Annotated in this window: 52 protein-coding genes (1 of these 52 running past the window's edge); 23 read left to right on the top strand and 29 right to left on the bottom strand. The window is 44.3% G+C overall.

Annotated features, from left to right (window positions below; all coding sequences use genetic code 11):
- Positions 1-100: 100 nt before the first annotated feature.
- Entirely contained in the window at positions 101-3,463 is a 3,363-nt protein-coding gene (locus AB4263_RS06700; RefSeq protein ID WP_372097981.1) for a helix-turn-helix domain-containing protein, read from the bottom strand.
- A 269-nt stretch (positions 3,464-3,732) separates the two neighbouring features.
- The gene (znuA, locus tag AB4263_RS06705) at positions 3,733-4,623 is read right to left on the bottom strand and encodes a zinc ABC transporter substrate-binding protein ZnuA (protein WP_372097944.1); all 891 of its coding nucleotides are present in this window, start codon (positions 4,621-4,623) and stop codon (positions 3,733-3,735) included.
- Positions 4,624-4,706: 83 nt separating this feature from the next.
- Here znuA and znuC point away from each other — a divergent pair, with 83 nt between their 5' ends.
- Together znuC and znuB are read left to right on the top strand one after the other, a co-directional pair.
- On the top strand, positions 4,707-5,486 hold the full coding sequence (gene znuC, locus AB4263_RS06710; RefSeq protein ID WP_017061943.1) for a zinc ABC transporter ATP-binding protein ZnuC: 780 nt from the start codon (positions 4,707-4,709) through the stop codon (positions 5,484-5,486).
- Complete coding sequence (gene znuB, locus AB4263_RS06715; RefSeq protein ID WP_017061944.1) at positions 5,486-6,271, top strand: zinc ABC transporter permease subunit ZnuB; 786 nt, start codon at positions 5,486-5,488, stop codon at positions 6,269-6,271. Before znuC ends, znuB begins: the two co-directional genes overlap by 1 nt.
- A gap of 114 nt (positions 6,272-6,385) precedes the next feature.
- Here the strand turns inward: znuB and sucD are convergent, their stop codons facing one another.
- The 8 genes from sucD to sdhC all read right to left on the bottom strand — a co-directional run bounded on the left by sucD (position 6,386) and on the right by sdhC (position 16,001).
- The gene (gene sucD / locus AB4263_RS06720; protein WP_017061945.1) at positions 6,386-7,258 is read right to left on the bottom strand and encodes a succinate--CoA ligase subunit alpha; all 873 of its coding nucleotides are present in this window, start codon (positions 7,256-7,258) and stop codon (positions 6,386-6,388) included.
- Positions 7,258-8,424 (bottom strand): ADP-forming succinate--CoA ligase subunit beta, encoded by a 1,167-nt coding sequence (gene sucC / locus AB4263_RS06725; RefSeq protein ID WP_010436793.1) that lies wholly within the window; start codon positions 8,422-8,424, stop codon positions 7,258-7,260. The genes sucD and sucC overlap by 1 nt, the downstream gene beginning before the upstream one ends.
- 206 nt (positions 8,425-8,630) lie before the next feature.
- Entirely contained in the window at positions 8,631-9,839 is a 1,209-nt protein-coding gene (gene odhB, locus AB4263_RS06730; RefSeq protein WP_017056410.1) for a 2-oxoglutarate dehydrogenase complex dihydrolipoyllysine-residue succinyltransferase, read from the bottom strand.
- 21 nt (positions 9,840-9,860) lie between these two features.
- Positions 9,861-12,677, bottom strand: coding sequence for a 2-oxoglutarate dehydrogenase E1 component (gene sucA / locus AB4263_RS06735; RefSeq protein WP_017061946.1), 2,817 nt, complete (start codon positions 12,675-12,677; stop codon positions 9,861-9,863).
- Positions 12,678-12,774: 97 nt separating this feature from the next.
- Positions 12,775-13,488: a succinate dehydrogenase iron-sulfur subunit gene (locus AB4263_RS06740; RefSeq protein ID WP_010436773.1), complete on the bottom strand. Its 714-nt coding sequence runs from the start codon at positions 13,486-13,488 to the stop codon at positions 12,775-12,777.
- A 12-nt stretch (positions 13,489-13,500) separates the two neighbouring features.
- Positions 13,501-15,267 carry a succinate dehydrogenase flavoprotein subunit gene (gene sdhA / locus AB4263_RS06745; protein WP_048606450.1) on the bottom strand — a complete coding sequence of 589 codons (1,767 nt, stop codon included), beginning with the start codon at positions 15,265-15,267 and terminating at the stop codon, positions 13,501-13,503.
- The gene (gene sdhD / locus AB4263_RS06750; protein ID WP_010436768.1) at positions 15,268-15,615 is read right to left on the bottom strand and encodes a succinate dehydrogenase, hydrophobic membrane anchor protein; all 348 of its coding nucleotides are present in this window, start codon (positions 15,613-15,615) and stop codon (positions 15,268-15,270) included. It lies immediately after the preceding gene.
- Positions 15,609-16,001: a succinate dehydrogenase cytochrome b556 subunit gene (sdhC, locus tag AB4263_RS06755; protein WP_017061948.1), complete on the bottom strand. Its 393-nt coding sequence runs from the start codon at positions 15,999-16,001 to the stop codon at positions 15,609-15,611. Before sdhC ends, sdhD begins: the two co-directional genes overlap by 7 nt.
- A gap of 417 nt (positions 16,002-16,418) precedes the next feature.
- On the opposite strand from sdhC, the gene AB4263_RS06760 reads away from it, so the two are divergent.
- Entirely contained in the window at positions 16,419-17,708 is a 1,290-nt protein-coding gene (locus AB4263_RS06760) for a citrate synthase (protein ID WP_017061949.1), read from the top strand.
- A 248-nt stretch (positions 17,709-17,956) separates the two neighbouring features.
- On the opposite strand, the gene AB4263_RS06765 is transcribed toward AB4263_RS06760, so the two are convergent.
- A complete protein-coding gene (locus AB4263_RS06765) occupies positions 17,957-18,715 on the bottom strand; it encodes a Nif3-like dinuclear metal center hexameric protein (protein WP_372097946.1) in 759 nt (252 codons plus the stop codon).
- 90 nt (positions 18,716-18,805) lie between these two features.
- Between AB4263_RS06765 and AB4263_RS06770 the strand changes: the two genes are divergently transcribed.
- Positions 18,806-19,564, top strand: coding sequence for a DUF1853 family protein (locus tag AB4263_RS06770; RefSeq protein WP_372097948.1), 759 nt, complete (start codon positions 18,806-18,808; stop codon positions 19,562-19,564).
- A 122-nt stretch (positions 19,565-19,686) separates the two neighbouring features.
- Here the strand turns inward: AB4263_RS06770 and pgm are convergent, their stop codons facing one another.
- Together pgm and seqA are read right to left on the bottom strand one after the other, a co-directional pair.
- Positions 19,687-21,333 (bottom strand): phosphoglucomutase (alpha-D-glucose-1,6-bisphosphate-dependent), encoded by a 1,647-nt coding sequence (gene pgm, locus AB4263_RS06775; protein WP_371724298.1) that lies wholly within the window; start codon positions 21,331-21,333, stop codon positions 19,687-19,689.
- 92 nt (positions 21,334-21,425) lie between these two features.
- Entirely contained in the window at positions 21,426-21,965 is a 540-nt protein-coding gene (gene seqA / locus AB4263_RS06780; RefSeq protein WP_017061953.1) for a replication initiation negative regulator SeqA, read from the bottom strand.
- A 93-nt stretch (positions 21,966-22,058) separates the two neighbouring features.
- Between seqA and AB4263_RS06785 the strand changes: the two genes are divergently transcribed.
- The 3 genes from AB4263_RS06785 (at position 22,059) to fldA (ending at position 23,739) form a co-directional block, all read left to right on the top strand.
- Entirely contained in the window at positions 22,059-22,820 is a 762-nt protein-coding gene (locus AB4263_RS06785; RefSeq protein WP_017061954.1) for an alpha/beta fold hydrolase, read from the top strand.
- Between the two features lie 108 nt (positions 22,821-22,928).
- Positions 22,929-23,147 carry a DUF2788 domain-containing protein gene (locus AB4263_RS06790; protein ID WP_004737900.1) on the top strand — a complete coding sequence of 73 codons (219 nt, stop codon included), beginning with the start codon at positions 22,929-22,931 and terminating at the stop codon, positions 23,145-23,147.
- 58 nt (positions 23,148-23,205) lie between these two features.
- Entirely contained in the window at positions 23,206-23,739 is a 534-nt protein-coding gene (gene fldA / locus AB4263_RS06795) for a flavodoxin FldA (RefSeq protein WP_010436745.1), read from the top strand.
- 96 nt (positions 23,740-23,835) lie between these two features.
- Here the strand turns inward: fldA and AB4263_RS06800 are convergent, their stop codons facing one another.
- A complete protein-coding gene (locus tag AB4263_RS06800; protein WP_017061955.1) occupies positions 23,836-24,342 on the bottom strand; it encodes a DUF4442 domain-containing protein in 507 nt (168 codons plus the stop codon).
- A gap of 207 nt (positions 24,343-24,549) precedes the next feature.
- Here AB4263_RS06800 and fcrX point away from each other — a divergent pair, with 207 nt between their 5' ends.
- Complete coding sequence (fcrX, locus tag AB4263_RS06805; protein WP_017061956.1) at positions 24,550-24,996, top strand: ferric iron uptake transcriptional regulator FcrX; 447 nt, start codon at positions 24,550-24,552, stop codon at positions 24,994-24,996.
- Between the two features lie 57 nt (positions 24,997-25,053).
- A complete protein-coding gene (locus tag AB4263_RS06810) occupies positions 25,054-25,671 on the top strand; it encodes a prepilin-type N-terminal cleavage/methylation domain-containing protein (RefSeq protein ID WP_032547229.1) in 618 nt (205 codons plus the stop codon).
- 132 nt (positions 25,672-25,803) lie between these two features.
- On the opposite strand, the gene glnS is transcribed toward AB4263_RS06810, so the two are convergent.
- A complete protein-coding gene (gene glnS, locus AB4263_RS06815; RefSeq protein WP_372097950.1) occupies positions 25,804-27,471 on the bottom strand; it encodes a glutamine--tRNA ligase in 1,668 nt (555 codons plus the stop codon).
- 299 nt (positions 27,472-27,770) lie between these two features.
- The gene (nagE, locus tag AB4263_RS06820) at positions 27,771-29,321 is read right to left on the bottom strand and encodes an N-acetylglucosamine-specific PTS transporter subunit IIBC (protein WP_032545860.1); all 1,551 of its coding nucleotides are present in this window, start codon (positions 29,319-29,321) and stop codon (positions 27,771-27,773) included.
- A gap of 475 nt (positions 29,322-29,796) precedes the next feature.
- Here nagE and nagA point away from each other — a divergent pair, with 475 nt between their 5' ends.
- From nagA to asnB, 4 genes are all read left to right on the top strand, one after another.
- Positions 29,797-30,933, top strand: a complete 1,137-nt coding sequence (nagA, locus tag AB4263_RS06825; RefSeq protein ID WP_017062193.1) for an N-acetylglucosamine-6-phosphate deacetylase — start codon at positions 29,797-29,799, stop codon at positions 30,931-30,933.
- A 2-nt stretch (positions 30,934-30,935) separates the two neighbouring features.
- The gene (locus AB4263_RS06830) at positions 30,936-32,150 is read left to right on the top strand and encodes an ROK family protein (RefSeq protein WP_372097952.1); all 1,215 of its coding nucleotides are present in this window, start codon (positions 30,936-30,938) and stop codon (positions 32,148-32,150) included.
- A gap of 83 nt (positions 32,151-32,233) precedes the next feature.
- Complete coding sequence (locus AB4263_RS06835; protein ID WP_372097954.1) at positions 32,234-33,820, top strand: cation:proton antiporter; 1,587 nt, start codon at positions 32,234-32,236, stop codon at positions 33,818-33,820.
- Positions 33,821-34,055: 235 nt separating this feature from the next.
- Complete coding sequence (asnB, locus tag AB4263_RS06840) at positions 34,056-35,726, top strand: asparagine synthase B (protein ID WP_102320162.1); 1,671 nt, start codon at positions 34,056-34,058, stop codon at positions 35,724-35,726.
- Positions 35,727-35,804: 78 nt separating this feature from the next.
- Here asnB and rfaH read toward each other — a convergent pair whose 3' ends face one another.
- The gene (gene rfaH, locus AB4263_RS06845) at positions 35,805-36,311 is read right to left on the bottom strand and encodes a transcription/translation regulatory transformer protein RfaH (RefSeq protein ID WP_017062197.1); all 507 of its coding nucleotides are present in this window, start codon (positions 36,309-36,311) and stop codon (positions 35,805-35,807) included.
- Positions 36,312-36,812: 501 nt separating this feature from the next.
- On the opposite strand from rfaH, the gene AB4263_RS06850 reads away from it, so the two are divergent.
- Positions 36,813-38,210, top strand: coding sequence for a peptide MFS transporter (locus AB4263_RS06850; RefSeq protein ID WP_372097956.1), 1,398 nt, complete (start codon positions 36,813-36,815; stop codon positions 38,208-38,210).
- A gap of 89 nt (positions 38,211-38,299) precedes the next feature.
- Here AB4263_RS06850 and hemH read toward each other — a convergent pair whose 3' ends face one another.
- The 3 genes from hemH to htpG form a co-directional block, all read right to left on the bottom strand.
- On the bottom strand, positions 38,300-39,262 hold the full coding sequence (gene hemH, locus AB4263_RS06855; protein WP_171733378.1) for a ferrochelatase: 963 nt from the start codon (positions 39,260-39,262) through the stop codon (positions 38,300-38,302).
- A gap of 277 nt (positions 39,263-39,539) precedes the next feature.
- Positions 39,540-40,184 carry an adenylate kinase gene (adk, locus tag AB4263_RS06860; protein ID WP_048612175.1) on the bottom strand — a complete coding sequence of 215 codons (645 nt, stop codon included), beginning with the start codon at positions 40,182-40,184 and terminating at the stop codon, positions 39,540-39,542.
- Positions 40,185-40,572: 388 nt separating this feature from the next.
- A complete protein-coding gene (gene htpG, locus AB4263_RS06865; RefSeq protein WP_017062201.1) occupies positions 40,573-42,477 on the bottom strand; it encodes a molecular chaperone HtpG in 1,905 nt (634 codons plus the stop codon).
- Between the two features lie 271 nt (positions 42,478-42,748).
- Between htpG and AB4263_RS06870 the strand changes: the two genes are divergently transcribed.
- The 3 genes from AB4263_RS06870 to AB4263_RS06880 all read left to right on the top strand — a co-directional run bounded on the left by AB4263_RS06870 (position 42,749) and on the right by AB4263_RS06880 (position 44,633).
- Positions 42,749-43,660, top strand: coding sequence for a transcriptional regulator (locus AB4263_RS06870; protein WP_136978865.1), 912 nt, complete (start codon positions 42,749-42,751; stop codon positions 43,658-43,660).
- A gap of 1 nt (position 43,661) precedes the next feature.
- The gene (locus AB4263_RS06875; RefSeq protein ID WP_017063402.1) at positions 43,662-44,177 is read left to right on the top strand and encodes a regulatory protein ToxS; all 516 of its coding nucleotides are present in this window, start codon (positions 43,662-43,664) and stop codon (positions 44,175-44,177) included.
- A 135-nt stretch (positions 44,178-44,312) separates the two neighbouring features.
- Entirely contained in the window at positions 44,313-44,633 is a 321-nt protein-coding gene (locus tag AB4263_RS06880; RefSeq protein WP_017062204.1) for a SelT/SelW/SelH family protein, read from the top strand.
- A gap of 24 nt (positions 44,634-44,657) precedes the next feature.
- Here the strand turns inward: AB4263_RS06880 and yfcE are convergent, their stop codons facing one another.
- Genes yfcE through AB4263_RS06905 form a run of 5 tightly spaced genes read right to left on the bottom strand, consistent with a single transcriptional unit; the run spans position 44,658 to position 47,520 of the window.
- On the bottom strand, positions 44,658-45,203 hold the full coding sequence (gene yfcE / locus AB4263_RS06885; RefSeq protein WP_017068995.1) for a phosphodiesterase: 546 nt from the start codon (positions 45,201-45,203) through the stop codon (positions 44,658-44,660).
- A gap of 47 nt (positions 45,204-45,250) precedes the next feature.
- The gene (locus AB4263_RS06890) at positions 45,251-45,658 is read right to left on the bottom strand and encodes a CBS domain-containing protein (RefSeq protein ID WP_372097958.1); all 408 of its coding nucleotides are present in this window, start codon (positions 45,656-45,658) and stop codon (positions 45,251-45,253) included.
- Positions 45,655-46,005, bottom strand: a complete 351-nt coding sequence (locus tag AB4263_RS06895; RefSeq protein ID WP_017062207.1) for a P-II family nitrogen regulator — start codon at positions 46,003-46,005, stop codon at positions 45,655-45,657. The genes AB4263_RS06890 and AB4263_RS06895 overlap by 4 nt, the downstream gene beginning before the upstream one ends.
- The gene (locus tag AB4263_RS06900; RefSeq protein WP_017066002.1) at positions 45,995-46,789 is read right to left on the bottom strand and encodes a DUF1538 domain-containing protein; all 795 of its coding nucleotides are present in this window, start codon (positions 46,787-46,789) and stop codon (positions 45,995-45,997) included. Before AB4263_RS06900 ends, AB4263_RS06895 begins: the two co-directional genes overlap by 11 nt.
- Positions 46,786-47,520: a DUF1538 domain-containing protein gene (locus AB4263_RS06905; RefSeq protein WP_017072437.1), complete on the bottom strand. Its 735-nt coding sequence runs from the start codon at positions 47,518-47,520 to the stop codon at positions 46,786-46,788. Before AB4263_RS06905 ends, AB4263_RS06900 begins: the two co-directional genes overlap by 4 nt.
- Before the next feature lie 289 nt (positions 47,521-47,809).
- On the opposite strand from AB4263_RS06905, the gene AB4263_RS06910 reads away from it, so the two are divergent.
- The 6 genes from AB4263_RS06910 (at position 47,810) to AB4263_RS06935 (ending at position 52,924) form a co-directional block, all read left to right on the top strand.
- Positions 47,810-48,724, top strand: a complete 915-nt coding sequence (locus AB4263_RS06910; RefSeq protein ID WP_372097960.1) for a TIGR01777 family oxidoreductase — start codon at positions 47,810-47,812, stop codon at positions 48,722-48,724.
- 43 nt (positions 48,725-48,767) lie between these two features.
- Positions 48,768-49,595: an SDR family oxidoreductase gene (locus AB4263_RS06915; RefSeq protein ID WP_017061923.1), complete on the top strand. Its 828-nt coding sequence runs from the start codon at positions 48,768-48,770 to the stop codon at positions 49,593-49,595.
- A gap of 396 nt (positions 49,596-49,991) precedes the next feature.
- Positions 49,992-50,846, top strand: coding sequence for a co-chaperone YbbN (locus tag AB4263_RS06920; RefSeq protein WP_017061924.1), 855 nt, complete (start codon positions 49,992-49,994; stop codon positions 50,844-50,846).
- 197 nt (positions 50,847-51,043) lie between these two features.
- Complete coding sequence (locus AB4263_RS06925) at positions 51,044-51,973, top strand: SPFH domain-containing protein (protein ID WP_017063395.1); 930 nt, start codon at positions 51,044-51,046, stop codon at positions 51,971-51,973.
- 3 nt (positions 51,974-51,976) lie between these two features.
- Positions 51,977-52,426: an NfeD family protein gene (locus tag AB4263_RS06930; protein ID WP_017061926.1), complete on the top strand. Its 450-nt coding sequence runs from the start codon at positions 51,977-51,979 to the stop codon at positions 52,424-52,426.
- Between the two features lie 318 nt (positions 52,427-52,744).
- Complete coding sequence (locus AB4263_RS06935; protein WP_017061927.1) at positions 52,745-52,924, top strand: hypothetical protein; 180 nt, start codon at positions 52,745-52,747, stop codon at positions 52,922-52,924.
- A gap of 76 nt (positions 52,925-53,000) precedes the next feature.
- Here the strand turns inward: AB4263_RS06935 and cueR are convergent, their stop codons facing one another.
- The 4 genes from cueR to ligA form a co-directional block, all read right to left on the bottom strand.
- Positions 53,001-53,393: a Cu(I)-responsive transcriptional regulator gene (gene cueR, locus AB4263_RS06940; RefSeq protein WP_017061928.1), complete on the bottom strand. Its 393-nt coding sequence runs from the start codon at positions 53,391-53,393 to the stop codon at positions 53,001-53,003.
- A 93-nt stretch (positions 53,394-53,486) separates the two neighbouring features.
- Positions 53,487-54,290 (bottom strand): DUF2057 family protein, encoded by an 804-nt coding sequence (locus AB4263_RS06945; protein ID WP_017072440.1) that lies wholly within the window; start codon positions 54,288-54,290, stop codon positions 53,487-53,489.
- Positions 54,291-54,388: 98 nt separating this feature from the next.
- Positions 54,389-55,534, bottom strand: coding sequence for a porin (locus AB4263_RS06950; RefSeq protein ID WP_372097962.1), 1,146 nt, complete (start codon positions 55,532-55,534; stop codon positions 54,389-54,391).
- A gap of 525 nt (positions 55,535-56,059) precedes the next feature.
- A protein-coding gene (gene ligA / locus AB4263_RS06955; protein ID WP_372097964.1) for an NAD-dependent DNA ligase LigA crosses the window boundary here: on the bottom strand, positions 56,060-57,671 show its 3' portion. 401 nt of this gene lie beyond the right edge of the window; the window shows 1,612 of its 2,013 coding nt (coding positions 402-2,013); the start codon falls outside the window, past its right edge — the gene reads right to left on this strand; the stop codon is at positions 56,060-56,062.

The following is a 57,671-nucleotide window of genomic DNA, read 5'->3' on the forward strand; positions in this document are numbered from 1 at the left end:
ATCTCGCATCTCGCATCTCGTAGAAGCATAAGAAAGCCCCAACACGAATGTCGAGGCTAAAGTATCTTTATTTATGTTCTAGCTGAGTATCCGCTGCGTGCTACTCTTCGTTGTTTTCAGCAAACTTAGATGGTGACATGCCAAAGTGGTGCTTAAACCTTTGACTGAAATAGGAAGGGTCATTGAACCCCGAATCAAACGCCACATCAGAGATCTTCTCTCCAGCGAGTAAGCGCTCACACGCATGCTCTAGACGTACTTCATTCAAGTGCTCTTTGAAGGTCTTGTTGTAAGCCGATTTAAAGCGTCTCTGTAAGCTTCTCTCAGACATAAACAAATACTGAGCGGCAGTTGCAGTACTGAACTCGGCATCAGCGTAGTTTTCACTCACAAGCTGCGACACTCTGTTCTTCCACTCTTGTTCCGCTGTCAGTTTTTGTTGCTCTGGTGTTGAGGCGGCAAGCTTAATGGTTTCAATCTGTTCAATTGTGCTGGCTTCGAGATTGTCGAGTACTTGATACTCAATTGGCCACGAAAGCTGAACCTTATTTTGAGACTCCGAAACAAAGGCATTAAGCTCGCCACCGCTCTGATTCATCAATAGCGGCAGCTTTTCGATGTTAAGGTCGGTCGACTTTCCGGTATTGTCACCCATGCTTGATGCCAGCTTAGGGAAAGGCATGCCATGATCTCGAATGGTTACAACAAGATGCTCCTTAACCTCTTCAACCAGAACCACCATACTCTGCGACTTAAAGTTTCTCTTGATGATGCTCCCGACCAAGCTATTGAAGATAATATCGAGATTAAAATACAGCAACGAGACATATCGTTGTTTTGTTTCGACTTTAATATCCAGTTCAATACCGGCTTTGGTTAAGTCATCCTGCCAAGCTTTGAGTACCACCTCTAAGATTAAAATTATATCGTAACAAACTTGCCCTTCTCCTTGAGGCGTATTACTCAATTGAGCTAAGCCATTTTTCAAGGTTAGAATCGGCGACTTCCCGAGCTCGTCATTCCAATTCGGGAGCATCGCAGCAATATGATTCACTTCAGAAGAGAGTTCATTGGCAGTGTGAGACACAAGCGCATTCTTCACGGATAGCTGCTTTTTAAGCTGTTGATTAGTGGCGAGTAATATCCGGCTTTGGTGCCTCAATTGGTCTGTCTTCAGTGCAACTTGCGCTTTTAAGTGCCGGTTGGCAAAAGTGACATAACGCGAACGCCAAAAGACTAAGATAGTCACAACGCCAATCAGTAATATCAGAGAGCTTGCTGCAGCCCAATTGGTCAGATACCAAGGCTCCGCAATCGAGAAGCTTTGATTGGTTGACACAAAGCGATAATGGGAGCCTTTAACCGGCTTCACTTCAAGTGTGTAATCCCCTGGAAGAAGATGATCGAGCGTTAACAAGCCCCCTTCAAACTCACTCCAAGGTTCATCGTCGCTCAGTCGGTATTCCATCGCAGGTGCGAACGTTGCTGGTAAGATACCTAGCTTAAACCCCATCGATGAACCATAAGGAATCTCATCCAGCTCTGCCGTTTTCCCGCCAAGTGATACCGTTTGTTGGTCGACACTTATCTTACTCAACAAGGCACGGCTATGAGGTGTAGTTGATACCAGTAACTCGTTAGATAACGCGCTGACTACACCATACTTTGAGCCGAAAACAAGCCTCGAAGGTTGGCTATCTTGACTGTAAAAAAGAGCACACGCTCCTGCCGCCAGTTCATTGGTGATCAAACCAAATGGCGAACCTATGTGTTTATGCAGTTGCCCATCCAATCCGTAATAACTGATGCCTTTCGAAGAGCCTAACCAAACACCATTGTCATCGCTTATCAGGCAGTTGGGGCTAATATTGTCTTCAACAAGAGTGATTTCTTGAATAATAGAGCTGTCATCCGGGATTCGATACACGCCATAACTGCTCGCAAACCACTGCGCTCCATCCTTCGCTTTTTCAATATCGACGACTTTGCCAAACCGTTCGCTGGAACGACTAAAGCTAATTCGTTTATCAATGAACGAGTAGAAGCCATGATCCGTTCCTATATAGATGCGACCTAGCAAGCCTACATTGAGAGCGGTGATCTTCGCAGGCAAGAACTTGTCGACTAACCAGTCAGTGCCATAACTCGTCAGTTTCATGGTTTCGATAGATAACGAATAGAGGTTTTGCCCAGAGGTCATCCAAAGAACGTTATCGGCTTGAAGCGCAAGGTTTTCAACACGCACTCCCTCAATTGGCCTTGGTAAATCAAGGGCTTCGGGTTGTAGTGTTTCCGTATTTAGACTGATGATACCTTGTTCGGTCGCCAACCAAATGGAAGAGCCAAAGATCTCAAAATCATTAACAGGGTTAGAGTAAACACGAATTGGGTTCTCTTCACTTTCAGAATCAACCAAGTAGAGCCCCATTGAAGACGCGACCCAAGATAACTGGTCACTGACAGGCAGTACTTTATTGATCACCACACTACTCGAATGCATGCCCATTCCAGTTAGGGGTGTTCTCGAGAAGGTTTTGCTGAACAGTGAGAAGTATCGGATACCGTTGTTTGTCGCAACCCACATACCACCAGCATGATCGTTTATCAACGAATATATTTTCTCACCCGGTAACGAGAAGTCTTGACTAGCGGCTTGTTCGAATCGAGTAATTTGTCCCGTAATAAAGTTGTAGCTAATAAGGCCGTGCTCTGTACCAATCCAATACTGGTCCGAAGTTTCGGCCAACGAGAGAACATGCGACCCTTTAACGATGGTCTCTTTGTCTGGGTTCGCGAGATCAACAATCACAGCACCATTTAAAGTACCGATCACTAACTCACGTCGAGCATTCGAAAAATAAACCGTCTCAATATGGTTTTTGTCTGATGCGGTGACATGGGTAAACTCTTGATTCTCTGAAAGGTAAACGCCAGAACTGGTCGCTAGCACCCACTTTGATAGTACCCACTCAGCGTCGTTAATCGCAATGTCACTGCTGTTATTGTATCGGTACAGTTTAAGTAGAGAGTAGGTGTTGAATTCTAAAGATTGAGTGTTGTAGGTATAGAAATTACTGCCGTCAGTAACCCAAATATAATCGCCTGATGCACCGATATTCGCTATTTCAGCGCCGGGACTTAGGCTAAACGCCAATTCGTTGCCAATTCCAGGGTTATGTCGATAGACCTCATTGTCGAAAAATGTCCAAAACTCATCGTTCAGAAAGGCGACTCTTTCCGAAGAAAATTGCAGTAAGCTTCCCTTGCGAGGGAATAGAGTTCGACCATCGTAAAAGAGTACTTTTCCATGCACATCATAAACCCAGAGCCCACCTCCGGCACCTAAATACAAGTTTTTAGCCGCAAGGAAATTCCCTTGCGCTTGAGCGGGCAAAGGATAGAAAACGGAGGGCGAGGTATTTACCGCTAGAACGCTAAATGAAATGCTCATTAACATGAACATTTTGAAGATAATTCGATACAACTCTTAATCCTGAACAGCAACAACACATGAAATTTTGGGTACCACAACGTCTTATCGTTGCTAAACCAAAAACTGAGTTTTTTTGTGCTTATTATTATCTTTCCATTTTAGCGGAAATTAGAAAAGGAGAAAGGAGGTTTGTTATTTGTTAGGAGGTTTTATCTTAGCGGTCACGAAAATGCCGCAAAAAGCGGCATGATTCATAAATTAACGAGAGCAAAGTAGAGTAAAGAATACTCGTTTATGACTTACTTCTCGTCTAAGCAACTTGTATAGCTATCTGTAAGTTGCTGAAGAAAATCGAAATAGCTTCCACTCTTCACTTCAACTGTTGAACCGATAGGGTCAAGCTGACCTTGTTTTGCGTTACTTCCGCGCGTCACTGATTCAATCACAGCAGGAGTGAATTGAGGCTCAGAAAACACACATTGAACGTTTTCACGTACTATCGTTTTCTTAATAGCGATCAGGCTTTTTGCACCCGGCTTACGCTCTGGGCTCACCGTAAAGTGACCTAAGTTATTTAGCTCAAACTCTTGCTCAAAGTAACCATACGCGTCATGAAAAACGTAGTAACCTTTGTCTTTCACGGGTGCAAGTTGCTCTCGAATAGACTGTTGCTTCTCTTTCAATGCAATCAGGAATGAATCGAGATTCTCTTGGTACGCCATTGCGTTGTCTGGATCAGATTCAATCAACTTAGCTGAGATGTATTTTGCAGCTACTTCAACTTGCTCGATACCTAACCAAAAATGCGGGTCATGGCTACCGTGGTGGTGCCCTTCATGTGCATCGTGGTCATGCTCTTCGTGTCCGAACTCTCGCAAGTTGATTCCGGGAATATCACTGATCTTGATAACATTTTCTTTTGAACCAATCACCTTAGTCAGAAAGGCTTCTAGGTCAGGGCCGAACCAGATGACCATATCGGCACTATGAACTTTTTTGACATCCGATGGCTTAAGCGCATAATCATGCGGCGAAGCATTGCTGTTCATCAACACATCCGGCTCACTAACGCCTTGCGTTAATTCTGTCACAATAATTTGAATTGGTTTAAAGCTTGTTAGAATAGTATTGGCACTTGCGACACTTGGCGCTAAAAGCAAAGTAGCAAGTATAAAAGATGAACGTGACATAATCCCTCGATAATAGAAAAGTAGCTTAGGCTTGAGGTAAATGTTACATTATAACATTAGCGAATTGCAAATGAGTTCTATTCATGGATAACTTAATCCAACTAGATTCTGTGAGCGTCGAATTTGACGGTCGAAAAGTTCTAGACAACATCTCTCTAAATTTAGAGCGCGGCAGAATCACCACCCTGATTGGGCCAAACGGTGCAGGAAAGTCGACATTAGTAAAAGTGGTACTGGGTTTACAGACCAAATTTTCAGGCACAATAACAAAAGCTAAAAAACTGAAAATTGGCTATGTACCACAAAAATTAAAGCTCAATGATTCCCTACCGCTCAACGTAGAGCGTTTTCTAAAACTCACTGGCAATTTCAGTCAGCAAGAGATCCTTGAAGCATTGAAGCTTGTTGGTGCTGAACATCTGCAGAAGAGTAACATGCACCAGCTATCTGGCGGAGAAAACCAACGTGTGCTCATTGCTCGTTCATTGCTAAGAAGACCAGATCTACTGGTTCTCGATGAACCGGCTCAAGGCGTCGACGTTCAAGGGCAAATAGACCTGTATGACTTGATTGACACCATTCGCCACCGCTTTGGTTGTGCCGTATTTATGGTTTCACACGATCTGCATTTAGTGATGGCAAAAACAGACGATGTTATCTGTTTACACCACCACATCTGTTGCTCAGGCGCACCTGCAGACATCAAACACCATCCTTCGTATATTGCGCTCTTTGGCACCGCGACCCAAGAGACGCTAGCGTTTTATCATCACCAACACGAACATCACCATCATGATCTCGCAGGCCAGCCTGTCGAAGGCGACGTGCATGAATGTTCAAACCATAAACACGGACACCACTAATGCTTGAGTTTCTTCTTCCCTCTATTTTGGCGGGTTTGGGTATTGCACTAATTGCAGGCCCACTAGGTTCATTCGTGGTGTGGCGTAAGATGGCTTACTTTGGTGACACGCTTGCTCACGCTTCTTTGATGGGCTTAGCACTTGGCTTTCTGTTCAACATTAACTTGTATTTCGCGCTGCTGATTTGTTGTTTGATGCTGGCCGTGTTGCTAGTGACTTTACAAAAACAAAAGCTGGTCGCGACCGATACCCTACTCGGTATTTTGGCGCACAGTGCGCTATCACTTGGTTTGGTTGCTGTCAGTTTCTTAGATAACGTTCGTGTTGACCTAATGAGCTACCTATTTGGTGACTTGCTGGCAGTATCTCCAACGGATTTAGTGTTCATCTATGCGGGTGCTGCTGTGATTGGATTAGTACTTGCTATCTTTTGGCGACCACTACTATCAACGACGGTTAACGAAGATCTCGCGGCGGTTGATGGCATCAACATTGATTTAATGCGTCTGATTCTGATGCTATTGGTCGGTATCGTGATTGCTGTCGGTATGAAGTTTGTTGGTGCGTTAATCATGACATCGCTACTGATTATTCCTGCAGCAACGGCAAGGAAGTTCTCGAGCACACCTGAGCAGATGGCCTTCCTTGCATCAATTATTGGCTCTATCGCTGTATTCGGTGGATTAAGCTTGTCTTGGTTCTATGATACGCCTGCTGGCCCGTCTGTGGTTATCAGTGCGGCAGCAATGTTTATGCTATCTCAAATGGTTAGAAGTCGAGCTTAGCACTTAGCAGTACGATCTCGTATCTCGAAAACATAAAAAAAGGCTTGGTCAGTGACCAAGCCTTTTTAATATCGTTTCAATTAACTTCTATCTCAATCGATAAAAGCCAGCTGATTACCAACCCGTGATTTCACGTAGGCCTTTACCGATGTCAGCAAGAGACTTAACAGTCTTAACGCCTGCTGCTTCTAGTGCTGCGAATTTATCTTCAGCAGTACCTTTACCGCCAGAGATGATTGCGCCTGCGTGGCCCATACGTTTGCCCGGAGGAGCAGTAACACCAGCGATGTAAGATACAACTGGCTTAGTTACGTTTGCTTTGATGAAATCAGCCGCTTCTTCTTCCGCAGTACCACCGATTTCACCAATCATTACGATTGCTTCAGTTTCTGGGTCTTCTTGGAAAAGTTTCAAGATATCAATGAAGTTTGAACCTGGGATAGGGTCACCACCGATACCAACACATGTAGACTGACCAAAGCCTTCATCTGTTGTTTGCTTAACTGCTTCGTATGTCAGAGTACCTGAACGAGATACGATACCTACTTTACCCTTCTTGTGGATGTGACCAGGCATGATACCAATCTTACACTCGTCTGGAGTGATAAGACCTGGACAGTTAGGACCGATCATGCGAACGCCAGTTTCTTCTAGCTTCACTTTAACGTCGATCATATCTGTTGTAGGGATACCTTCAGTGATCGTTACGATCAGTTCGATACCTGCATCAATCGCTTCTAGGATTGCATCTTTACAGAAAGGAGCTGGTACGTAGATAACTGTTGCTGTTGCGCCAGTTACTTCTACCGCTTCACGTACTGTGTTGAATACTGGAAGGCCTAGGTGAGTTTGACCACCTTTACCAGGTGAAACACCACCAACCATTTGCGTACCGTATGCGATAGCTTGGTCTGAGTGGAATGTACCTTGACCGCCAGTGAAACCCTGACAGATTACTTTAGTGTCTTTGTTAATTAATACAGACATTATTTAGCCTCCGCAGCAGCAACAACTTTCTGAGCAGCATCTGTTAGAGATTCAGCTGCAATGATATCAACATCAGAATTAGCAAGTACTTCGCGACCTAGGTCTGCGTTTGTACCTTCTAGACGAACAACTACAGGAACTGTTACGCCGACTTCTTTAACTGCACCGATAATACCTTCAGCGATCATGTCACAACGAACGATGCCACCGAAAATGTTTACGAGTACTGCTTTAACATTATCATCAGAAAGGATGATCTTGAATGCTTCAGCTACACGTTCTTTTGTCGCGCCGCCGCCTACATCAAGGAAGTTTGCTGGCTTGCCGCCGTGTAGGTTTACGATATCCATCGTACCCATCGCAAGGCCTGCACCGTTAACCATACAGCCAACGTTACCATCTAGTGCTACGTAGTTCAGTTCCCACTGTGCTGCGTGTGCTTCGCGCTCATCTTCTTGAGATGGATCGTGCATTTCACGTAGTTTAGGCTGACGGTACATCGCGTTTGAGTCGATGTTGATCTTGCCGTCTAGACAAAGCAGGTTGCCTTCGCCAGTAATTACAAGCGGGTTGATTTCTAGTAGAGCTAGGTCGTACTGAGAGAACATTTGGCCAAGACCCATGAAGATCTTAACGAACTGTTTGATTTGATCGCCAACTAGACCAAGTTTGAACGCCAGTTCACGGCCTTGGTAAGCTTGAGGGCCTACTAGAGGATCGATCGCTGATTGGTGAATCAACTCTGGAGTTTCTTCAGCGATTTTCTCAATGTCCACACCGCCTTCAGTTGACGCCATGAATACAATTTTACGCGTTGCGCGGTCAACAACAGCACCTAGGTAAAGTTCGTTAGCAATGTTTGATGCTTCTTCAACTAGGATCTTAGTTACAGGCTGACCATTAGCGTCTGTTTGGTAAGTCACTAGGTTTTTACCTAGCCACTTTTGTGCAAACTCTTTAACGCCTTCTTTGGTGTCATGTAGCTCTACGCCGCCCGCTTTACCGCGGCCACCAGCGTGTACTTGACACTTAACGACTTTCTTGGCTGTACTGATACGACCTGCAGCTTCGAAAGCTTCTTGTGCAGTATCACATGCGAAACCTTCTGGTACAGGCAAACCGAATTCTGCAAACAGCTGTTTGGCTTGGTATTCATGCAAATTCATTTTGATATTCCGTTTATTTTCCCTTAAGGGATTATTATTTCCATAACGACACAGTTTCCTGTGTTACGTCTGTAGGGTCTTCTCAAAACAACTGCTGTCCATTTTCTAATGGCTTTACAGTTCAATTGAAGGCCAGACGTTGAGCAGCCTAGCCTTTGAAACTTTTTACGTCTAGCTAACGGGGTTAACTAGACGTTTTAGCGATACTAAACGTCTAATAGCAGACGTGCAGGATCTTCTAGAAGCTCTTTGATGGTCACTAGGAAGCCAACTGATTCACGGCCATCGATTAGACGGTGGTCGTAAGAAAGCGCTAGGTACATCATTGGTAGAATCTCTACCTTGCCATCAACAGCCATTGGACGGTCTTGGATTTTGTGCATACCCAAAATTGCCGCTTGAGGCGGGTTGATGATTGGCGTAGACATTAGAGAACCAAATACACCACCGTTTGTGATAGTGAAGTTGCCGCCCATCAGTTCATCAACCGTTAGCTTGCCGTCACGACCTTTGATTGCTAGCTCTTTGATGCCTTTTTCGATATCAGCGAAACCTAGTGTGTCACAGTCTTTGAGTACTGGAGTCACTAGACCACGTGGCGTAGATACCGCCATGCTGATGTCGAAGTAGTTGTGGTAAACGATATCTGTACCATCAATAGAAGCGTTCACTTCTGGGAAACGCTTCAGTGCTTCTGTTACTGCTTTCACGTAGAAAGACATGAAGCCAAGACGCGTATCGTGACGTTTCTCGAATTGGTCTTTGTACTGCTTACGAAGGTCCATGATTGGCTTCATGTTCACTTCGTTGAAAGTAGTCAGCATTGCTGTGCTGTTTTTCGCTTCTAGAAGACGGTTTGCAACTGTCTTACGCAGGCGAGTCATAGGCACGCGTTTTTGGCTGCGAGCCGCTGCTGGCGCTTCAACTGCTGGTGCAGATGCTGCTGCCGGAGCCGCTTTCGCTGCTGCTAGGTGTGCGTCGATGTCTTCACGAGTAATACGACCACCAACACCAGTGCCTTTAACGTCAGCTGGTTGTAGGTTGTGCTCAGCAAGCAGGCGACGAACAGCTGGGCTTAGTGCGTCGTTGTTCTCTTCTGTTAGCGCAGCTTTATGGCGCTTATCAGGAGATGCTTCTGTATCTTCAGTGGTGTCTTTCGTTGGTTCACCAGCGACAGCACCCGGCTTGATTTTAGCCAAAAGCTGCTTAGAAAGTACCGTAGCACCCTCTTCTTCGATGATAGCTTCCAGAACACCCGCTTCAGGAGCCGGTACTTCTAGAACTACTTTATCTGTTTCGATATCTACAATGACTTCATCACGTGCAACCGCTTCGCCCGGTTTTTTGTGCCAAGTAGCAACTGTTGCATCAGCCACAGATTCAGGTAAATCTGGAACCAGAATTTCAATTGTCATGTGCGTATTTTCCTTTTACTTCTAGTTCTTAAGTAGGGTCAAAGCGTCGTCAACTAACGCTTTTTGTTGTTTCAAGTGTACTGACATATAGCCAACAGCTGGTGATGCTGATGCAGGACGACCTGCGTATTGAATATCAGCACCTACTGGGATAGCAGCTCGGAAATTATGTTGGCTACTGTACCAAGCACCTTGGTTTTGTGGCTCTTCTTGACACCAAACGTAATCGACTACATTTGTGTATTGTGCGATGGCAGCTCTCACGTCCTCATAAGGGAACGGGTAAAGTTGCTCAATACGTACAATAGCGACATCGTCTTGCTCGTTCTTACGTCTTTGGTCAAGCAGGTCAAAGTAAACCTTACCTGAACAGAACACGACGCGTTTTACGTTCTCAGGAGCCAGATCATCAATTTCTGCGATAGCTGGTTGGAACGTGCCTTCTGCCAAATCTTCAAGAGAAGAAGTACACAGAGGGTGACGAAGCAATGACTTAGGTGACATTACAATCAGTGGACGACGCATTGGTCGAACAACCTGACGGCGAATCATGTGGTAAACCTGTGCCGGTGTTGAAGGAACAACAACCTGCATGTTTTGTTCAGCACATAACTGAAGGTAACGCTCAAGACGTGCAGAAGAGTGCTCTGGGCCTTGGCCTTCATAACCGTGAGGAAGCAGCATAGTTAGACCACATAGACGTGCCCACTTTTGCTCACCTGATGAAATGAATTGGTCGATAACAACTTGTGCACCGTTTGCGAAGTCACCAAATTGAGCTTCCCAAAGGGTTAGACCGCTTGGCTCTGCTGTCGCGTAACCATACTCAAATGCGAGTACCGCTTCTTCAGATAACACAGAGTCAAACACTTGGAATGGCCCTTGTTTATCATGAATGTTCGCAAGAGGAACATACGTGCTTGCATCTGATTGATTGTGCAGTACTGAATGACGGTGGAAGAACGTACCACGACCTGAATCTTGGCCTGAGATACGAATACGCTTACCGTCGTCAACAAGTGTTGCGTATGCCAGAGTTTCAGCCATACCCCAATCGACTTGTTTCTCACCATTCACCATGGCAGTACGATCGTTGTACAGTTTATTTACTCGGCTTTGCAGCTTGTGGCTGTCCGGGTATTGACAAAGTTTGGTACCAAGCTCTTTCAGGCGCTCGATATCAATCTTGTTATCCCACTCGATGTTCCAGTCGTGACCTAGGTAAGGAGACCAGTCTACTGAGTGAAGTGCCATTGGACGCCACTCTTTAACCACAACTTCACCGTGATCAAGTGCATCACGATATTCGTTAACTAGCTGAGTTGCTGTATCAATACCAAACTCACCGCGCTCCATTAGCACGTCAGCGTAAAGCTTACGTGGTGTTGGGTGCTTCTTGATTTTTTGGTACATCAAAGGCTGTGTTGCATTCGGCTCATCGGCTTCATTGTGACCGTGGCGACGGTAACAAACCAAATCAATAACAACATCACGCTTAAACGTATTACGGTAATCCAATGCAAGACGCGCAACAAACGCAACCGCTTCTGGATCATCAGAGTTAACGTGGAAAATCGGAGCCTGAACCATCTTCGCGATATCGGTACAGTACATCGTAGAGCGTGTATCGCGAGGGTTAGACGTTGTAAAACCAACTTGGTTGTTTACAACGATACGAACTGTACCACCTACACAGAAACCACGAGCTTGAGACATGTTAAACGTCTCTTGTACTACACCCTGACCAGCGATAGCTGAGTCACCGTGGATAGTAATTGGAAGTACACGGCTACCATCATTATCACCAAGGCGATCTTGACGTGCACGTACTGAACCGATAACTACCGGGTTTACGATTTCTAAGTGAGATGGGTTAAATGCTAGTGCTAAGTGAACGTTGCCGCCTGGCGTTGCGAAGTCCGCAGAGAAGCCTTGGTGGTATTTCACATCACCAGTACCCCACGTGTCATCGTGCTTGCCCGCAAACTCGTCAAACAGGTCTTGTGGCTTTTTACCAAGCACGTTGACCAACATGTTTAGACGACCACGGTGAGCCATACCAACAACAACTTCACGCATGCCTTGTCCGCCAGCATGACGAATAATTTCTTTCGTCATTGGGATAAGAGCATCACCACCTTCCAACGAGAAGCGTTTTGCGCCTGGGAATTTCGCACCAAGATAGCGCTCAAGACCTTCAGCAGCAGTTAGCTCTTCTAGGAAAGCTTGCTTTTCTTCTTTGTTGAAAGAGGGTTGACCAGATACAGACTCTAAACGTTGTTGGATCCAACGCTTTTGCTCTGTATTTGTCATGTGCATGTATTCAGCACCAATAGAGCCACAATACGTTTGCTTTAGAGATTTGTAGAGATCTTTAAGCACCATCGTCTCTTGGCCAATGGCGTAAGAGCCGACGTTGAACGTCTCATTGAGGTCATCTTCGGTAAGAGTGTGGAAAGAAGGGTCCAGTTCATCAACTGTCGCTCTTTTCCATAAACCTAGGGGGTCTAGATTTGCTGCTTGATGCCCTCGGAATCGATAGGCATTAATAAGTTGCAGAACCTTTACTTGTTTCGCATCGACATCTGGATCACTAACTTGGACACTGTAATGCTTTGTTTCTTGAGCGAGTCGACGGAAGTATTCACGAACACGAGAGTGTGGTTGTTCCACTGTCTCTGAAGCTTGCACAGGCAGTTCTTCAAAAACACTTCTCCATTCGTCACTTACCGAATCTGGGTCACTTAGATACAGTTCATAGAGTTCTTCTACGTACGTTGCATTGGCGCCAGCCAAGTGTGAAGACTCGAGCCATGCCTTCATCACGCCGTTGTGCATATTTTCCCTTAACCAGTAGTTTTCACGTTTGCTGCGGTCTATGCCGAGCTATTAAAAGGCCGCCCCAAAACTTCTAGGGCGGCAATTTTTATATAACTTAAACCGAACGATTCACTAGCATGGTCTTGATGTGACCAATAGCTTTCGTCGGATTTAATCCCTTAGGACAAACACTTACACAATTCATGATGCCATGGCAACGAAAAACGCTAAATGCATCATCAAGATCGGACAAACGTTCGTCTGTCGCTGTATCTCGGCTATCAATTAGCCAACGGTACGCTGCAAGCAGGCCTGCTGGTCCGATGAATTTGTCAGGGTTCCACCAGAATGATGGGCATGACGTTGTACAACATGCACACATGATACATTCGTACAATCCATCTAAATGAGCACGCTCATCAGGGCTTTGTAAGTTTTCACGAGCCGGTGGCACATTGCCATCAGACACTAAGAATGGCTTCACTTTTTCGTAGTTATCGTAGAACTGAGTCATGTCTACAATCAGGTCACGAACAACGGGTAAGCCAGGCAGTGGGCGAATCACAATCTTGTCTTGGCCCGAAAGCGCAGACAATGGCGTGATACACGCTAGGCCATTTTTACCGTTCATGTTCAAACCATCCGAGCCACATACACCTTCACGGCATGAGCGACGGAATGAGATTGTTGGATCTTGCTCTTTCAACAGAATAAGCGCATCCAAAAGCATCATGTCTGAACCTTCATCCACTTCTAGAGTGTATTCCTTCATATAAGGTTTCTGGTCGACATCTGGATTGTAACGATATAAAGAGAAATTCAGTTTCATGGTCATATCTCCTTAGTACGTACGTGCTTTTGGTGGGAACGCTTCACGATGGATAGGTTCCATGTTTACACCACGCTTAGTCATGCTCTCTGACTCTGGGTTGTAAAGTGAGTGGCATAGCCATTGCTCATCATCACGGTCAGGGAAATCGAATCGAGCGTGTGCGCCACGGCTCTCTGTACGGAAATTTGCAGCAACAGCCGTTGCGAATGCCGTTTCCATCAAGTTTTCAAGCTCTAGACACTCGATACGTTGAGTGTTGAACTCTGTAGACTTATCAGATAGGTGTGCATTTTTCAGACGCTCGCGAATCGCTTTTAGCTCTTCTAGGCCTTCAGCCATTGCTTTGCCTTCACGGAATACTGAGAAGTTGTTCTGCATACATTGCTGAAGATCTTTACGGATTTGCGCTGGATCTTCGCCGTCTGTGCTGTTTTCCCAACGGTTGTAACGCTCTAGTGAACGCTCAATGTCAGCTTCAGTTGCAGGTTTCGCTTCGTCTTGCTTCTTCAGTGTCTCACCTAGGTGTAGACCTGTCGCACGACCAAATACCACCAAATCAAGCAGTGAGTTACCACCTAGACGGTTGGCACCATGTACTGATACTGATGCGATTTCACCACAAGCAAATAGACCTTGGATTTCAACATCGCTGCCGTCTTCGGTTTGCTTAATAGCTTGACCAGAAACTTGTGTTGGAACACCACCCATCATGTAGTGACATGTCGGGATTACTGGGATTGGCTCTTTCACTGGATCAACGTGAGCAAAGGTACGAGAAAGTTCACATACACCAGGAAGACGAGATTCAAGCGTCTCTTTACCTAAGTGATCAAGCTTAAGCTTAATATGTGGACCCCAAGGGCCATCGCAACCACGACCTTCACGAATTTCAACCATCATTGAACGAGCAACAACATCACGACCCGCTAAGTCTTTAGCGTTTGGTGCGTAACGTTCCATGAAGCGTTCGCCGTCTTTATTGAGAAGGTAACCACCTTCACCACGACAACCTTCCGTTACCAATACACCTGCACCAGCGATACCCGTTGGGTGGAACTGCCACATTTCGATGTCTTGCATAGGAACGCCAGCACGAATCGCCATACCAACACCGTCACCAGTATTAATATGTGCATTGGTTGTTGATGCGTAGATACGACCAGCACCTCCGGTAGCAAGGATTGTTGCCTTCGCTTTGAAGTAGCAAACCTCGCCCGTTTCCATACAAAGCGCGGTAGTACCTAAGATTGCACCATCTTCGTTCTTAACAAGATCCAGTGCATACCACTCAGAGAAAACAGTCGTTTTGTGTTTAATGTTTTGTTGGTAAAGCGTGTGAAGCAGAGCGTGACCAGTACGGTCGGCTGCAGCTGCGGTACGAGCCGCTTGCTCACCACCAAAGTTTTTAGATTGACCACCGAAAGGACGCTGGTAAATAGTACCGTTCTCAAAACGAGAGAAAGGTAGGCCCATTTTTTCGAGTTCGATTACCGACTCAGGACCGTTTTTACACATGTATTCGATAGCGTCTTGGTCACCGATGTAATCAGAACCTTTTACTGTGTCATACATATGTTGTTCCCAATGGTCTTCATGCGCGTTACCAAGAGCAACAGTGATGCCGCCTTGCGCTGAAACCGTATGAGAACGAGTAGGGAAAACTTTAGAAAGCAATGCACAAGAAAGGCCTTGCTCAGAAATTTGCAGTGCGGCACGCATACCTGCACCACCAGCGCCGATAACTACGGCATCAAACTCACGAACAGGAATAGTCACTTACGCACCCCACAAAATAAACAGACCAGAGAAGAAATATCCAAGAAGAACTGCAACAACACCGACTTGAAGACCAACACGCAGTTTTGCGCATTTGATGTAGTCAGTTAGTACTTGCCATAGGCCGATCCACGCGTGAACCAAAACAGAAGTAAGCGCTAACATGGTGAAGACTTTAGTGAAGGTTCCACCAAAGAATTGCGTCCAAGATGCGTAAGAGATATCACCAGAGAAAGCACAGAAGCTAACTAGGTAGATAGTGTAAAGCGTCATAATGATGGCAGTTGCACGAATCAATAGATAATCGTGGACACCATTACGACCAAAAGTAGAAACGTTGTTTACCATACTAAGATCCCCGCTAGTAGAGACAATACCGCTGTTGCTGCGAATGCAACCTTAGCGCTCTTAGCGCCAGATTCCAGCTCTTCAAAGTGACCAAGGTCCATAAGAAGGTGACGAATACCACCAGCAATGTGGTAAGCCAAAGCGGTTAAAATGCCCCACAGAATAAACTTCACGAAGAAACCATCGACAATGTCGCTAGCTTCGGCAAAGCCTACTGGGGATGAGAGGGAAATGGATAGTAACCAAAGCAGAATTCCAATCGCGACAAAAGTTATCACCCCAGACACACGGTGTAGGATGGAAGCTATTGCTGTGATTGGAAAGTGGATGGTCTGTAAATCTAAATTAACAGGTCTTGTCTTTCTTTCTTTCACGGGCTTGCTCACTCAGCTCCATTGAGCATTATGGTCATTAAATAACCTTATGATATTGTTATGGACAAAATTTGATTGTAAACCTTCAAAATTTAACATTAACTTAACAAATAACTGAAGTTGAGCCTTAGATAATTGTAAAATAATTGTTAACTGCTCGATTAAGAAAGACACCTCACATTTCTTCTTAGCCTTGCATTTATAAGGTTTTAACCAAACTTTTCAGCGTCACTATACGACTGGCAACATTCTAATACAATTGATGTAACAAATAATGCTACACAGACCAGATTTTTAACGAATTTAATGTAAAAAACACTAACAAGTGCACACAAAGCTTCAGAAAAATTGACTTTCCCACGTAAGACCAGTAAAAAAATGGCACATAAACATCCTGGACGGATTAAATAATAAACAAAGGAGATTGTTATGGCGGATAAGAAAGCTACCCTTCACATTGAAGGTCAAGCGCCAATCGAGCTGCCGATTACAGAAGGTGTACTTGGTACTCCAGTGATCGATGTTCGTACACTAGGTTCTAATGGTTTTTTCACTTTTGACCCTGGTTTTCTTGCCACTGCATCCTGTGAGTCTCAAATCACTTTTATTGACGGTGGAAAAGGCATTCTTTTACATCGTGGTTATCCAATCGACCAACTTGCCAATAACGCTGATTACTTAGAAGTATGTTACATACTTCTTTACGGTGAAGCCCCATCTCGAGCTGAGTACGAAAAGTTCAAGACTACCGTGACACGTCACACTATGGTGCACGAGCAAATCGCTAGTTTCTTCCACGGCTTCCGTCGTGACGCTCACCCTATGGCTGTAATGTGTGGTGTTGTAGGCGCTCTAGCGGCGTTCTACCACGACTCACTTGATGTCAACAACGATACACACCGTGAAATTGCGGCATACCGCCTGATTTCAAAAATGCCAACACTGGCTGCAATGTGTTACAAATATTCAATCGGTCAGCCGTTTATCTACCCACGTAACGACCTAGGCTACGCAGAAAACTTCTTACACATGATGTTTGCAAACCCATGTGAAGAGTATGAAGTGAACCCTATCGTTGCTCGTGCAATGGATAAGATTTTCACTCTACATGCTGACCACGAACAGAACGCTTCTACGTCTACAGTGCGTCTTGCTGGTTCATCTGGTGCTAACCCGTTTGCGTGTATCGCAGCAGGTATCGCATCACTTTGGGGCCCAGCTCACGGCGGTGCAAACGAAGCTTGTCTGCGCATGCTTGAAGAGATCGGTAGCGTAGATAACATTGAAGAATACGTTGCGAAAGCAAAAGACAAAGATGACCCATTCCGTTTGATGGGCTTCGGTCACCGTGTTTACAAGAACTACGACCCACGTGCAACAGTAATGCGCGAAGCGTGTCACGAAGTGCTTAAAGAGCTAAACATCCAAGATCCACTACTAGACGTAGCGATGGAACTTGAACGTATCGCTCTTTCTGATGAGTACTTTGTTTCTAAGAAGCTATACCCGAACGTAGATTTCTACTCAGGTATCATTCTGAAAGCAATCGGTATTCCAGTATCTATGTTTACAGTAATCTTCGCGATGTCTCGTACCATCGGTTGGATTGCTCACTGGAACGAAATGCACAGCGATCCGACGAACCGTATCGGTCGTCCTCGTCAGCTATATACTGGTGAAGAACAACGTGACTTTAAAGCACTTCACGAACGTGAATAGTTGCTATAAATCATAATGTTAAAAGGGGTTGATGTGAGAACATCAACCCCTTTTCTTTTGTACGCTCTCAACCCCGTCATCCTCAAGAATGCGAAGTGAACGAATAAAATAATATCGTCATCCCCAAGAACGAGGGACGAATGAGTTGGGGATCTCCTTAAGCGAGCAGATAAACTATACAGGTTACCTGCTCAATTCTAGAGAACGACGCATACACTCGACTCGTACCCCTTATCTCGCATCTGCTCTTAAACTGGGTTATCGATATCAATAAACTCAACATCCAAGCCATGTTCTTCCGCTAACCATTCACCTAACGCTTTTACACCGTATCGCTCAGTCGCGTGGTGGCCAGCAGCAAAATAATGAATGTCTTGCTCGCGTGCTGAGTAAGTAGTGCGCTCAGAAATTTCACCAGAAATAAAAGCATCAATGCCTTCAGAAGCCGCTAGCTCAATGTAGTCTTGACCACCACCAGTACACCAACCGACGGTCGTTATCATTTTGTCTTGGTTTTCTGGAGCGATATGCAGTGGTTTACGATTTAGAGCTTGATCGATTTTTTCTGCGAATTCAGTACCTGTCATTGGTGTTTTTAATCTACCAAACATAGCAACCGATTGTGGGTGCCCTTCCAAGCCACCTTCTACTTCAATATCAAGCAGTTCAGCGAGTTTGGCGTTGTTACCAAGTTCAGGGTGGATATCGAGAGGTAAGTGATAACCCAAAAGGTTAATGTCATTCTTTATCAGAGTGCGAATGCGTTTGCCCTTCATGCCACGAATTGCCTCTGACTCACCTTTCCAAAAGAAACCGTGATGAACCAACAAAGCGTCAGCCTCTAGCTCAACCGCTTTATTAATCAAAGCTTGCGAAGCTGTTACACCAGTAACGATTCGCTTCACTTCTGTCGCGCCTTCAACTTGAAGACCATTAGGACAGTAATCTTTAATCTGCTGTGGCTGCAGTTTTTCGTTAAGTAGCTTTTCTAATTGTAAGTTAATCATTTTTCTTTCCAGCTTACCTTTATAATAACGTCGTTATATCAATTTACGGGTAGAATGTCGAAAGCCCCACGATGAGTTTATGAGGAAGAGATGACAGCACTGCAACGTTTTTACCAATGGGTCATCGACTCACCGCCATTACTAGAAATCAAGCCACCGGTTTCGGATCTCAGTGCATTCTCTAGCAACCATGCCATCGACTCATCACATACTTATGAGGGTAATCCTAGATTAGGTTTCCTCTACCAATATCTATGCGAGCAAGTGATCGCTGCCTCACCGAATTACTCGATAAAGCACGACGAGATTCAGATCAATGTGGAAGGCAGAACTCTCGGTGCAATCGACTTTATTCTTAAAGAAGAGAGCAGCCAAAAGCTGCAACATTGGGAAGTGGCGATTAAGTTTTATCTGCTCCACGAACAAACATGGTTTGGACCCAACTCTCACGACCAATTGGATAAGAAACTCGACAGGATGCTCAGCCACCAACTAGAAATGTCCTCTTCTGCCGCCTTTGTTGAGCAATATCCAGAAATCGATGTCGACTCAAAACACTTACTGATGCAAGGTCGTCTATATACCAACCCTTTCTTAGAGCAAAACATACCGACAAAATGCTTGGGCTATGACATTAACCCAAGCCAAGTAAACGGCTTTTGGTGCTATCAAGATCAGGCTCATTTAATCAGTGAACCACTGTATCCACTCACCAAAGAGCAATGGGCAGCAGGGACGGATGATTTCAGCAGTCAGCCGATCACCGAGTTCGGTGATCGCTTCGTCCATGGGCAAACAAAGTCGGGGCAATTCTGGTTTGTGATGCCACAAAGTTGGCCACACGGTTAGTCGTCTGAGCTAACTCAGTTACCTTTTCCCGCTTATACGTAACTAACACAAACAAAAAGGGCTGATGCTTTCACATCAACCCTTCTTCTATTTACGTAGCAACTCTAGTAATCGAGATTCGATTATAGGCCAGCCGCTGCAAATACTTGGTTCACAATCTCTTGAGCTTCTGCTTCGATTGCTTTCAGGTGCTCTTCACCCTTAAAGCTTTCACAGTAGATCTTGTAGATGTCTTCAGTGCCTGATGGACGAGCAGCAAACCAGCCGTTCTCAGTTGTCACTTTCAAGCCACCAATCGCAGCACCGTTACCTGGAGCGTGTGTTAAGCGTGCAGTAATTGCATCACCAGCCAACGTCTCAGCAGAAACCATCTCTGGAGATAGTTTCTTCAGCACGTCTTTCTGTGCACCATTTGCTACCGCTTGAATACGGTTGTACTTAGATTCACCGTGTTTAGCGGCAAGTTCTTCGTAGTATTCTTGTGGGTTATTACCTGTCACTGCTGTGATCTCAGCCGCAAGCAAGCAAAGAATCAGGCCGTCTTTATCTGTTGACCAAGGCGTACCGTCTTTACGTAGGAAAGAAGCACCTGCGCTCTCTTCGCCACCAAAACCAAACTGGCCGTTGTATAAGCCATCAACGAACCATTTGAAACCAACTGGCACTTCACAAAGTTCGCGACCTAAGTCAGAAACTACGCGATCGATTAATGCACTTGATACTAGTGTCTTACCAACAGCAACGTCTTTACCCCAACCTTCACGGTTACGGTATAGGTAATCAATACAAACCGCTAAGAAGTGGTTTGGATTCATCAAACCTTTAGGTGTCACGATACCGTGGCGATCGTAATCTGGGTCGTTACCAAATGCTAGAGCGTACTCGTCTTTAAGCGCCAGTAAGCCTGCCATTGCGTATGGAGAAGAACAGTCCATACGAACTACGCCATCTTTATCTAGAGACATGAATTGGAATGAAGGGTCAACCGCTTCACTTACCAGAGTAAGATCTAGATTGTACGCTTTACCAATTTGACGCCAGTAATCAATACCGCTGCCACCCAGTGGATCAACACCAATCTTGATGTTTGCTTTCTGGATCGCTTCCATATCCACGACGTTAACCAAATCAGCGACGTATGGCGCGACTAGGTCAACTTCTTTTACTAGCTCAGACTGTTTAGCCTGTGCGATAGGCGTACGCTTAACACCTTGCATTTGCTCAGCAATGATCACGTTCGCACGGTCTTCAATCGCTTGAGTCAGTTCAGCTTCAGCTGGGCCACCGTGTGTCGGGTTGTATTTAATACCGCCGTCTTGAGGTGGGTTATGTGAAGGCGTGATAACAATGCCGTCGGCTTTTTTGTCATTCACTAGGTTGTGCGTAAGAATCGCGTGCGAGATACCAGGTGTTGGAGTAAAGCCGTTGTTTTCTTGAATAATAACTTCAACACCGTTCGCTACAAGCACTTCGATAACCGTAGAGAACGCAGGCTCAGATAGAGCGTGAGTATCTTTACCTAAGAAAAGAGGGCCAGTTGTACCTTGCTCGGCACGAACTTCAGCAACCGCTTGTGCAATTGCTAGAATGTGGTTTTCGTTAAATGTTGATTTGTCTGCTGTACCGCGGTGACCTGAAGTACCGAAAAGTACTTTATGATCTGGGTTCGTAGCATCCGGTTGCTGTAAGAAATAGTTAGCAACTAAAGCCGGGATATTATGAAGATCTTCCTGCTGAGCTTTCTGCCCAGCACGAGGGTGCATAGCCATTTTTCGACATCCTTATATATAAAATTTTAAAACAAAAAAACCTCATAATATCTTCTTATCCATGGATATTATGAGGTTTAAATCAGATTTCGTTAAATTGAACCTGTTACTTTTTCTATCAATTCTGCTTGGAAATTCATGCGGCTCATAAGCTGCTCAACCATCTGTCTTTTTCGGCTTGTATTGTTATTAGTAATAACCCAAAAAGGACTTTGTGGAATAGCTTTAGGCTTAGTCGTGTTGCCGTTTGCTAGCAACGTCGCTTCGTTATCTGCAAAGTAAACGCGCTTACGGCCTTTTACTTGAGTTGCTTCTGAAAAGCTTAAAGGGTCGATTTTATGCAGTGTTGATAACACAAGCATGAAACGATCAATGGCTTTCTTTAGTGATGCAAACTCATCTGATATTAGTAGTGAGCGCATTTCTTTAACGCCATCGAACTTCTCTGGAGTAAAGCCTACCTCTTTGCTAACAACGATACCTTTTGGCTCAACGATCTCTTCGATCGGAGCCATGCCTTGGCTATCAACCTGTAACAAGCGGCGCAGAATATCTGAAGCGCTTTCGCCAATACGTTCTGTCTGACCCGCAATAAAACGGTATAGGTCCTCATCAACCTCAATTGTTTTCATTCGCTTTTCACAATCTCAATGTTTAAACTCTGGGGGATTATAGCGAGATCCGCGCGGATACTCTACGTCAAACCCACCATGAATAAGATAAAAATGTCAGTACAGCTCAACTATAAAATTGAAGGTGAGGGTCACACCATTGTTTTGATCCATGGATTATTCGGTAATCTGGACAACCTTGGCTTGCTCGCTAGGGATCTAAAAGCCGATCATCAGGTACTTAGTATCGATCTCCGCAACCACGGTCAATCCTTCCATAGTGACACTCATAACTATCAAGCGATGGCACAAGACGTGGCTCAACTGCTGCATGATCTTAAGTCAGAAGACGTCACTGTGATTGGTCACTCGATGGGTGGCAAAGTAGCGATGGCACTGACACAACATCTTGCGCTGCATAAATTGATTGTCTTGGATATGGCTCCGGTTGCGTACACTCAGAGTCGCCACGACAACGTATTCGCAGGCCTGCAAGCCGTGATAGAAGAAGAGCCAACTTCACGCTCAGATGCACTCAAGGTTCTCGCAAAACATATCGAGATCGATGGCGTTCGCCAGTTTTTAACCAAATCTTTGTTCAAAACAGAGCAAGGCATCATGGAATGGCGCTTCAATGTTGCTTCGTTATTGAGCAACTACCCACATATTATTGGTTGGGAACCGATCGAGAAAACCTCGGTCAAAACCTTGCTCATTAAAGGTGGGGATTCAGATTACCTCACCGCAGAACATCAAGCAGCCGTTCAGCAGCAATTTTCTAACGCAAAAGCGCATGTCATTGCCAACACAGGTCACTGGCTGCATGCTGAAAAACCAGCAGAAGTACTTAGAGCAATTAGAAAATTCATCGCTTAACTGCGCTTTTTCGTGCAGATAAATGAGAGCTGTGTAATTACTGCAGATTAACTTTATCTCACAACAGTGATATAGTGCGCCCAAGCAAAATTGGTATATAAGGTTCCCATGCTTTACGACTACATGAACATCATCGAATCTGTTGGTTTAGATCTCCTGTTTGCCGCGATTTTCTTTTTAATCGGTATGGCAATTAAGGACGTTCTCAAGCAGGGAAATGTTCCTCCATTTGGTCGTCGCATCGTATGGTTAGTACTTTTCCTTGGCTGTGCGGGTTTTATCGCCAAAGGGATAATCCAACTAAGCTGGGAAGGAACTGGGATCTAACGATTCTCTTCCGAACTTTATTACACCGACAACAGACAAAATGAAAGGTAATGATTCTATGGCAAGTGTAGGTCTCTTCTTTGGTAGCGATACAGGTAACACTGAAGCTGTTGCTAAGATGATTCAAAAGCAATTGAGCAAACAGCTCGTTCACGTTCAAGACATTGCAAAAAGCAGCAAAGAAGATATCGATAACTTCGATCTACTGCTGCTTGGTATCCCTACGTGGTACTACGGCGAAGCACAATGTGATTGGGATGACTTTTTCCCAGAGCTAGAAGCTATTGATTTCTCAACTAAGCTTGTTGCTATCTTTGGTTGTGGCGACCAAGAAGATTACGCAGAATACTTCTGTGATGCTATGGGTACTATCCGTGACATCGTTGAAGCGAAAGGCGGTACTATCCTAGGTCACACATCAACTGAAGGCTACGAATTCGAAGCATCGAAAGGTTTAGTTGAAGGCGATGACAGCCAATTCGTTGGTCTATGTATCGATGAAGACCGTCAACCTGAGCTAACTGATGAGCGCGTATCTAACTGGGTTAAACAAATCCACGAAGAGATGTGCCTAGCAGAGCTAGAAGACTAATTCTCTAGTGGTTGTTAATTGTTACAGTTAATAACCATTATGTAGATATGAAAAAACCTCCTTATAGGAGGTTTTTTGCTATTTAAAATCTATTAATTAGCACTCAGCCTCTAATGCTTCATCATCATCTCTAAATTGCGGCTTCTTTCTTACATAGAGGGTGCGTTGAATTTCTGAAACCACATTACCCTGCTTATCTTTCACGTGAATAATAAATTCGGGGAAACACTTTTCACCGAGTTGCGTCTGACGATAGATATCGTCAAGCTGCCCTTGCCTTATCTCAAAATCTGCATACAAGTCCGATTGCCCCGGCTTGATGAAGTTAATGCTCGCTTCTTTATCCCAAACATAATATCGTTCACCTAAAATTCCCATTAACATCAATGAGTAAACGGGATCGGTAAGAGAAAAGATACTGCCGCCATATTGAGTACGATTGGCGTTCTTATTCCACCAGCGTAGCTTAAGTACTGTCTTAACAACCCTAAAGTCAGTGCTAATGTGGGCTATTCGAATACCCGCTCCCCAAAAGGGAGGCCAAATATTAAGAGCAAATTTTACAATGTTGGGTTTATATATTTTTGCGAGTTGCTTATTCATAACAACATTCCATGTTCATATCAGAAACACCGTCACCTTGACTGGTCGTACCTCCACTATAAGTGAGATACTTCCAATTTACAAAACAGATTGTGATGTCAGTAAGTAACCCTTTGAAGTTCGTGGTTTATTGTTATGCCTGACTAAACTATAATGGTATTAATATTGAATTCTGTTAATTGCTGCAGATCATCAACAGGAAAGTATATGTCAGACAATAATCAAGCGCTAAAAGATGCAGGTCTTAAAGTGACCCTTCCACGGCTCAAAATTTTAGAAGTATTACAACAGCCAGACTGCCAACATATTAGTGCTGAAGATTTATATAAGAAGCTGATCGACCTAGGTGAAGAAATCGGTCTTGCAACCGTTTATCGAGTACTTAACCAATTCGATGACGCTGGCATTGTAACTCGTCACCACTTCGAAGGCGGCAAGTCTGTATTTGAACTTTCTACACAGCACCACCACGACCACCTTGTATGTTTAGATTGTGGCGAAGTGATCGAATTCTCTGATGACATCATCGAAGAAAGACAGAAAGAGATTGCTCAGCGTTACAACGTGCAACTAACAAACCACAGTTTGTACTTGTACGGCAAAAGCATTAACGGAGATTGCAAAGGCAATCCAGACGCGCATAAAGCGAAGTAGTAATACAGAACGCTGGCTTAGGCCGGCGTTTTTTATATAGGGCATCATAAAGTATCCATGAAAAGAATCCCGCTAGTTAAGGCTTTTACTTTAATTGAGATGTTGGTTGTTGTGGTGATTATTGCAGTGCTTGCTATTGTTGCCCTTCCCCGTTTTCTTAACATTCAAACCGATGGCCGTATCGCTCTGTTTGACGCTGCTCAATCTCAATTTCAAACTGCGATCACGTTTGCTCACAGTAAATGGCTGGTCAGCGGCGGCGGCAACGCTGAAATGAATGACATGCCAGGTTTTGGGGAAGACGGAGACGGCAATGCTCAATTGGACATAAATGACGTCGGCTACCCACTCGGCGTCGATAAAGGCAACCCTATGGGGCAGCCTTACAACATAGGTCAAGGTGACCAAGGGTGTGTGTCAATATGGAATGCCATTATGACAACCGACCTGACCGCTACTACAGACCCGAACCAGTCCAACAATTTTGATTTTATTACCCGCCGTCAAAACCATAGTTTTGTTGCCAAAGACGGTACTCCTCAAAACAAACTCGCGCTTTGCTACTTCATCTACACTGGAGTCGATTTCGACAGCGATCCTGGTAATGCAGGTTATGTTTTCTGGTACAACTCACGCACGGGTGAAGTAACCCAACAAGACCCTAATAATCCCTAAAACTCTGGCTCTAGTGCTTAAAACGCTAGTTGGTCACTAGAAACACCTTGGTAATCAAATTTAAGACACAAAAAAACCGGCTCTAAGCCGGTTTTTTATTGGGTCGTTTTTAACAAACTAAATACTCAAGCATTAAGCTTCAGTTTTACCCCATGTGTCACGTAGACCAACCGTGCGGTTGAAGACTAGTGCATCTGCTTTAGAGTCTTTCGAATCCACACAGAAGTAACCTGTACGTTCAAACTGGTACGCTTGCTCTGCCACACCTTCTACTAAGCTAGGTTCAACAAAACCATTTAGCGTAACAAGTGATTCAGGGTTTAGCGTTGCAGCGAAGTCATCAGCAGCGGCTGGGTTTGGCACTGTGAATAGACGATCGTACAAACGAATCTCAGCAGGCAGTGCTTTATCAGCAGATACCCAGTGGATAACGCCTTTCACTTTGCGGCCATCTGCAGGGTTCTTACCCAATGTTTCATTGTCGTAAGAACAGAAGATAGTCGTAATGTTGCCTTCTGCATCTTTTTCGATACGTTCAGCTTTGATCACGTAAGCACCACGCAGGCGAACTTCTTTACCTAGAACCAAACGCTTGTACTTTTTGTTTGCTTCTTCACGGAAGTCGTCACGTTCGATCCAAACTTCGCGTGTAAATGGAACTTCACGAGTACCCATTTCTGGCTTGTTCGGGTGGTTTGCAACCGTTAGCGTTTCTACTGTATCTGCTTCGTAGTTTTCGATAACGATCTTAACTGGATCCAGAACAGCCATTGCACGAGGTGCATTTTCGTTCAGATCATCACGGATGCAAGATTCAAGTGAACCGAACTCAATCATGTTCTCTTGCTTAGTTACACCAATACGCTTACAGAATTCACGAATCGAGCTTGAAGTAAAACCACGACGACGTAGGCCAGAAATAGTAGGCATGCGTGGGTCATCCCAACCTTGAACTAGGTTTTCAACCACAAGTTGGTTCAGCTTACGCTTAGACATCACTGTATATTCAAGATTCAGGCGGCTAAACTCGTACTGACGAGGTTGGCAGTCAATCGTGATGTTATCTAGAACCCAATCGTACAAACGACGGTTATCTTGGAATTCAAGCGTACAGATAGAGTGCGTAATACCTTCCAGCGCATCAGAGATACAGTGAGTAAAGTCGTACATTGGGTAAATGCACCACTTGTCAGCCGTTTGATGGTGGTGAGCAAAACGAACACGGTAGATAACAGGATCGCGCATAACCATGAACGAAGAGCTCATGTCGATCTTAGCACGTAGACACGCTTTACCTTCTTCAAAGCCACCGTCACGCATTTTTTCAAACAACGCTAGGTTCTCTTCAGGGCTGCGGTCACGGTATGGGCTCGCTTTACCAGGCTCTTTTAGCGTGCCACGGTACTCACGGATTTGATCAGGACTTAGCTCGTCAACATACGCTAAGCCTTTATTAATTAATTCCACAGCATAAGCGTAAAGCGTATCGAAGTAGTTTGATGAGTAACAAATATCACCAGACCATTCGAAGCCTAACCAGCTTACATCATTCTTAATTGACTCAACGTATTCAACGTCTTCTTTTTCAGGGTTTGTATCATCGAAACGAAGATTACATTGTCCCTGGTAGTCCTGAGCAATACCAAAGTTCAAGCAAATAGATTTAGCGTGACCAATGTGCAGGTAGCCATTTGGCTCCGGCGGGAAACGAGTATGCACGCTACTGTGTGTACCATCCGCTAAATCTTTATCAATAATTTGGCGAATGAAATTCGATGGACGAGCCTCAGCTTCACTCATCTATAGCACCTCTATGTATTTAGTATTGTCAGAGAAAGTTATCTTTCGTCCCCAAGAAAACGGTCGCTTATAGCGCCAGTCAAAGATAGAAAGATCATTGTTGCTAATCATCCACAATTCTTAGCCTTTGCACAATAAGAACCGTCCGTTAATTGCGATTATTTCTGCTATTCGATGAAGAATAGAACGAACCGTGTTCGCTGGTCTTAAACTGCAGGCACAAAAAAGCCTCCCGTGTGGGAGGCTTTCAATTTGACACTTACTTAAGAGTAACTTTACGTCTTAATTAAGTACTTCCCTTACTGTGGAAGTTTTACATCAGATAGGTCTTCGCCTGCACCAATAGCTTTCATTTCGCCAGCTACGATTTCAGCTAGTGGGCCTAGGATAACCTGTAGGTTGTTTTCACCTAGTTTAACCACACCTTTAGCACCAAGTTTCTTAAGAACAACTTCATCTGCAACAGAGCGGTCTTTAAGAGTTAGACGTAGACGAGTGATACAAGCGTCGATTGAAGTTAGGTTGTCGTGACCACCTAGAGCTTTCAGGTATTGACGTGCAAGGTCGCCCTTTGGTGCTTCGCCAGCAGGAGCTGCAACAGCTTCGTCATCATCTTCACGACCTGGCGATTTCAAGTTGAAAGCGCGGATTGCGAAAGAGAAAGTGAAGAAGTATAGAGCACCGAAGCCAAGACCGATTAGTAGTAGTACGAATGGTTTAGTTGCTAGACCCCAGTTCAATACGAAGTCGATAAGACCAGCAGAGAAACCGAAACCGTGCAGAGTACCAAACATGTTAGCAACTACTAGAGACAAACCTGTAAATACAGCGTGCATTGCGTATAGAGCAGGAGCTAGGAATACGAACATGAATTCTAGCGGCTCTGTGATACCTGTTAGGAATGAACAGAATGCAACTGAGAATAGTGCGCCACCAACTTGGCTACGTTTTTCAGCAGGAGCAGCTAGGTACATTGCAAGTGCAGCACCTGGTAGACCGAACATCATTACTGGGAAGAAACCGTTCATGAATACGCCAGCGCCTTTATCGCCGCCGAAGAAACGGTGTAGGTCGCCAGATTTAACTGTTTCAGTTACTTCTTTAACAGTTGCAACAATTTCTGGGTTAACTGAGTTAGCAAATTCAAATGTGTACTCTTGACCAACAACTAAAGTTTTAGCTAGTGCAGGGTCAACACAAAGTTGAGAGAAGCCTTCTGCAGCAACTACGATCTCTTGACAAGAGCCCATACCGAACCAGAAGTACGAGTTCAGTACATGGTGTAGACCTACTGGGATAAGTGCACGGTTAAGAGTACCGTAAACAAATTGACCGATAGCGCCAGACGTTGAAACTGCGTGAGCAAGTGCATCTAGACCAGATTGAACAGCAGGCCATACAACACCAAAGATTGCGCCAGCAACTAGAGCAAATAGACCAGCCATAATAGGAACTAGACGTTTGCCAGAGAAGAATGCTAGCCACTCTGGAAGACGAGTCGCGTGGAATGCATTGTAAGAGTGACCTGCGATGATACCTGCAAAGATACCGCCGAAGAATGACATATTTACACTAGCATCGATGTTTGTTGCGGTTGCTGTCAGAACAAAGTAAGCAACTGCACCAGCAAGGCCTGCTGCGCCGTTACCGTCTTTAGAAAGACCAATAGCTATACCCAAACCAAACAATAATGGTAGTTGACTGAAGATTGCGTTACCAGCAGATGCCATGAATGCGATATCGAGTAAGTCTGGTTGACCCAGACGTAGCAGCAATGCCGCAATCGGAAGCGTTGCGATTGGTAGCATTAACGCCTTACCAAGCTTCTGCGCATATCCTAGAATATTCACCAGTTGTTTCCCCCTATAGGATTTTTTAGAATTCGTTTGAGAAACTTATTTTAGTCGCTCAATTTAGTCCTATTCAGTGTATTCAATTAATTTTGCCCCGCAAATTAAAACCTTACCATTTGTGATCCTAATCACCAGTTTTTACCAAATCCAGAGGTTTTTGCTAGCGAGATCATAAAACTTATTTTATCATTCAAAAAAATGAACATTTATGGATAAAATCCAAATCTAATCATTAGGCAAAAAGATGGTAACTCCGGGCTTATAAAGCACCGTGAATAATCATTATTGATGAACCTAAATGTATAATAAAAATCAATTGTTCATATGTTTTTCAACAACTTAAATCGCTTCTCATTTTGAAGCCGTTTGCCCATAAAAGATAAATCGTTACGTAAATGATGCTCGCAAACTAAGTCCGCATTTAGGTAACGAACGAATTTAAAAGATCTCACGAAATAAGGATTAGCTGACTATGTACGCGCTAAGTAACTGTAAAATTTACACTGGTAGTGATGTTCTAACCGATCATGCTGTTGTAATCGAAAACGAACTGATCAAAAAAGTCTGTCCTATCTCTGAATTGCCAGAAGGAATCGAGCTTCGCGACCTAGACGGAGCAAACCTAAGCCCAGGTTTCATTGACCTACAACTGAATGGTTGTGGCGGTGTAATGCTTAACGATGAGATCACTGCAGAAACCATGCAGATCATGCACAAAGCAAACCTGAAATCTGGCTGTACTAGCTTCCTACCAACGCTTATCACCTCTTCAGACGAAGATATGCGTGCGGTTATTACGGCAGCTCGTGAATACCATAACCAGTACCAAAACCAATCTTTAGGTCTGCACCTTGAAGGCCCTTACCTAAACGTTGCGAAAAAAGGCATCCATAGCGTCGATCACATTCGTAAATCTGACAACGAAATGATTGAGCTTATCTGTGAGAACCGTGACCTTGTTGCAAAAGTAACATTGGCTCCAGAGCTTAACGACCCTGAACACATCGAACGCCTGCACAAAGCTGGCGTTGTCGTTTCTATCGGCCACACCAACGCAACTTACGCAGAAGCGCGTCAAGGTTTCGAATCTGGTATCACGTTCGCCACTCACCTGTTCAATGCAATGACGCCGATGGTTGGTCGTGAGCCTGGCGTTGTTGGCGCGATTTACGATACTCCTGAGGTTTACGCTGGCATTATTGCCGACGGCTTCCACGTTGATTACGCAAACATCAGAATTGCGCATAAAATCAAGGGAGAAAAGTTGGTATTAGTGACGGATGCCACAGCTCCTGCAGGTGCTGACATGGAATACTTTATTTTTGTCGGTAAGAAAGTATATTACCGTGATGGTAAGTGTGTTGATGAAAACGGCACACTGGGCGGCTCAGCTCTGACTATGATTGAAGCAGTTCAGAATACAGTTGAGCACGCTGGTATCGCTTTAGACGAAGCTCTTCGCATGGCTACGCTATACCCAGCTACGGCTATCGGTGTAGAAAGCAAGCTAGGTCGAATCAAAAAAGGCATGGTTGCAAACCTAGCTGTATTTGACCGAGACTTTAACGTTAAAGCGACTGTTGTTAACGGACAATACGAGCACAATTAAGTATGAATGGCGGACAAATAGGTAACGTAGACTTAGTTAAACAACTAAACAGTGCGGCGGTATACCGACTTATAGACCAACAGGGGCCTATCAGTCGTATACAAGTGGCTGATGTAAGCCAACTCGCACCGGCAAGTGTTACAAAAATTACCCGCCAACTTTTAGAGCGCGGCCTAATTAAAGAGGTTGCGCAGCAAGCGTCTACTGGCGGTAGACGCGCTATCTCCCTAACCACAGAAGTAGAGCCTTTTCATTCTGTTGCTGTGCGTTTGGGTCGAGACTACATTCAAATAAGCCTGCATGACCTTGGTGGTCGTGAATTGGCTTTCCAACAGCAAGACCTGAATTATTCAGACCAATCAGACCTTACCCAAGGCTTGGTCAATAACCTCAAAGCTTTCATTGCTGAGCATCAACCAAAGATCGATCAACTGATTGCTATTGGTGTCACGCTTCCAGGCTTGGTTAACCCAACGACCGGTGTTGTTGAGTACATGCCGAATACCGACATCGATAACCTCGCATTAAGCGACATTATTCGCGATACATTCCATGTTGCTTGTTTTGTTGGTAACGATGTTCGTGGAATGGCGCTTGCTGAGCACTACTTCGGTGCAAGTAAAGATAGCCAAGATTCTATTTTGGTCAGTGTTCACCGTGGTACAGGTGCAGGTATTATCGTTAATGGTCAGGTTTTCCTAGGTCATAACCGTAATGTGGGTGAAATTGGTCATATCCAAATTGATCCGCTAGGCGAGCAATGCCAATGTGGTAACTTCGGCTGTCTTGAAACAGTAGCGGCAAACCCAGCTATCGTTGAACGCGTGCAGAAGCTGATTAAACAAGGCTATGAGTCTTCTTTAACAGAGCTTAAGCATATTACGATTCAAGACGTTTGTGACCACGCGATTAATGGTGATGAGCTAGCCAAGCAAAGCTTAGTTCGAGTAGGAAACCAGTTAGGTAAGGCTATCGCGATGACGATTAACTTATTTAACCCTCAAAAAGTTATCATTGCTGGTGATATTACCAAGGCACAAGAGATTGTTTTTCCTGCAATTAAGCGCAATGTAGAGAATCAGTCGTTAACGACTTTCCATAGCGGCCTGCCTATTGTAGCATCACAGATCGGTAAACATCCTACGATGGGAGCTTTTGCTATGATTAAGCGCGCCATGCTTAACGGCGTGTTACTGCAGAAGCTTCTCGAAGACTAGAGAAAACAATTCTGATTTTCCGCGGGCCGTGTTTGTATAAACACGGCCCGTTTTTTTAAGCTAGGGAACTACAACAACAAGTTATGGAACTTATATTAATATCCACTGCGTTTATCGCAGGATTTATTGCTTTAAAGTGTCACCTTCCCCCATTAGTTGGTTTTTTGGTTGCAGGCTTTGGGCTTTTTGCCTTTGGCTTTGAAACCAATGACACCATCATTACTTTAGCTGACCTTGGTGTCACGCTGCTTCTATTTACTATCGGCTTAAAGCTCGATATCAAAACCCTACTCTCTAAAGAGATCTGGGCTGGCGCGACAATCCACAACCTTTTGTCCACTCTGTTTTTCGCCGTCGCCCTGTTTGGCTTTAAGTTCTTAGGTATTTCATCGCTAGCTGCCATGTCGGTAGAACAGATCGTTCTGCTCGGTTTTGCTCTTTCATTCTCTAGTACTGTATTTGCGGTTAAGACTCTGCAAGAGAAAGGCGAAATGAATGCGACCTACGGAACGTTAGCGATTGGTATCTTGGTCATGCAGGATATCTTCGCCGTAGTATTCTTAACGGCTTCTACGGGCAAAATACCTGAGTGGTATGCAATTGCTCTGTTTGCCCTACCCTTATTACGCCCACTGTTCTACAAAGTGCTCGATTGGGTTGGTCACGGTGAGATGCTGGTTCTTTCCGGCATCTTCTTCGCATTAGTCGTCGGTGCTGGTTTATTCCATTTGGTTGGTGTGAAACCAGATTTGGGGGCTCTTGTTCTAGGTATGTTACTTGCTGGTCACCCAAAAGCCTCAGAATTATCAAAGGCGCTGTTTAACCTTAAAGAACTTTTCCTTGTCTGTTTCTTCTTGAATATTGGTCTGTCAGAGCAACCAACCATTCAAGGCTTTATGCTCGCAATCTTGTTCTTGCTGATGCTGCCTGTGAAAGGTGTTCTCTACTTCTTGGTACTCAACCGCTTCAAGTTCCGTGTTCGAACGTCTCTACTTGCCTCGCTATCACTGTTTAACTATAGCGAGTTTGGCCTCATCGTTGGTGGTCTCGCCTTCAAGATGGGTTGGATGTCGGGTGATATCTTAGTTGCCGTTGCCATTGCAGTTTCACTGTCTTTTCTAATCGCTGCTCCTTTAAACCGAGCTGGTCATAAGCTTTATCAGCAGTCAGGTAAATGGCTAAAAGAGCATGCGTCAGAAAAGCTTCACCGACGTGATAAGCGAATTGACCCTGGTCGTGCCCAAGTGCTTATTCTAGGTATGGGCCGAATTGGTACCGGTGCTTATGACGAATTACGTACTCGCTATGGCAAGGTCAGCCTAGGTGTAGAAGTGCGTGAAGAAGCCGCGCACAACCACAGAAGCCAAGGCAGAAACGTGATTTCTGGCGACGCGACTGACCCAGATTTCTGGGAGCGAATTCTAGATACAGCAAACGTAAAGCTGGTGATTTTGGCAATGCCTCACCACCAAGGTAATCAAACCGCTTTAGAACAATTAAAGTCACGTAACTTTAAAGGCCAAATTGCGGCTATTGCTGAATATCCCGATCAACTCGAAACACTGAAAGAGAATGGCGTTGATGCGGCATTTAACATTTACAGCGAGGCTGGTAGTGGTTTTGCTCGCCACGTTTGCGAACAGTTAAATCCAAATATCAATAAAATCTAGTATTAGACAGTGTTCAACTAAACCTCTCAAAACTGCCTATTTTTCGCACTTTTGAGAGGTTTTTGTTTAAAAAACCAACCGCAATTAAACATCACACACCAAAAGCACATAAAAATTAGATAATTTCTAACAGAACACCCTTTATATTATTTTTTTGCTCACATCCGGTTGCTTTTTTTAGCCAGAATGGCAAATTGAATGCAGTTGATTTGGAAATTATTTAAAAGGAAGTTCTATGTGTTCAGTATTTGGCATTCTCGACATTAAAAGTGATGCCGCAACACTTCGCCCTATTGCTTTAGAAATGTCTAAGAAGCTTCGTCACCGTGGTCCAGACTGGTCTGGTATCTATGCTGGTGAAAAAGCAATCCTTGCTCATGAACGTCTTGCTATTGTTGGCTTGAACAGTGGTGCTCAACCACTATACAGTCAAGACAAAAAGCACATTCTTGCAGTAAACGGTGAAATTTATAACCACAAAGAACTTCGTGCACGCTATGAAGATAAGTACCAGTTCCAGACTGATTCTGACTGTGAAGTTATCCTAGCGCTATACCAAGAGATGGGTGCAGACCTTCTAGAAGAGCTTAACGGTATTTTCGCATTCGTTTTATACGACGAAGAGAAAGACGAGTACCTAGTGGGCCGCGACCATATTGGTATCATCCCGCTTTACCAAGGTTACGATGAGCACGGCAACTACTACGTGGCTTCAGAGATGAAAGCATTGGTTGAAGTATGTAAGACGATCAGTGAATTCCCTCCAGGTAGCTTCTACTCTTCGAAAGATGCTGAACCTCAACGCTACTACATCCGCGATTGGAACGAGTACGCTGCGGTACAAGGCAACAGCACAAGCAAAGAAGAACTGACTGAAGCGCTAGAAGCAGCCGTTAAACGTCAACTAATGACTGACGTTCCTTACGGTGTACTTCTATCTGGTGGCCTGGATTCATCAATTACTTCAGCAGTTGCAAAGCGCTTTGCGGCAATGCGTATCGAAGATGATGAGCAATCTGAAGCTTGGTGGCCACAACTGCACTCGTTCGCTGTTGGTCTTGAAGGCGCACCAGACCTTATCGCTGCTCGTGAAGTTGCGGACAAGATCGGAACTGTGCACCATGAGATGACTTACACTATTCAGGAAGGCCTAGACGCAATCCGTGACGTTATCTACCATATCGAAACTTACGATGTAACGACGATTCGTGCATCAACGCCAATGTACTTGCTGGCTCGTAAGATCAAAGCGATGGGCATCAAGATGGTACTTTCAGGTGAAGGTGCTGATGAAATCTTTGGTGGTTACCTGTACTTCCATAAAGCGCCAAACGCGAAAGAGTTCCACGAAGAGACAGTACGTAAACTGCTTGCTCTAAGCATGTTCGACTGTGCTCGTGCAAACAAATCGCTAGCGGCATGGGGTGTTGAAGGCCGTGTACCATTCTTGGATAAAGAGTTCATCGATGTCGCAATGCGTCTGAACCCTGAAGATAAGATGTGCGGTAACGGTAAGATGGAGAAACACATCCTGCGTGAGTGTTTTGAAGACTACCTACCAGATTCAATCGCATGGCGTCAAAAAGAGCAGTTCTCTGATGGTGTTGGCTACGATTGGATTGATACATTGAAAGCAACGGCTGAAGCAAAAGTAACGGATCAACAAATGGAAGCTGCTAAGTTCCGTTTCCCTTACAACACGCCAACAACCAAAGAAGGTTATGCTTACCGTGAAATCTTTGAGGAGCTATTCCCTCTAGAATCTGCGGCAGAGTGTGTACCTGGTGGTCCTTCAGTTGCTTGTTCATCAGCGAAAGCGATTGAGTGGGATGAGTCATTCAAAAACTGTGTCGACCCATCAGGCCGTGCAGTACAAGCCGTTCACAACGATGCTTACAACGCTTAGAGCGTTTTGAACAAATCCTAAAGACTAAAAAAGGCGCATTATGCGCCTTTTGTTTTAAGCCTATTTTTATTACTGCAGTTATGCGCGAGCTTGTAGTGCTTCGTTCTCAATACTGATTGGAACGACTTGGCTGATCATTTTCACCAGCATAATCGATCGAGCCTCACCGTCTTTCTGATCGAAAATAGCTTCAACCCCAGCAAATTGGCCACTCTGAATCTTAACTACCTGTCCAGATTCAAACTCAACACAACAATCTTCCACTTCGTTACTGCAGCACTTCTCAAACTCTTTAAGTTCAAACACCAAGTCTCCTTGGACCTCGTGCGGCAGTGAACCGAACTTAATAAAGTCCACAACGCCACGTGTTGAACGAACGGTCGTGAAGCTAGGACCTTGCTCATAATCGAAGCGAACAAAGATGTAAGACGGAAACAGCGGTTCTTTGACCTGCTTTTCTTTCCCTCTCACCACCTTTTTGACTTCTATTTGAGGGTAAAAGCACTCTACCCCCTGATTCTCTAAGTGCTGCTGAGCGCGTTTTTGATCACCACGCTTACAGTAAAGCAAATACCAACGTTTCATTTAACTAGCCATTTTATATTTTTAGATATTTTACCACATGCCTAAAACGGTTGAATCGCCATTAATAAAATGAATCGTTGCTAACGAAAAATAATGCGTAGCAGACCAATTTATCAACAAAAAGTTATAGGTGTCGGAGTGGTTAAGCATTGTACAGAGATCATTTAGAGATCAAAAGACTCATTGTTGTAAGCATATGTATACCCCACCTAATGAGCACACCACTCCCTTTAAACTCAAAATGATACACCAGAGCAATGCATCTAAAGATTTTTATTCAACACGACTTTAATAAAGGTTATTAACCAACCAGCTCAAATCTGGAAAATTAGTTTGCAGCACACTTAAAATGGGCAACATTAAAAGTAAAGATGATTAATATCAATACCTTAGCTAAACCAAGTTGTCGTAACCATAAAATACGTCTATTGCAGACTTTTATCCCGCTGTGTATACATGAATGACTATAAAATCTTTTAATACCTAAAATTAGTAAAACTTATGTCAAGCAACCACAACATCTTTGGCCACCCTAGAGGCCTATTTCTACTTTTTAGCACAGAGCTATGGGAACGTTTCTCTTACTATGCGATGCGCGCCATCCTTGTCTTATTTTTGACTGACACTACCCTCAACGGTGGACTGGGTTGGTCAACGAAAGACGCACTCGATCTCTACGGTATTTACACCGGTTTAGTCTACATCACACCATTAATTGGTGGCTGGATTGCCGATAACTACCTAGGTCAGCGTAAATCAATTCTGATTGGCGGTGTATTAATGGCACTTGGCCAATTTACACTGGCTCTACCTAACGGCTTCATCGGTTTAGACCAAGTGAACGCTCTGTACCTTGGTTTAGCACTGCTAATCAGTGGTAACGGTATGTTTAAGCCGAACATCTCAACCATGGTTGGCGATCTGTACCAAGAAGGCGATAACCGCCGTGACGGTGCTTTCACCATTTTCTACATGGGCATCAACTTAGGTGCGCTGCTTGGTGGCTTAATTTCAGGTGCTGCTGTCGATTCATTCGGTTGGAAAGCAGGTTTCCTAGCCGCTGGTATTGGTATGGTTATTAGCTTGATCATGCAAGTGACAATGGCTCAGTCTTGGTTAGGCAACATCGGTTCTGTACCTGCTGCTGCAAGAGCGAAAGCACTGAACAAATCTAAAGAAAAAGCGCCACTGACCAAAGAAGAGTTCGACAGACTAAAAGTGATTCTTATCATGGGTCTGTTCGTGATTGTATTCTGGGCGGGCTTTGAACAAGCTGGCGGCCTAATGAACATCTACACTCAACAATATACTGACCGTATGATTGGTGGCTTTGAAGTTCCTGCTGCGTGGTTCCAATCTTTGAACCCATTCTTCATCATTACACTTGCTCCAATCATTGCTGCGTTCTGGGTGAAACTGGGTAAGCGTGAACCCAACTCTCCTGTGAAGTTTGCAATGGCATTGTTCTTCTTAGCACTGGGCTTTGTGTGCATGATGGGCGCGGTAATGGAGCAAGGCGGTGACCTAACAGTGAAAACATCAATGCTATGGCTAGTCGGCGCTTTCTTCTTCCATACCCTTGGTGAGCTTTGTCTATCGCCTATTGGCCTGTCGTTGGTCACTAAGTTAGCTCCGCTTCGCCTAGCATCATTGATGATGGGTGCATGGTTTGGCTTCAATGCGGTGGCAAACTACGTGGCAGGCCTGGTTGGTTCTCACGTTGGTGAGCTTGGTGCTATGTCAATCTTCAGTGGTATTGCTATCACAGCAACGGTGAGTGGCATATTACTGCTGCTTTGTGCTGGTAAGCTTGTGTCATGGATGCACGGCGTAGAAACCAACATGACGCTTGAAGCAGAGCCTAAAGCTAAGCAAGCAACAGAGACATCTGCGGCTTAACTCTCAAGCTGTTTCAAAACGAAATATCCTGATCAAAAAGGGCTGCTCAATGAGCAGCCCTTTTGTTATCTATTCAATCGCCATATCAGTTAGCGATGAAGCGCCACTAGTTCAGCCATCATATCGATGTGCGAATCTCTGTCGTTCAGACACATAATGTAGCTAAAGTCCGAACCACCAGCGTCAATGAAAGTCTCTTTACACTGGTCTGAAATCTCTTCCAACGTTTCCAAACAGTCAACCGAAAAGGCAGGTGCCATAATGTCGATCTTCTTGATGCCTTTACTCGGCAGTGATTCAAGTGTCTCGTCAGTGTATGGCTTCAACCACTCTTCTCGACCAAATCGCGATTGGTATGTCATTGTGATATCGTCCGCTGACAAACCTAACTCTGCCGCAAGCAGCTTTGTTGTCGCTTCACAATGCTGAGGGTAGATATCGCCTTCATCAGCCAGTCGCTTCGGAATACCGTGGAAAGAACACACTAAATGATCGGCTCTGCCATTTTTATCCCAATGACTGCGGACGCTTTCAGCCAATGCTTTGGCATAGCTTGGGTGCGCGTAGTAGTCGCGAATAAAGCGATAGCTCGGGATAACTGGCATCTGCTTAAAGGCTTTGGTTAAACCATCAGAAACCGCCGCTGTGGTTGTACCAGAGTACTGCGGATATAAAGGCAGTACGATGATGTCCTCAACGCCCTGCTCCATCAGTTGCTCAACACCAGTCTTTAGGCTTGGGTTGCCATAGGTCATACCCAGTGCAACAGGCATCTCTAGCTTCTTCTGGAGCTTTTCAGCTTGTCTTTGAGAGTACACAAGCAGTGGTGAGCCTTCATCCATCCAGACAGACTGATACAGCTTAGCAACTTTAGGCGAGCGAATCGGTAAAATCACCCCATGTAATATAGGACACCAAAGCCAACGCGTTAGGTTTACAACTCGCTTGTCGTGTAAGAATTCACTCAAAAATCGACGAACGCCAGCGGGGGTCGCCGAATCTGGAGTTCCTAAGTTCACCAGTAAAACACCCTGCTTTTTATTATTTTCCATAGATACCTGAGACCAATATGTGATTTTCTGGAAAGTAATATACTAATCTGCATAAGTTTAAGATCATTGCGCCTCAATGAAAGTCTGAATAATCACTCTTCATATGAGATACACAACATCCACTCTCAATTGCTAGCCACTGCCATCGGGTCTGAACCGTTCTGAATCATGTGCAATCAAATTATCTAGATTGGTATCGTACTAAAAATTGAAACAAAAAAAGCGACCCTTAAGGTCGCTTCCAATATATCAAATTCTAAAACTGGCTGTTAGCCAATTATGCTAGTGCTTTCTCAAGTTCTGCACTAACTTCAGCAACTTGCTTAGTACCATCAAACTTAAGGTACTGAGTGTTGCCTGCTTCAGCTTCTTTACCGTAGTAAGAGATAAGCGGAGCTGTTTGATCGTGGTATACACCTAGACGTGCACGAACTGTTTCTTCTTTGTCGTCATCACGTACAACTAGGTCTTCACCCGTTACGTCATCTTTACCTTCTTCTTTAGGTGGGTTGTACACATTGTGGTATGTACGACCAGAAGGAAGGTGAGCACGACGACCAGCCATACGCTCAACAATCACATCGTCAGCTACGTCGAATTCAACAACGTAATCAACAGCGATGCCCATTTCTTTTAGGCCATCCGCTTGTGGGATTGTGCGTGGGAAACCGTCTAGTAGGAAACCTTTCTCACAGTCATCTTGAGCGATACGCTCTTTGATAAGACCAAGGATAATTTCATCAGAAACTAGCTGACCAGCGTCGATTACTGATTTTGCTTGCTTACCAAGCTCAGTACCCGCTTTGATAGCAGCACGTAGCATGTCACCAGTTGAAATTTGAGGGATACCAAATTTGTTCATGATGAAGTTAGCTTGAGTACCTTTACCCGCGCCAGGAGCACCTAGAAGAATGATGCGCATGTTTAATCCTCTTATAAAATTATGATTTATACCGAAGCTCACTATCCCTCCACTCTTGCTCATTTTTAGGATGAACAGAAAGCGTTAAGTAACCATTGAGGCTAAGCAAAACTGTGAACAGAAGCAAAACGGTAAGTTTCGGTATAACGTTTAAAAATCATACAACTGGAGTTGATAGCTTCCTAGCCCCAGCTGATTAGGTCGAGCATTCTATCACATTAATATTCAATTTGGCTGAATTTACGACTAAAGAATGCATCGACAACATTTGTTGTGACGATAACGGTGACGTTGACCACGTTAGGTCAATTTTCAACGACGTTCATAAAAAAAGCCCGCATTTGCGAGCTTTTTATTACAATCATTGGCTTAACCTAAAGTCGAAAGACTAACGCTTTGTTAGTAGCTCGTTGATTGCACCCAAGAATTGTGACGGATCTTCCATTGAGCCCTTTTCAGCCAGCATCGCTTGACCAAGTAGCAACTCAACCCAACGACCAAACGCTTGCTCGTCTGCTTCGTCAGCCATCTGTTTAACCAGTGCGTGCTCAGGGTTAATCTCGAAGATGTACTTCACTTCCGGTGCCGCTTGACCCGCAGCTTCAAGAAGCTTCGCCATTTGCGTGCCCATTTCGAAGTCGTCAGTCACAACAACCGCAGGTGTCGTTGCTAGCTTGAAGGTCGTACGAACTTCTTTAACACGACCACCTAGGTAAGATTGAGTACGCTCAACAACAGATTTGAACTCTTCTTCTGTCTCTTTTTGCTTCTCTTTCTCTTCTTCACCTTCAAACTTGCTTAGGTCTAAGCCTGCTTTAGTGATCGATTGGAACTGTTTACCGTCGAAGTCAGTCAGGTAGTTCATTACGTACTCATCAATACGATCGTACATTAGAACCACTTCAATACCTTTAGCTTTGAACTGCTCCAAGTGTGGGCTGTTCTTAGCGGCAGCGTAGCTATCTGCTGTCAGGTAGTAAATCTTATCTTGGCCTTCTTTCATGCGCTCAACGTAAGATTCTAAGCTGATGGTTTGTTCAGCAGAATCCACTTCCGTTGACGAGAAACGAAGTAGACCAGCGATCTTCTCTTTGTTCGCCATATCTTCAGCCGGGCCTTCTTTCAATACTAGGCCGAACTCTTTCCAAAACTCTAGGTACTTATCATTGTCATTCTTCGCCATGCGCTCAAGCATAGTCAGTACACGCTTGGTACATGCGCCACGAAGAGACTGAGTTACCTTGTTGTCTTGCAGGATTTCACGAGACACGTTCAATGGCAGATCGTTTGAGTCAATCAAGCCACGAACGAAACGCATGTAAGATGGCATAAACTGCTCTGCGTCATCCATGATGAATACACGCTGCACGTAAAGTTTCAAGCCACTCTTGTGGTCACGGTTCATCATGTCCCAAGGTGCTTTCGCTGGGATGTAAAGCAGGCTTGTGTAATCGTTCTTACCTTCAACCTTGTTGTGGCTCCAGGTTAGTGGATCAGCAAAGTCGTGAGATACGTGCTTGTAAAACTCTTGGTACTCTTCTTTCTCGATATCAGATTTGTTGCGAGTCCAAAGCGCTTGCGCCTTATTGATCTGTTCCCAATGTTTCTCTTCGGTGTCTTTACCTTCGTCATCTTTCACTGCTGTGAAGATAGAAACAGGAATACCGATGTGGTCAGAATATTTACCAATCACTTCACGCAGACGCCACTCATTTAAGAACTCTTTACCGTCTTCACGCATGTGCAGAACGATGTCAGTACCACGAGACTCTTTAGTGATGTCTTCGATTGTGTAATCGCCTTCACCTGCAGAGTGCCACTGAACAGCTTCATTGTTCGGCAGGCCAGCTGCACGAGTGCGAACCGTTACCGCGTCTGCCACGATAAATGCAGAATAAAAACCAACACCAAATTGACCGATCAGCTGAGAGTCTTTGCTCTGATCTTCAGACAACTTTGAGAAAAAGTCTGCAGTGCCTGACTTCGCGATCGTACCTAAATGCTCAATAACGTTGTCGCGGCTCATACCGATACCGTTATCAGAAATGGTTAACGTGTTTGCTTCCGCGTTGAAAGAAAGTTTTACACCTAGATCTGCATCACCTTGGTAAAGGTCACCGTTCGATAGAGCTTGAAAACGAAGCTTATCAGCCGCGTCAGATGCGTTAGAGATCAGCTCACGTAGAAAGATTTCTTTATTTGAATACAGTGAGTGAATCATTAGATGAAGTAGTTGTTTTACTTCAGATTGAAAGCCACGAGTCTCTTTATTTTGCGTTGCCGTTTCGCTCATTTTTACTCCAAAACATCTATACTTTATGTTGAATAATCATAGGGGCGTAACACTTGATGCCACTCTTCTGTTCATTAACATGAGGATGACAAATGTAAATTCAAGGTCAAAAATCATAAAAACACTGTTTTTTTTATCTGTTTTTATTATCCTTGAGCCTGATAAATATAAAAGAACATAAAATAAGCCATGATTTGGTGAAGAATTAACGGAACTTCACCTGAGATTTGTCTATTTCGCCCCCCAAAACAATCCAAAATAGAAGAATTCAATGAGTAATATCGGCACAAAGTTTATTCTCGCACAACGGTTCGTATTCGACCCAAACAGCAATTCACTTGTCGATCAAATGAGCGACGGTGAAGTCGTACGTCTTGGTAGCAATGAAAGCCGCATTCTCTTGATGCTGTCAGAAAGGCCTAATGAAGTTATCACTCGTAATGAATTGCATGAGTATGTTTGGCGAGACCAAGGCTTTGAGGTGGATGACTCAAGCTTAACGCAAGCCGTATCGACTCTGAGAAAGATGCTCAAAGACTCGACTAAATCTCCTGAATTCGTAAAGACAGTACCGAAGCGCGGTTACCAATTTATTGCGACCGTTGAGCGCTCTGCGCCACTGTCATCAAATGATCAGCCAGTAGCCGCTGAAATTGCAGAAAATGACGTTGAACCTATCCTAACGTTTGCAACGCCTGCAGCGACTGAACAAGCAATCACTGACACATTTGAACCTGAGCCAATTACAAAAGTTCAACAAACTAAAGTGGCAGTAGAACCAGCAACCGCTCCTGTTGTAGCTCCGGCTAAAAGCACCAATAAATGGTTAACATTTTGGTTACTGCTTGCCGCTTTCATCATGCCGATTCTCGTTTTAACGTTTACTACCCCGGTGGAGTCCGAGTTCACGGTTTTGACTGAAGTGGATGGTGTAAAGGTTCAATCACCGGTTAACCACCCAGACCTCAGCAGTTGGCTGCCAGCAATAGAAAAGTGTGTATTAAGTTACAACACGAGTCACACTGGTGTGTTAAAGCCGGCTGAAGTGATCGCTACAGGAGGACAAACCAATAACCTTGCCCTCAACTACATTCACTCGCAAGATTACTCGAGCGAAAATGTAACCCTAAGAATTTACGCAAACCAGTCGGATGTAAACGACATTTGTAACGGTGGTAAGTAACATGAAATTAAAAGTATCGATTATCTTACTGGTTCTATCGGCATTTTTGAGTGGTTGGCTATATTGGAGCAGCAATGCAAAAGTAGAGCGCTTGCTCACTCAGCATGAATGGCAGTCGAGAATGGTGACGCTGATTAGCGATAACAAGCAAGCTGACTCAATCGGCCCACTTCGTAGAGTTGAACTATCATCGAATGCGAAATACCTACCAAATGGTACATATTTAAGAATGTCAGTGGTTAGACTTTACGGTAATCAAACTGAGCCTGCGAATGTCATCAACATCTCTGAAACGGGTCAGTGGGATATTAACGATAACTACTTACTGGTTTCGCCAACGGAGTTTAAAGATGTGACCTCGGCTCAGCGCCAAGACTTTTCAGAAGAACAGCTAGAGCTGATCACTCAAGTCATTAAGATGGACGCAGAGCAAAGCCGCCGCATAGATATTGTTAACCCGAAGGCACTGCTACTGACTAGCTTAAATCATGGTTCTACCGTATTGTTTTCAAACTAAGATTGGATCGCTATTTACTGTTTATGAATAGCTGAATACCATGAAACGGTAAACCAATAGAAAAAAGGGGCATGAAGCCCCTTTTTTGTTAGCCGTTGGTATCAAATTACGGATGTAGCATTTTAAGGATTAACCATGAAAACGGAACAACCTAATCTGGCGCCAGCGAAAGAGACAGCAACAAAAGCCACAATCGCGATACACTATTGCCGTCAATGCAATTGGATGCTTCGCTCTAGTTGGTTATGCCAAGAGCTACTGCATACCTTCAGCGAAGAAATTGAACAAGTGAGCTTACACCCAGACACAGGAGGCAGGTTCGAAATCTTTTGTAATGGTGTGCAGATTTGGGAAAGAAAAGCAGATGACGGTTTTCCAGAGGCGAAAGTTCTGAAGCAAAGAGTACGAAACATCATTGCTCCAGACAGAGATCTCGGCCACGTGGACTCAAAATAAGCCTTTCACAGCCGATCCAATGATTTAAAGCTGACCACTCACGAGAACATCACCTTCAAGGCTAATGACTTTGAAGGTATTGTTTTCATAGATGCCATAGCTTGCCGCGTGTCCCTCTCGTGGGAATGTCACCGAGCTAGGGTTAAAGATAAAGATGTCATCTTGGTATTCGGCGACAGGAATATGGGTATGACCGTGTGCAATGATATCGCCCGCCTTCAACGCAGGGCGTTTATTGGTGTTGTACAAATGGCCATGCGTTAGGAAGATACGCTGGCCTGATTCTAATAGCACCCACGAGTAATCCATCATCATTGGAAAAGACAACAACATCTGATCCACTTCGCTATCGCAGTTACCACGAACGGCAATGATCTCTTGAGAAAACGCATTCAACTTATCTGCAACCGCCGGCGGGTTGTATCCTTCTGGAATCGGATTTCTTGGTCCATGATTCAGAATGTCACCCAATAGAACTAAATATTGCGCACCAGATGCTTGGTAGAGTTCTAATACCTTTTCTGTTGCTGGCAGCGAACCGTGTAGGTCTGAAGCAAAAAATAATTTCACACGTACTTCTCCATAAAATTTATGAGCCTATTGTACGTATCTAAATGCTACACGTCATCTCTCGCCATACCATTGATCACGATATTATTGTAACTAACCATACCGACTATCTTGTTATCACGAACTACTGGCGCACGACTGATACCAAAGCGTTCAAACAGGCGAGCGCAATACTTTACGTTCATCTCAGCAGACACGCTTAGCGCTGGCTTGGTCATGATCTCATAAACATTGGTTCGCCTTGGAGATCGGTTCTTAGCCAGTACTTTCTTGGCAATGTCATTCATCAATACGATGCCGTATTCGTCATCTTCGTGGCGTTTATCGACAATGATTGCCTTCACTTTGTGCTTTTTAGCCATCTCTATCGCTTCTAACACCGTGGTTAGCCCATCGATAATCACATACGTATTGGCCATGACATCGCCTACTCGGATCTTTTCACTGGTACTCATAGCTCATCCTCCACAACCTTTGTTAACGTCTCGACTTGATGCGCAACCCCGACTGCGTCTTCGATATCGATCTGCACCGCTATACCTTGTCCTGACTCCTGGTCAAACTCACCGACTTCGCCAATAGTTTCAAGAATATGCCTCGCTAAGTGTTCCTCAACCACAAACAGCAACACATCTTTTTGTACCTCTAGCGTTAGGCCAAAGAAGGTGGTTTTTTGGTTTAAGCCTTGCCCTCTGGCGTTGTTAATCACCGTTGCTCCAGTCGCGCCCGCATCACGCGCGGCATCGAGCACAGTGTCGGTCTTGCTCTCTTCTACAAACGCTAAGATAAGTTTAAAGCGCATCTTTGCTCTCCTTAGAGGTGTGTAAACGGTTTAACCATTGTGTTATTTGGGCATAGCCCATCACTGAAATGATGGGAAATAAGCTGGCAAAGGCGATCAACCCAAAGCCATCAATGACAGGATTTCTTCCTGGTACGGTTGAAGCAAGTCCAAGCCCGAGCGCCGTCACTAAAGGGACTGTCACCGTTGATGTAGTGACGCCACCCGAATCGTAGGCTAATGGGATAATGAGTTTTGGGGCGTAAAAGGTTTGAATGACCACGACGACATAACCAAAAATGATGTAGTAATGGATCGGGTCACCCGCAACGATACGGTAGCTGCCCAGTGAGATACCGATAGCAACGCCCAATGCCACGGCGATCCTCAGCCCATTGACGCTGATACTGCCACCGGAAACTTGGTTCGCCTTAATCGCTACAGCAATCAAAGAGGGCTCGGCTATCGTGGTGCTGAAACCAATACAAAACGCGAAAAGATAGACCCAGTAATAATCAAACCAAACCAAAGCAAGACCAGAACTGATCTTAAACTCAGTCAAAAAGCTTGGCTCGGTGAGTTGCATTGCCATCGTCTCCCCTAGAGGGAATAACGCGAGCTCCAATCCCATCAAAAAGAGTGATAAGCCAAGAATGACGTAGAAGAAACCGATCAGCACTTTGGCTAGGTTATTGACTGGCTTTCGTAATACCGCCAACTGAAAACCGAAGATGATGATCGCAATCGGGATCACATCCATCACAGTGCCGAGAAAGGTGTCGATAAACTGTTGAACACTGATCATGTCACCACCATCCCGTACACCATGACAAACATCATCGGCAGCAACGAAGCAAACGCGATCAACCCAAAACCATCTATCATCGGATTACGCCCTTTAATTGCCGAGGCTAAACCCACCCCTAACGCAGTTACTAATGGGACGGTGATCGTCGATGTCGTTACTCCACCAGAGTCATACGCAATTCCAATGATGTTTTCCGGAGCAAATGCAGTGAGCACGACCACTCCAATATATCCACCGATGATCATGTACTGGATTGGCCAACCTTTTAAGATTCTCAGCACACCGAGTAAAATAGCGATACCGACTGACAGTGCCACAGTAAAGCGCAGGCCATTGGCATACTGCTCCATTTCATCTAACGTATTGGGGATTACACCTCCCTCAGCTGCCACTTCTGCGGCTTCGGCAGCGACTGCGGTTAACGCTGGCTCGGCTATGGTGGTACCAAAACCCAAACAAAAAGCGAAGATCAATAACCAGAACACACTCCCCTTTCTGGCAAATGCTTGAGCCATCGATTCGCCAATTGGAAACAACCCCATTTCAAGGCCAAAGATAAAGAAAGTGAGTCCAAAAACGACGAGCACTAAGCCAGTCAGAATAGATAAAAGATGAGGAAGTGGCTCTTGTAAGACAGCAAGCTGGAAGAAAGCGATTACCGCCACGATTGGCAATAGATCCCTCAGGCTACCTAACATGGATCGAAACAAAGCAAGCACCGCCGTCATCGCAATTCCTTGTCGCTGATTATGAATTAATAATAATCATGGCAAATCCTTATCATTGCTTATGTGACAAATATTACGCAGTTGGTAACATATCCGAGTAAAGTGCATAAGTGTGATGACGGTACACATCCTGACTTGATGAATTTAATTTCACTCATTTGTAAATTGGAAAAGGCGTAATTTGGGCATCACACGATTGAAACCTTATGATCGTTATAGTGATTTTTTCGTATTGATTGGCGACTAAAAACAAGCCATGTCTATAATTATGTTTAATAGGGAGATTGGTATGAAGATATTGTTAACGGGTGGTACTGGATTTATTGGCTCTGAATTGGTCAAGAGTTGGAACACTGACGACGTGACATTGCTGACGCGGAGTCCTGAAAATGCGAAGCAAAACCTAAATCACCTCAACCAGAACAACCTTCATTACATTCAATCCCTTGATGAGCTCAGTGATCTCAATGACTTTGATGTGGTGGTCAACCTCGCGGGTGAACCGATTGCCGATAAGCGTTGGAGTACAGAGCAAAAAGAGAGGATCTGTAACAGTCGCTGGCACATCACTGAAAAGCTGGTCGAATTAATTCATGCCAGTAACAACCCGCCACACGCTTTTATTAGCGGTTCAGCCGTCGGCTACTATGGCGATCAACAGCAGCACCCATTTGACGAGTCACTGCAAGTAGAAGATGAAAGCTTTCCTCATAAAGTCTGTGCCCACTGGGAAGAGATAGCCAAGAGAGCACAATCAGAAAGCACACGCGTGATACTACTGCGAACAGGGGTTGTACTTGGCGAGAATGGCGGCGCACTCAAGAAGATGCTATTGCCTTATAAACTCGGCGTCGGTGGTCCACTAGGTTCAGGTGACCAGTACATGCCATGGATTCACATTCTCGATATGGTGAGAGCCATCAATCACTTGTTGTCTACCCCTCACGCTCAAGGGGAATTCAATATGTGTGCCCCTCACCCTGTGACCAACAAACTGTTCAGCAGCACGTTAGCGAAACAATTAGGCCGACCGCATTTCTTATTCACGCCGAAATGGGCAATGTCGATTCTCATGGGGGAATCATCTTGTTTGCTATTTGACAGCATTCGCTCCAAGCCGAAGAAACTCACTGAGATGGGATTCATCTTTAGTTATTCAAGAATCGAGCCAGCACTAAAAAACTTGTTACAACATCAAGACTAATTCTTTACCCTAGAGCGATAGAGACTCTAATAAAGGATTAAGTGTGAACAAGTCGATTCTGATTACCGGTTGCTCAACAGGTATTGGCTATACATGTGCTCATGCACTTCAAAAGCGTGGTTTTCATGTCATTGCATCTTGTCGTGATCCACAAGATGTTCAACGCCTTCAAGATGAAGGCCTCACCTGTATTCAATTAGATCTTTCCAACCAAGAAAGTATTGAGCATGGCGCCAAGCTTGCTATTGATCTCGCACCTAATGGATTGTATGGATTATTCAATAACGGTGCTTACGGTCAAGCAGGGGCACTAGAAGACTTACCGACCCAAGGACTCAGAGAACAATTCGAAACCAACTTCTTTGGTTGGCATCATCTCGTCTGTCAGATCCTTCCGCACATGCGCGAGCGTGGCGAAGGTCGAATCGTACAAAACAGTTCCGTATTAGGTTTTGCAGCCATGAAGTATCGTGGTGCTTATAATGCTTCTAAATTCGCGATTGAGGGTTGGACAGATACCTTACGATTAGAACTGCATGGCAGCGGTATACAGATCTCATTACTGCAACCAGGGCCAATTGAGACTCAATTTAGAACCAATGCCTTGAAAGCGTTCAATAAATGGATCAACATTTCTGGCAGCGCCCACCAAGACGCTTACCAACAACAAAAAGATCGACTCGAAAAAGAATCATCGAATAACGCTTTTGTCCTGCCTCCAGAAAGTTGTATTGAGCCGGTATTCCATGCTCTCACCGCCGACAAACCCAAGCTAAGATACCGAGTTACGACCCCGACTAAAGTGTTCGCGGTATTGAAAAGGATTCTACCGAGTCGCTTGCTAGACCCTATTTTGAGAAAAGCTGCATAAATTACTAACTTTGAATGCAGAGTCGCAAACTTTAATGTAACGATGTAATTTTTCCGTAACAATAAGATGTCATGATTATCCTATCCCATCAGTTATTCCCAATTGATGGTTCTACTCTGGAAATCTCATGACTTTAAACCGCCTTAATTGGGTAGGTGTGGGTCTGGCGATTACGTTGTTTATTCTGTTTTGAGTATCTCACGCAACGCCTCACTGACTACCTCGATGATAACGCTATGCCTTCCATGTTGAGATAACAATTATATCAACATCGAAGCATAGCGTTTTCCTATTTTTGGTTCTTTTTATCCGAGATAACCGAGTTAGATCTTGAAGTTACCGACTAATCCCCCCATATTTGCAACGTATCCACAAAACAAACCTCAAGGAACGTAAATGCAATCTCCGCATATTGTTGAACTTAATGAGCAGAACTTTCGTCAAGTATTAGAAGGTTCGATGCAGACCCCTGTACTCATCCATTTTTGGGCACCAATGAGCCAAGAGAGCGCCCAAGTCATTCCTGAACTGCAAACTTTAACTCAGCAATACAACGGTGCCTTCACCTTAGCCCTGCTCAATTGCGAACAAGAGCAAGCTATTGCTAGCCAGTTTGGTGTTCAAGCACTGCCCACTATTGCACTGTTTGTTAATGGTCAGCCAGTCGATGGGCTCGGTGGCCCTCAAAGCATAGAAGCTATTGTCGATATGCTCAGCAAACACCTTCCTAGCCAAGATGAACTTGCTTTGCGTCAGGCTCTTGAGCAAATGCAAGCTGGCGAGCACACACAGGCACTAGCAGCAATGCAGCAACTTCCAGCAGAGCTGACGAATAAAGGTGAAGTAAAACTGGCGATCGCAGAGTGTTTGTTAGAAACACAACAATTTGACCTTGCTGAAACTCAGCTAGCAACTATCCCTCTTGAGTACCAAGACAACTACTACAAAGGCTTAGTTGCAAAGCTTGAACTTCATAAACAAGCAGCAGACAGCCCTGAAATACAAGCATTAGAAGCCGCTCTTCAGCAAAATCCGAGCGACGCTAAAACAGCATCTGAATTAGCATTGCAATATCACCAAGTGAACCGCAGTGAAGAAGCTATGGATCTATTATGGTCTTTCCTAGCCAAAGATCTTAATGCTCTCGATGGTGACATGAAGAAAGAGTTCATGGACATCTTGAGTGCGCTTGGACAAGGTAACCCAGTTGCCAGTAAGTACCGTCGACAACTGTACTCTCTGCTTTACTAGTTAAACCTAAAAAGCCGTAGATTAAACATCGAAAATTGACAATTCAATCAATTAGTTTATCGCATAATAGAGTGTAAAATGGGCCATAAAATCAATGCTTTATGGCCCATTTCTCGTTTATAAATTTGCTCAGAATTTAAATATGAGCCAGTATCAATACTGAACTATCAAAAACTCAAACTTGCAAAGGATTTTGTATGCCTATTGATACCTTGATTACTATCGGCGTCTTTACTGCCGTCGCACTGTTATTTATCTTCGCTGGCGTAAAAACCGTTCCACAAGGCAACAACTGGACCGTTGAACGCTTCGGGCGATACACACACACCCTTAAACCGGGTCTTAACTTAATCATTCCATTTATTGATAAAGTTGGACAGCGCATCAGCATGATGGAGCGTGTTCTCGACATCCCAGCACAAGAAGTCATCTCCAAAGATAATGCAAATGTGGTTATCGATGCGGTTTGTTTTGTTCAAGTTATCGACGCGCCTAAGGCAGCTTATGAAGTGAATGACCTTGAACATGCGATCCGTAACTTAACCCTCACCAATATCCGTACTGTGCTTGGCTCGATGGAACTGGATGAGATGCTGAGTCAGCGTGACATGATCAATACCAAGCTACTGAACATCGTTGATGAAGCGACAAACCCTTGGGGCGTAAAAGTCACCCGTATCGAAATTAAAGACGTACAGCCACCAGCAGACCTTACTGCTGCGATGAATGCCCAGATGAAAGCCGAGCGTAATAAACGTGCTGATATCTTAGAAGCAGAAGGTGTACGACAAGCTGAGATCTTGAAAGCAGAAGGCCACAAGCAATCAGAGATCCTGAAAGCAGAAGGTGAGAAGCAAGCGGCAATATTGCAAGCAGAAGCCCGTGAGCGTGCCGCAGAAGCAGAAGCTAAAGCGACAGAAATGGTATCAACGGCAATTGCTCAAGGTGACATGCAAGCGGTCAATTACTTCATTGCACAAGGTTACACCGACGCATTGAAATCTATAGGCCAAGCTGAAAACGGCAAGATCATCATGCTACCACTCGAAGCAACTGGCCTTATGGGCTCTGTAGCGGGTATCGCGGAGATGTTTGCACATAAGAATGACAAAGGTAGTAAGGACTAACTTATGGTCGAATTACTAGAACAAGTAAACCACTGGCATTGGTTAGCGTTTGGTCTAGCATTGTTAGCGCTTGAGCTAATTGGAACCGCTGGTTACTTTTTATGGATAGGCATATCTGCCATGCTGGTCGGTGCCCTATTAGGAGCATTACCAATTGGTTGGCAGATGCAATGGCTGTCCTTTGCTAGCTTCTCTCTTATTACCACTTGGTTGTGGTGGAGAAGACAACTCTCGAATGACAAGCAATCGGATGCAGGGCGAGAGTTAAACCAAAGAGAAAAGCAATTGGTAGGTCAAACCGTTATTTTAAGTGAAGACGTAAAGAAAGGTAGCTGTCGAATTAAGTTCGGTGACTCTTCTTGGTCAGCAAAGGCCAGTCAAGATATTCCATCTGGAACCGAAATTAAGATTGTCGCTTTAGACGGAATCGTTCTAATAATAGAACCTTTATAAACAAGAGCTATATGAAGCCTGCATTTTCAATAAATGCAGGCTTTTTCTATTTTTGAACCTTAATAATATTCGAATTATCATTGCGATAGATTGAATTGAAAAAAAATAAGTTCTTATTTCGTAAAGCTAAAAAGTTTGATTGAGCTAAAAAGGTATAAGAAAGCCAGATTTCTTACCCAATATATATATGAATAGTTAACCTTACTCTCGCTTATTTATAATCATTAAAAATGTTAAGTCCGTCCAATTTTTGAAATTTTCTTTTCCTTGTCCATACTTTCAATTATCTCAATTAGAGATAAACCTAATGGAGTTTGTATGAGACATTTTTTAATAATTCTAACGGCTATTTTCAGCTTGTCATTTGGAAGCGCTCTAGCGAGCAGTCAGTCTCCTGGTAACGGAAACATGGGGCCTATCGTTAAGTGTTCAGATGGTAACGCAGTCACTCATGTACCACTGTTGATCTGTAAACATTACGGCGGAAAGGTGCTGTGATAGGTACTGTGATAGGTGATTAAAGTCAGGCTAGTAATGAAATTGCTGCCTGACGATTATTTAGAACTGGAATAACCTAACTGCGGCCAGATAGATTATTCAAGATAGGACATTCCGTTGAAGTATCTCCAGGGCAGTCATGTACCCAAGATTGTAGCTGCACCTTCATCTTGTTTAACTCCGCAAGCTTCAACTCTATTTCATCTAACTTCTGAGTAGCCTTCTTCTTTACTTCGTAGCTTTGTCTGTTGGGATTCATTGCCAACTCAACCAGTGACTTACACTCATCGAGAGTGAAACCAACCATTTTAGCTCTCAAAACGAACTCTAACTGTTCGATATGAATCTCGCCATATTGCCTGTAACCATTTTCTGATCGGTGCGGTGGGCTCATCATGCCTTTACTTTCGTAAAAACGAATGGATTTCGCTGTTGTACCAACACGCTTCGCTACTTCACCAATATTCACAATCTTACCTGTAAGCCTAAAATGAAAAACCGCAGTACTGCTGTTATACAATACTGCGGCTGAAAAACATAGCTAGGGTGTAACGTTAGAAACTTACTCTTGTTCTAACAACCAAATCATAGTTTGAGATTTTTCTTCACTGTCTAGCTTATTAAACCAATATGAAACCATTTCGATCTCTTTTGAGCCTTCTAGTGATGCTGGCGTCGCGTTCTTACGGTTTTGGAATGCCCAGTCCGTCACAGCAGATTGCTCTTCTTTTGTCGCTTGACCATACCAGTAATTAACCATCTCTTGAGCTTGAGACGCTTTTGGTTCTTCAACAACTACAGCCGCAACAGGTACCGCAACCGGAGCAACAGCGATAGCCGTATGATTATTTGCACCATTATAGATTGTGTCGATATACGCTTTCGGCACAATGAAAGTTGTACTCATGACTGAGTTTTGCCCATCAAGCGTAAACTCTAAGTTCTTTTCTCTTGCTTGCTGTATATCAGCGTCGCTTAATGGGAATTTAATATATTGAGTCTTTGTGCAATGTTCGCTGCAGCTTTCTCTTGGTACTTGTCTATCTTCTAATTCTATCGTTTTACCAAAAAAACTAACCGTTTCGTACTCTTTGTAACTTTGGAAGTAACTCACGTCCATAGTAATTGAAGATTCTGGGGCAGTATTTGGTGTTACTTCTTTATTGTATGTAAAGTAAAGCGACGACTTGAGAATGTCTGCTCCTACATTTGCTCTATTTTCTGCTACGTAAGATTGACCGGTTACTTTAATGTAACCACCTTTGGGCTGCACATCCGCCACTGAATCTGCAAAATTACTTTTTGAATCGAGTGAACTACAAGCTCCCAAAAATAATGATAATACAACTACACTAACTTTATTCATTATGACTAATTCCTTATGTTCACTATGGAAAAACGCTGGCAAAATAATTTACCAGCGTTTTGATTTTATTTAACTATTTTTAAGCTGATAACTTTAGCTTAGAAACCGTACTCAAGACCAATGCGAGTTACGATATCTGATGAAACCTCACCGCGGTCATTGTCAGTAAAGCTACGGCTTGCTACACGTAGATAAGGTACAAAGCCATTATCCACGTACATAAGTTGACCAGAGATAGTATCACTCTTATCTGTTGCGCTCGCTTTTAGAGAAGAATTTGAAGCAGTTGTTCCAGATAACTCTGCATCATCATTCGCTGCGTAGCCTAGTTTAAAGCCCCATGGACCATTCCAGTATTGGCCAATAATAGAGTATGAGTCTTGAGTATATTTGCGAGAACCGTTATCAATTTCTTCGCCTTTGTATGCTGCTGCAATACCAAAGCCTGCTGGTAGGCTTGCTTCAAAGCCTACAATATAAGCGAATGTATCGTCTTTATAACCATCTACTGCAGCTGTACAATCAGGTGTACCTGGTGCATCAGGGTCAAATACACAAGACTTTGCTGTATCTCCAACAACACGAGTACCAGACTCAACACCACCCATAAATGTTACTTTTTCAAAGCTGTACTTAGCGCTCGCGCCAAAGAATTCTGAATCACGAGTCGCCGCGCCACCACCATTGTCGTTATCATCACGACCAACAGAAGCTGCAAAAGAGAAACCACCGAATTTTGGCGAATCGTAACGAACTTGGTTAGATTGACGATCGTAATGACCGTTGATACCGCCCCAATCGAATACAGAACCTAGACCAGGGTTAGAGAATGGCCAATCGACGATTTCGTATAATGGCGTAAGAACACGACCCACACGCAGGTTACCCCAAGAGCCAGAAGCACCAACGAACGTATCACGGAAACCAAGCACACCGCCTGAAACGCCGCCATGACCCCAGTCTGTGCTATCTACGTAGCCAGATTCAATCTGCATTGTGATTAATACGTCATCAAACATCTCTTTATGAGCACGGAAGCCGATACGAGATTCATTCTCTACAGCGTAGCCACTGCTCGCATCATCTTGATCTGTTGTGTTGTAGTTAACTAGAGAGATAGCTGCAACACCGTATACGTCAACGTTGAAATCAGAGTTGATACCAACTTCTTTCGCCATTACGCCTGTCGATAAAAGTGCAACGGATGCACCTAGTAGAGTACGTTTGAAAATTTTGTTTTCCATGGAATAAAACTCCTAAAAATGGATATAGCTGTTTGAATATTCCCCGCCTAAAGTTGGCCGCCGTAGAGAGAAATACCTTTTCTTGTTTGAGAACCCTAAACTCTGAATTCTCTATTTCCTTTCTGGTTATACACATCATGTGCATCCATGGCATTAAGACTAACTTCGCCCTCAAAAAGATCAATGAGAACTTAATTTTCATCTAAAAAAATATGAGTTGGTGCAAATTTAATAGGTACTTAGTGATCCAGATCGATAAATAGAAAAATCCTCACCAAAACAAAATCAATACCAACAAATTCAACAACTTGAGGTAATTACCACTTTGTAAAAATAGATATGACTCGCATTTTTGATACAACTACAATGGTATTTCATTAATGTTGAGCAGCGTCACTGTCCTGATTTTAGAGTTCGTATAGGAACAAAATTCTCAACAATTAAAAAGCCCTCATTTTTATATCAGAAACAAAAAAGGCACTCCCTTGAAATGAGTGCCTTTGAGCTTTTTTTATCTGTATTTACTTACGAAATAAGGGCTATTAGATCTTCTTCTGTTCTTATTTCGATACCTAAATCTTGTGCTTTAGTTAATTTAGAACCCGCAGCTTCACCGGCAAACAAGATGTCCGTTTTCTTCGATACGCTACCCGTCACTTTCGCACCTAATGCTTGTAACGCAGCTTTAGCTTCACTTCGACCTAATTGCGACAATGAGCCTGTTAACACAACGACTTTACCTTCTAATGGTAGCTCTTGGTCATCGGCAGCTTCTTTGATGATTGGCCAATTCACACCTAGCTCTATCAGCTGATCGACGACCGCTCTGTTTTTCTCTTGTGAGAAGAAGCTGGTGATATGGCTAGCAACGATGTCACCAATATCTGACACTTCAACTAATTGTTCATGAGTAGCTGCTTGAACCAGTTCCAACGTCTTAAAGTGTTGCGCTAAGTTCATCGCTGTCGCCTCACCGACTTCACGAATACCGAGTGAATAGAGGAAACGTGCTAACGTTGTGTCTTTGGCTTTATTCAGCGCACTCACCACATTTTGCGCCGATTTAGGCCCCATACGATCAAGAACTGTAATTACGCCCGCGCTAAGCTTGAACAAGTCAGCGGGCGTTTCTACCATTTCACGGTCCACAAGCTGCTCTATCACTTTTACGCCAAGGCCATCGACATCCAACGCCTTTCTCGACACAAAGTGCTTAAGCGCTTCTTTACGCTGTGCCTGACACACTAGACCGCCAGTACAACGCGCTACAGCTTCCCCCTCGACACGCTCAACCGTAGAGCTACATACAGGGCAAGCATCAGGGAAAACAATGTCTCTAGCCGTTTCAGGGCGACGATCTAGTACAACAGCCACAATTTGCGGAATAACATCACCTGCACGGCGAATAATAACGCTGTCGCCTACCTTCACGCCTAAACGCGCAATCTCATCGGCATTGTGTAAAGTGGCATTGCTGACTGTCACGCCACCAACGAAGATAGGTTCAAGTTTAGCAACCGGCGTAATAGCACCAGTACGGCCCACCTGAAATTCAACGTCATTGAGCAGTGTAATCTCTTCTTGAGCTGGAAACTTATAAGCAATTGCCCAACGTGGCGCTCTAGCAACAAAACCAAGCACTTCTTGAGCCGCGATATCGTCGACTTTGATAACAACGCCATCAATCTCGTAAGCCAGAGCATCACGACGAGTCATAATATCTTGGTAATAGGCTTTCACGTCTTCGAGAGAGCTCAGTTGCTTAGTCTCGGGGCACATAGGTAAGCCCCAACCTTTAAGCTGTAAAAAGCGTTGGTAGTGACTATTTGATAGCTCAGCGCCTTGTACAACACCGACACTGTATGCGTAGAAAGCTAGCGGACGTTTCGCAGTAATACGAGAATCAAGCTGACGCAGGCTACCTGCGGCGGCATTACGTGGGTTAACAAATACTTTCTCGCCTTTCTTCAACGCCATCTCATTCAACTTATCGAAACCCGCTTTTGGCATAAATACTTCGCCACGAACTTCAATTCGCTGCGGCCAGCCTTCACCTTGTAACTTAAGTGGGATAGAGCTGATCGTACGCACGTTTTCAGTGATGTTTTCACCCGTCGCACCGTCACCACGTGTCGCA

The sequence above is a fragment of the Vibrio sp. 10N.261.55.C5 genome, from assembly GCF_041470505.1.
In the GTDB taxonomy this organism is placed as follows: domain Bacteria; phylum Pseudomonadota; class Gammaproteobacteria; order Enterobacterales; family Vibrionaceae; genus Vibrio; species Vibrio crassostreae_C.

Bases quoted from the DNA above. Each gene is read 5' to 3' on its own strand.
- AB4263_RS06700 (WP_372097981.1), bottom strand. From the start codon at position 3,463: ATGTTCATGTTAATGAGCATTTCATTTAGCGTTCTAGCGGTAAATACC.
- znuA (WP_372097944.1), bottom strand. From the start codon at position 4,623: ATGTCACGTTCATCTTTTATACTTGCTACTTTGCTTTTAGCGCCAAGT.
- znuC (WP_017061943.1), top strand. From the start codon at position 4,707: ATGGATAACTTAATCCAACTAGATTCTGTGAGCGTCGAATTTGACGGT.
- znuB (WP_017061944.1), top strand. From the start codon at position 5,486: ATGCTTGAGTTTCTTCTTCCCTCTATTTTGGCGGGTTTGGGTATTGCA.
- sucD (WP_017061945.1), bottom strand. From the start codon at position 7,258: ATGTCTGTATTAATTAACAAAGACACTAAAGTAATCTGTCAGGGTTTC.
- sucC (WP_010436793.1), bottom strand. From the start codon at position 8,424: ATGAATTTGCATGAATACCAAGCCAAACAGCTGTTTGCAGAATTCGGT.
- odhB (WP_017056410.1), bottom strand. From the start codon at position 9,839: ATGACAATTGAAATTCTGGTTCCAGATTTACCTGAATCTGTGGCTGAT.
- sucA (WP_017061946.1), bottom strand. From the start codon at position 12,677: ATGCACAACGGCGTGATGAAGGCATGGCTCGAGTCTTCACACTTGGCT.
- AB4263_RS06740 (WP_010436773.1), bottom strand. From the start codon at position 13,488: ATGAAACTGAATTTCTCTTTATATCGTTACAATCCAGATGTCGACCAG.
- sdhD (WP_010436768.1), bottom strand. From the start codon at position 15,615: ATGGTAAACAACGTTTCTACTTTTGGTCGTAATGGTGTCCACGATTAT.
- AB4263_RS06760 (WP_017061949.1), top strand. From the start codon at position 16,419: ATGGCGGATAAGAAAGCTACCCTTCACATTGAAGGTCAAGCGCCAATC.
- AB4263_RS06765 (WP_372097946.1), bottom strand. From the start codon at position 18,715: ATGATTAACTTACAATTAGAAAAGCTACTTAACGAAAAACTGCAGCCA.
- AB4263_RS06770 (WP_372097948.1), top strand. From the start codon at position 18,806: ATGACAGCACTGCAACGTTTTTACCAATGGGTCATCGACTCACCGCCA.
- pgm (WP_371724298.1), bottom strand. From the start codon at position 21,333: ATGGCTATGCACCCTCGTGCTGGGCAGAAAGCTCAGCAGGAAGATCTT.
- seqA (WP_017061953.1), bottom strand. From the start codon at position 21,965: ATGAAAACAATTGAGGTTGATGAGGACCTATACCGTTTTATTGCGGGT.
- AB4263_RS06785 (WP_017061954.1), top strand. From the start codon at position 22,059: ATGTCAGTACAGCTCAACTATAAAATTGAAGGTGAGGGTCACACCATT.
- AB4263_RS06790 (WP_004737900.1), top strand. From the start codon at position 22,929: ATGCTTTACGACTACATGAACATCATCGAATCTGTTGGTTTAGATCTC.
- fldA (WP_010436745.1), top strand. From the start codon at position 23,206: ATGGCAAGTGTAGGTCTCTTCTTTGGTAGCGATACAGGTAACACTGAA.
- AB4263_RS06800 (WP_017061955.1), bottom strand. From the start codon at position 24,342: ATGAATAAGCAACTCGCAAAAATATATAAACCCAACATTGTAAAATTT.
- fcrX (WP_017061956.1), top strand. From the start codon at position 24,550: ATGTCAGACAATAATCAAGCGCTAAAAGATGCAGGTCTTAAAGTGACC.
- AB4263_RS06810 (WP_032547229.1), top strand. From the start codon at position 25,054: ATGAAAAGAATCCCGCTAGTTAAGGCTTTTACTTTAATTGAGATGTTG.
- glnS (WP_372097950.1), bottom strand. From the start codon at position 27,471: ATGAGTGAAGCTGAGGCTCGTCCATCGAATTTCATTCGCCAAATTATT.
- nagA (WP_017062193.1), top strand. From the start codon at position 29,797: ATGTACGCGCTAAGTAACTGTAAAATTTACACTGGTAGTGATGTTCTA.
- AB4263_RS06830 (WP_372097952.1), top strand. From the start codon at position 30,936: ATGAATGGCGGACAAATAGGTAACGTAGACTTAGTTAAACAACTAAAC.
- AB4263_RS06835 (WP_372097954.1), top strand. From the start codon at position 32,234: ATGGAACTTATATTAATATCCACTGCGTTTATCGCAGGATTTATTGCT.
- asnB (WP_102320162.1), top strand. From the start codon at position 34,056: ATGTGTTCAGTATTTGGCATTCTCGACATTAAAAGTGATGCCGCAACA.
- rfaH (WP_017062197.1), bottom strand. From the start codon at position 36,311: ATGAAACGTTGGTATTTGCTTTACTGTAAGCGTGGTGATCAAAAACGC.
- AB4263_RS06850 (WP_372097956.1), top strand. From the start codon at position 36,813: ATGTCAAGCAACCACAACATCTTTGGCCACCCTAGAGGCCTATTTCTA.
- hemH (WP_171733378.1), bottom strand. From the start codon at position 39,262: ATGGAAAATAATAAAAAGCAGGGTGTTTTACTGGTGAACTTAGGAACT.
- adk (WP_048612175.1), bottom strand. From the start codon at position 40,184: ATGCGCATCATTCTTCTAGGTGCTCCTGGCGCGGGTAAAGGTACTCAA.
- htpG (WP_017062201.1), bottom strand. From the start codon at position 42,477: ATGAGCGAAACGGCAACGCAAAATAAAGAGACTCGTGGCTTTCAATCT.
- AB4263_RS06870 (WP_136978865.1), top strand. From the start codon at position 42,749: ATGAGTAATATCGGCACAAAGTTTATTCTCGCACAACGGTTCGTATTC.
- AB4263_RS06875 (WP_017063402.1), top strand. From the start codon at position 43,662: ATGAAATTAAAAGTATCGATTATCTTACTGGTTCTATCGGCATTTTTG.
- AB4263_RS06880 (WP_017062204.1), top strand. From the start codon at position 44,313: ATGAAAACGGAACAACCTAATCTGGCGCCAGCGAAAGAGACAGCAACA.
- AB4263_RS06890 (WP_372097958.1), bottom strand. From the start codon at position 45,658: ATGAGTACCAGTGAAAAGATCCGAGTAGGCGATGTCATGGCCAATACG.
- AB4263_RS06895 (WP_017062207.1), bottom strand. From the start codon at position 46,005: ATGCGCTTTAAACTTATCTTAGCGTTTGTAGAAGAGAGCAAGACCGAC.
- AB4263_RS06900 (WP_017066002.1), bottom strand. From the start codon at position 46,789: ATGATCAGTGTTCAACAGTTTATCGACACCTTTCTCGGCACTGTGATG.
- AB4263_RS06905 (WP_017072437.1), bottom strand. From the start codon at position 47,520: ATGACGGCGGTGCTTGCTTTGTTTCGATCCATGTTAGGTAGCCTGAGG.
- AB4263_RS06910 (WP_372097960.1), top strand. From the start codon at position 47,810: ATGAAGATATTGTTAACGGGTGGTACTGGATTTATTGGCTCTGAATTG.
- AB4263_RS06920 (WP_017061924.1), top strand. From the start codon at position 49,992: ATGCAATCTCCGCATATTGTTGAACTTAATGAGCAGAACTTTCGTCAA.
- AB4263_RS06925 (WP_017063395.1), top strand. From the start codon at position 51,044: ATGCCTATTGATACCTTGATTACTATCGGCGTCTTTACTGCCGTCGCA.
- AB4263_RS06930 (WP_017061926.1), top strand. From the start codon at position 51,977: ATGGTCGAATTACTAGAACAAGTAAACCACTGGCATTGGTTAGCGTTT.
- AB4263_RS06935 (WP_017061927.1), top strand. From the start codon at position 52,745: ATGAGACATTTTTTAATAATTCTAACGGCTATTTTCAGCTTGTCATTT.
- AB4263_RS06945 (WP_017072440.1), bottom strand. From the start codon at position 54,290: ATGAATAAAGTTAGTGTAGTTGTATTATCATTATTTTTGGGAGCTTGT.
- AB4263_RS06950 (WP_372097962.1), bottom strand. From the start codon at position 55,534: ATGGAAAACAAAATTTTCAAACGTACTCTACTAGGTGCATCCGTTGCA.